Source organism: Actinomycetota bacterium, from assembly GCA_028698215.1.
Taxonomy (GTDB): domain Bacteria; phylum Actinomycetota; class Humimicrobiia; order Humimicrobiales; family Humimicrobiaceae; genus Halolacustris.
Genome location: JAQVDY010000007.1, coordinates 1 through 55,479, shown reverse-complemented (window position 1 = coordinate 55,479; position 55,479 = coordinate 1). Strand labels below are relative to the sequence as shown.

Sequence of the window (55,479 nt, the reverse complement as noted above, 5' to 3'; positions counted from 1 at the left end):
GGTGCTCTGCAGGATATTATAGCCTTCCTGGGAATTAATCAAGGCTATGCCCAGTACAGCGCAGTTGGTGGTTATCAAGGGCAGATATATGCCCAATGCATTATATAGGGCTATATTGGTTCTCCTGATAGTGAGCTCCACTATTTGCACTAATGAAGCTATAACCAGAATATAGAGCACTATCTTCATAAATTCTACCCCAAAAGGAACCAGCAGGTAGTTATATATGATGGTAGTGGAAACAGAAGCCAGCAGCATTACAAAGGTAACTGCTATACCCATACTTACTGCATTAGACAGCTTTTTGGATACTCCAAAAAAAGGGCACAGTCCCAGAAACTTGGCCAATACCATATTGTTTACTATGGCCATCGCTATAAATATGGAAAATAAATTATTCATTGTCCAACACTCCTATCCATCTAAACACTGCCAACAGTACCCCGATTACTAAAAAAGCCCCCGGAGCTGAAACAAAAAATCCTAAAGGATTGGTGTAAAGTACCGGTATCCTGGGCAACTGGAAACCAAATACGGAAAGTGAACCCGTCCCCAGTATCTCCCTGAACAAGGCTATAAGGACCAAGGCCAGGGTAAAACCCAAACCTATACCAATAGCATCAGCTATCGATAGCACTATACCGTTTTTGGAGGCAAAAACCTCAGCTCTTCCTAAAATTATGCAGTTTACCACAATAAGGGATAGGTAAATGCCCAGTGATTCATAAAGTGGAGGGATATAAGCCTCAAACAATAAGCTTAAAATTGTAACAAAGGTAGCAATAATAACAATAAATACCGGTATCCTGACCAAATCCGGGATAGCATTTCTAAGCAAAGATATTATGATATTGGCCCCCAGTAATACAAATATGACGCCAGCCCCCATACCCAGGGCATTATCAATGGAACCGGTTACCGCCAGCGTAGGGCACAAGCCCAAAGCCAGCACAAACACAGGGTTGGAGAGTATTATGCCTTTTACCAGCTCTTTCCAGAACTTGGACCCTCCCCTGCTTACAGGAATACATTTTCCGCAGCTGCTGCAGCCGTTTAATTCATCATTCATTACCGTTTATCCTTACTTAATAGACTTTATCTTTTCTTCCATTGCCTGCCTGACAGCAGAAGTAACTGCTTCTGAGCTTATAGTGGCTCCGGAAATGGAGTCAATCTTGCCGCCCGAAGAAGACAGCTCTATTTCCTGTGCAGACAGTCCGATAAACTGTTGTGTAAAAGAATCTTCAGTTATCATGCTGCCCAATCCAGGCGTTTCTGTCTGGCTCACTATGCTTATATCCTTAACTGCCAAATCCTTATCCAGGCCTACAATTATGCTGATTACTCCTCCGTAACCATTGCCCTCAGCTAAAAAAGCATGTCCTATTTCCTCCTGGCCTTCCAGTACCGTATATATATCATTTTCCAGGCTGAAATCAGACATTTCAGGGTAAATCTGCTTCAACATTTCTACAATTTCCGCTTTTTTTCTTTCTTCCACCACTGCCGATGTAATATTGCCTAAAAACATCAATAAGGTAACTGAAACCAAAACCACTACTGTCAGTAAAATTATGGGATATATTTTTGTTTTTTTAAATTTATCAAACATCTCTCTACGCAGCTTCCTTCTTCTGGAAACCAAATGGTTTCCTTTTTGTATATTTATCAATCAGAGGGGTGAAGGCATTCATAATCAAGATAGAAAAAGCCACACCTTCCGGCAAAGAGCCAAATCTCCTTATAAGTACGGTCAATAAGCCTAAGCCCACTCCAAATATTATTTTTCCGTTGGAGGTAGTAGGAGAAGTCACATAATCGGTAGCCATAAAAAAGGCCCCAATCATAAGACCTCCCGCCAATATGGCAAATAAGGGATCTATTCCCAGGGCATAGCTAAACAGGGCCACGGTACCGATATAGAAGACCGGAATCCTCCAGTCAATTATCCTTAAGGCCAGTAATAGTATACCTCCCAGAATTATAAGCAGGGCAGAAGTTTCTCCCATAGAGCCGGCAGTATTGCCGAAGAACATATCCCCATAAAGGCTGGCCCTGCTTCCTTCATGGGCAAAATTCTGGGCCAGGGGGGTTGCAGTGGTAACTGCATCCGGGCTAAATCCGCTGGGCGCCACCCAGGTAGTCATCTGTTGGGGAAAGCAAACCGCTAAAAAAGCCCTTCCTCCCAGAGCAGGATTAAATATATTATATCCCAATCCCCCAAAAGCCTCTTTTACTACTGCAATGGAGAAAAAGGCTCCCACCACTACCATCCAGATAGGCATTCTGGGGGGGAGAACCAGGGCAAACAGCAGGCCGGTAATCACTGCGCTGCCATCATTTATAAATGGTTTTTTGCGCAACTTTTTAATTACCAATTCAGTAATAAAACAGGTAATTACACTGGCTAAAATCAAGTACACTGCCGACCAGCCGAAAAAGTAAATTCCAGCCCCGGTAGGCAAAAGCAGCGCAACCACCACCAGATACATGAGTTTGGTGGTGGAGAAGCCTTTCCACAGGTGGGGTGAATGTGATATCAGTATTTTGTTTTTGTCCATATTCATCTTCTTGTCCCTAGATTTTATAAGTATAAATTAAACTTTTTTTTAGTTCAAACCTTATTTTTTATCTGAAATCTTCTTTTTACCGGTTTTAATATAGCCCACAATAGGTATGTTTGCAGGGCATACAAAAGCACAGGAACCGCATTCAATACAATTGGAAATATAATATTCCTGGCAGTCTTCAAACCTTCCCTTTTTTACCAATTTTGGGTACATCAGTGGCATCAGCCCCATAGGGCATGCTGCTACGCACCTGGCGCATTTAATACAATTCTGTTCCTGCCCCGCCACCCCCTGCTTGATTAAAACACAGTTAAGGCCCTTGGTAACCGGGTATTCTATATCATTGATAGCCACCCCCATCATGGGTCCCCCCATGATAATATGGTACTGATCCCTATCCTGCAGGTGGCAGTAATCTACCAGCATAGAAATAGGGGTACCTATCCTGGCCAGCAAATTCTTTGGTTTTTGGAAGGCTCCGGTAACGGTTATTACCTTATCTGTTAGAGGCTTACCTTCCAGCACCGCTTCTGCTACCGCTTTACAGGTAGCTACATTATTTACTACCACTCCCACGTCCATAGGCAAGCCCCCCATGGGCACTTCCCTTCCCAATAGGGATTTTATCAATGTTTTTTCAGCCCCCATAGGGTAACGGGAAGGAAGGGAAACTACATCCGCTTTATCCTCAAGCCCCATTTCCACCAGCAGATTATGCATATGGCGGATGGCATCAGGCTTATTATCTTCAATCGCTATATATATTTTTTCAGGTTTTAATATATTGCTAATAAGGTACATGCCTGCCAATACATGTTTGCCATATTCCAGCATTACACGGTGGTCACTGGTAATAAAGGGTTCACATTCACAGCCGTTTAATATAAAAGTGTCAATTTTTTTATCAGGCGGGGGAGCCAGTTTGACATGGGTAGGAAAAGCAGCACCGCCCAAACCTACTATTCCTGCTTCCCTTATTTTATCCAAAGCATCCTTTGCCGGTATGTTGTCCATAGAGGATAAGGCCTGCTTCCAGTCTTTAATATCATCAATCTTATGTAAAACTTGCATCTCTACCCACTGGTCCTGGCCATCAGATTCAATAATTAAAGCATCTACCACTGCCCCGCTGGCCGGGTTTAATACCTGAGTAGACTTAGATACCTTTCCCGATATGGGGGCATGGATAGGGGCTGATACAAACTTATCTGTATCAGCAATTTTCTGTCCTGCCAGTACAGTATCCCCCCTCTTGACCAAAAACTCCCCGGGAGCTCCAATATTCTGCTGTATGGGTATCACTACCTGCTGCGGCAGCGGTAATACTTCTATCGACTCTTCTTCAGTCATCTTGTTCTCAGGCAGCTTGACCCCTCCAAAGGCGCTTCTTTTTTTTATTATGCTCATAGTTTTATCCAATCTTTAATTATTAACATATTTAGATAAGCCCTGAGACCTGAATATATTTCTATCATTATCAATAATCAGGGCTTCAACTCCATTTAGGCTATTAACCAAATCAATGCCCTGCTGGGGACCCAATACAAAAATGGAAGTAGAAAGTGCATCAGCATCCATGCAGCTGGTAGAAATAATAGTGGCACTTATGCACTGGTTGGCGGAAAAGCCACTCCTGGGGTCTATCAAGTGGTGGGCTTCCTTATCTGGGTCAAAATACCTTTCATAATTTCCGGAAGTGGTAACTGCCTTCCCTGCCACATTTAATACCTCTATGCTCTCTTCCTTATTGTCAGGATTTTCCAGGGCTATGGTCCAGAAGCTGCCGTCTGGTTTTTTGCCGCTGGTCATTATATCACCGCCAGCATTTACCAAAGCATAGCTGATGCCTTTTGATTTAAGCACTTCCATTGCCTTATCTACTGCATAACCCTTGGCAATTCCTCCCAGAGTAATTTCCATTCCCTCTTTTTCAAAATATATCCGGTCCGGCTCCACTATAATATAATTAGCACCTACCATTTCCATGGCCTGGTTTATTTTCTGTTGCTGTACCTGTTCTGTTTCCTGCCACAAACCAGATGCCCATAAATTCAGCAAAGGCTGCACCGTAATATCAAAAGCCCCCTGGCTAATCTGATAGTAATTCTTAGATTCAGTAACCAGTTCAGATAGAACAGGAGAAGGGTTTTTGATATGACCGTCTTGGTTAAGTATTGAAATTTGGCTGTTGGGATCATAGGTGTTGGCAATGCTTTCTATTTCTACCATCCGTTCAAAAGCAGCCTCCATAGCTCCTTCAGCTGCCTGCTGGTCGTAAGAGTAAACAGTTATGCTTACCAGTGTACCCATTAATTCGCGGGTCTGTTCAAATTTCTGATAGGTTTTAAGATTACAGCTAAAAGTGGGTAAAACCAACAGAGCTGCTATAACCAATATTAGAACTTTCAGCTTTTTAAACCCCAAAAACAATCAGCTCCCAGCTATTTTCTATTTCCCTGCCAGGCTCCCCTAAACCAGGGGCCATGCCTGCTTAAATTACAATCCTAACAATTATAATACAAATAATTTATTACTCAATGGGAAATTTTAAGGAATCCATCATGCCTTTAAATATAGCCTCCATATCCTGGACATAATTCTCCCGGGCTAAGCCGGTTACCATAAAGATGTGTTGGCCGCTTGGTTTAAAGTCCAACCTAAGCTCCCACTTTTGACCTTCATTATCCTTATAGACATAGGCATAACCCAGGTTTGAATCCTGTTCTGATGCCAGCTCTATTTTATATTCTTCTTCAATATTGCCGGTGGCCAAGTTATCCGCAAATTGGCCCAGATTTTCTTCTGGGGGAGCAATACGGCCTGGAATAATCCATACACCCATTACCATATCCTGGATTTGATCCCTGGGATATAAGTTTATAAGGTAAAAATTTTCACCTTCTTTTTCTTTAGGCATCATCCACTGGGGGTAGCTGAATGAAAAATCATAGTGGTCATTGAAGTAATCCTGCAGGCTTTCCAGATTATTTACCACTTCAAACTCCAGGCTTTGTACCCGGAGGCCATCCAGGGCAATATCCACCCTGTACCCACCAGGAACCAGACCTGAATCTGCCTTTAATTCAAACAGGCTGCCGGCAGGGGCTAAATTATTCTCCCTGGATATTTGCCCTGTTTCCGCTATAACTTCCTGCTGCCTTAACCAGGTAACTTCCATAACGGTTCCGTCCGCCAAATAGTTAAGCTTTAAGTACAAATACATATCTTCATTATTATAAAACTTGCCCCTGTTTTCCATGGGAAGCCCGTCAACGCCTATCTGACTGCCCAAAATTAACCGCTCCACCTTAATTTCCGGCTGCATGACGGTGAAGATTTTACTGTCGATTAGTTTTTGGTCATGATAATACTCCACCCGGTAGGTTCCAGGTAAAGCTATAGCCTGGCTTTCTTCAGCCGCGCTAAACACGCTGGCAAAATAACCGCTTACCCTTAAATTGGAATCTTCCATATACTGGCCTGAGCTGGTAGATAGTATTTGGCCATCCTGTTGATTTATCCATTTAAAGGTCCAAATACTGTCAGAAGGTACATTTGCCACTTCTATTGCTGCATACACCTGCCTGGTCTCTATTTCAAACTCATCTTTTTTATCCAAAGGCTGGTAAGTCTGGCTGTCTATGCTGCTGCATACGGTAAGTGGCCCAAACTCTTTAGCAGGAGCACAAGCTGTAAGCACTATAGCCAGCAGCATTACCGCTATAGTTAAATATTTTCTATTCATATTTATTGTTTTTAGGAAGGCTGGCCTTCGTGGGGAACTACACATATAAAAGTTATGCCCTCTTCCCCCGCTTTTATTTGGTGAAGCTCTGAAGGCTCTACCAAAATGCAGTCATCTTTACCAATAGGTATAACCCCATTTTCTTTGACGGCATAGCCGCTGCCTTCTATTACATAGATTTCATGTTCCCATTTATGGGAGTGACGGGGACTATAGCCGCCGGGCTCTACTTCAAATACCCTCATGGCAAAATTAGGGGCCCCGTCCTGGGCAGTAATCAAAGGATAAAATTTTACCCCTCTTATCTGGTTATCATTCATAATTTCCGGCTTGAACTCTGATCTTCTCTTAATTATCATTAGCACCCCTTTTAAGTTTTAACTCTTTCATAATTTATCTTGCGGCCAAATGACCCCATTTCTTTATAAATCCATACTACGGTCACTATTACCGATAAAAAGTCTGCTACCGGTATGGAGAACCACACTCCCTTTAGCCCTAGCACCATCGGCAATAAAATTATGGCCGGTACTAAAAATATTATTTGCTTCAGCATGGTAATAATTAGGGCAGGGGCAGGTTTGCCAATGGCTTGAAACAGCCCTCCCCCTAAAATCTGTACCCCCAAAAAGGGCAGAAACATCATAATTATCCTTAACGGTTCAATGCCCATATTAATCAAAAGGGGACTGCTGCTAAAAAATCCTAGAATCTGCCGGGTAAACAGCATAATGACTAAAGATCCCGCTACCCCTATAGCGGTTACCCATATAGCAGAAACAGCCAACACCCTTCTCACCCGGTTATGAAGCTGGGCCCCGTAATTGAAACTGGCTATAGTGGAAAAACCCTGGTTTATACCTATGATAGGCATCTGGATTAGGCTCAGCATCCTGAATCCTATGCCCATTATGGCAATATACAGGTCATTGCCATAATAGCCCAAGGCCCGGTTGAAAACCAATATTATAACACTGGACATAGAGGACCTTATAAAAGAAGGGAAACCTACACCCATGATCTCTTTCATTAAAGGCAGCCGGAATTTAAAACAGCTGAGCTTAATCTTGATTAAGTTCTTGCCCCTAATATAGTAGAAAAGTATATATAGGCAGCTTAGTCCCTGGCTGATAACGGTAGCAATGGCTGCCCCTCTTACCCCCATGCCAAAACCAAAAATAAACAGGGGGTCCAATACTATATTGGCCGCTGCCCCCATAATCATTACATACATGGAAGCCCGGGGATTACCTTCCGCCCTTAGGAAATTATTTCCAGTAATAGAAAAAGAAAAGAAAAAGAGGCCGATAAGTATAATGCCCATATACTGGCGGGCATATTCCATTACCTGTGCCGAAGCCCCAAAAAAAACCAGCAACTTATCCATAAAAATAAAGGAAAAAAATACAAAAATAGCAGAGAACAATAGGTTTAAAATCAAACCGCTGCCGAAAGCATTAGCAGCCCGCTTTGGATTATTTTTTCCTAATGCCCTGGATATTACGCTGGCACCGCCTACCCCAATCATGGTTCCCACTGACATCATTATTAGCTGAATAGGGAATACTATAGACAGGGCGGCTATAGCTAGGGCACCGGAGCTTTTTCCTACAAATATGGTATCCGCTATATTATACAGGGCACCTACTATCATACCTATGACAGCAGGTGCCGAAAAGCTTAGCAGCAAGCTGGTTATTTTACCTTTTAATATATTATCCCTCTTAGGATCCATAACCAGTAACTATACAAAATTTTTATTGATTTGCAACCCACTGGAAGAATTGATTTTTTTCTGCCTCGTTATAGCCTACCGCACTGGCATTGCCAAAATATTGGGGCCAGGACTTAAAAGTAGTGATGTTAATATCACCCCGGTTAATGGTCATAAGTGTTGGCAGTATTTTAGAGGCCTGTGCCACCGAAATATTGGTCCAAACATATTGTCTCATTGTGTTTAGAAAACTGGCCAAATTACCAGCATTAACCATGGAACGCTTCTGTACCAAAAGGTCTGCCATCAGCATAGCCGACTGTTTTTCCCTGGCATAGGCTCCTCCCCCATAAAGAGATCTTCCTTTCCTGGCCCGGGACAGAGCCAGCGCCTGGGTTCCATTAATGGTGTGGGTTCCGGTGTTAAGATAACATCCGGAAAAACTGTCTGCTATATTCTCTTCCACAGTAGTAGTGACTCCCCCAAAATAATCTATCAATGGCTTAAACCCGTCAAAATCGGTTATGATATAGAAGTCAATAGGCATACCGGTAAACTGCTCGAATGTCCTGACTGCCAGATCAGTTCCTCCTATGGCATGGGCAGCATTTATTTTCTGAGTGCTATGGCCGGGAATGGGTGCCCAGGTGTCCCTGGGAATAGTTACTACTACCGCCTTACCCGTATCCAGGTTAAGATGTACAAAAATATTTATATCAGTCCTTCCGCTTACTCTCCCACCAGGCCTGTCGGAAGCGCTGTCATCACCCCATATAATGAAGTTGACCTTATTCCCCTGGACAAATCCGGTATTGGTACCCAGGGTGCTGTTGGTTGCCGGTGCCGAAACAGCTCCTGCGTAGGGGCTTATGCCGTAAGAAGAGCAAAGTTGGGCAAATTCATTTGAATGGAGAAAACCATCCAGTACCTGGGCCCTGGTCTGTCCAGATTTCATCCTGCCCAGCCATGCATTCATCCCAAATGAATCAGGCTGGCGGTTGAAAAAAGATCTGTATAAGATAGTCACAAATTCGGAATCGCTATGGTTCTTGGCTATAAATTCCTGGCTTAATATGAAACCCTTAGCCACATCTTCACCGGTTTTTACCCCGGTCATCAACCTGTTTACCCATTCATTTAAACCACCTTGGTCGGGCTGCCTGCCCAGGCAGTTGGTATAGAACCTGGACACAAATGCCTGCACCTGTTCAGAAGTACCGGCATTAAGGGTAATAGGGGTAAGCATACCCACTATAAGTATTATAGACAAGAATATTCCCGCATATCCCCAAATCTTTTTCCACCTACTTTTCATTTAAGCCCCCGTCTTGTTAAAAATAATATAAATTATTATACATGCAAATCCAAAAGGATAAAATTAAAAAATATAACCTATTTTGTTTATCCCCAAACGGGTTAAGGCAAAATCATATTTGACTGGATCCCGGGGACTAAACTGCCTGAAGGCATCAGTTATCTCTATAGCGGTTTTCATGTCGGCCTGCTTGCGGCAGGTAAATCCCAGCTTTTGAGATATGCGGTGCATATGAATATCTAAGGGCACTATAAGCTGGGATTTATCAATACCCTTCCAGCCTCCAGGATCAACCTTGTCCTCCCTAACCATCCACCTTAAATAAAGGTTAAAGCGTTTTAAAGCGCTGTTTCCTTTGGCCAGGGGGAACAGGCTGCTGCAAAATCCATCCGGACGGCAGGTAAGGCGTCCGATAAACGAAGCCAAAGATTCAGATATAGAACGCTGACTGCGATTATAGCCTGCCAAAAAACATTGGTTTAAAGAGCCGTACTCTTCTATAGCTGCCCTTATGCAATCCAGCATGAACACTATATCCTGCCCAGTAGTAAACCGGTGCTTGAACCCCTTCATTAATTCATTTAAATCAGGGCAGCTAGAGTTAAGCAGGAAACTGCGGGGGTGGGGGCCAAGCTTATCCAGCACAAATCCTACACTTTTTATAATCTGAGCCACCCGGCCATAGGCCAAAGCAGAAGCTATGATACCTGCTACTTCCCTGTCCCCCACTTCCTGGTAATGGTACAAAAACTGAAGCGGGTCTGGGCTGACATGGCTCCGGTCATTATATTTTTCATATAGTTTTTCCAGCTTCTGCTTTTCCACCATATCCTGTTTAATCTAGCTGAGAGTGTTTTTCCGCTATGCCGGCAGCCAGTTTATCCAACCCAGCCAAGGCCTGTTGGTCCGGCAGGCCTTTCACTATTACCGGCTCCAGTATCTCTGCTTTTAGGGTGGAAACCAGGTCAGAAATTACTTCTACCGTCTTTCCTCCCCAGCCATAGGAACCAATAAGGCCTAAATACCTGGTCTTGGGCCTTAAGGCTTTGACCAGGTAAGCAGCATACACCGCTGCCGGGTGGGGCCCTGAGAGCACGGTAGGAGTAGCTAAAACCACAGTAGCCGCATCCACCAAAGCCATGGCCAGTTCACCAGTATCTGTATGAGTAAGGTTAAAAGTTTTTACCTTTACCTTTTTAGCTTCCAGTGCTGATTTAAAATAATCAACCATTTCCTTGGTACTCCCATGCATGGAAACATAGGCTAAAACTACCTCATTTTTGACCCCATCCGAAGTCCAGTCTTTATAGGCATCCAATATAAAGCCATAATCCTTATACACCTGGCCATGGCTGGGAGCTATAATTTCAATATCCAGCCCCTGGACTTTATCCAGATGTTTTTTAGCCAGATTGGCAAAAGGCATCATAATTTCAGCATAATATCTTTTGGCATTCCTATAGGTAGCTTCCTGGTCCTCTACATAAAGATTTTCAAAGGAAAAATGTGAGCCCAGATAATCACAGGTAAACAGTATCTTGTCCTCTTTAAGGTAAGTGAACATGGTTTCAGGCCAGTGGACCCAGGGAGCTATTATAAATTCCAGGTTCTTATCGCCCAGGTATAGAGATGAGCCATCCTCTACTACCAGAAACTTATCATCTGCTATATGCAGCAAATCTATCAGCATGCCCTTGCACTTTTCATTAGTTACCACTACGGCCCGGGGGAACTTTTCTAACACCTGGGGTATGGATCCCGAATGGTCCTGCTCGGCATGATTGGCAATAATATAATCTATATTATTAACATTCAATTGCTCCAAATGCGCCCATAGCTCATCCACCTTAGAAGGGTCTACGGTATCAATTAAGGCCACTTTTTCGCTGCCCTTTACCAAGTAGGAATTATAGGTAGTACCATCCGGTAAAGGAATGAGCTCATCAAACAACTCCCGGTCAGGGTCCTTGGCTCCCACATAGAATACATTATTCTTTATTTGTTCTGCCATTATTGCCTCCTGTTAGCTTGCAAAATATAATCGCACCTTTAAAGGTGCGATTATAATATATAACTTTTTATATTTTTTTTAAAACCATTATTATTCAGCAGCAGCCGGGGGAGTATAAACCCTCTTGGCCAACTCCTGGTCTATCATAAACAATCCATTACCGGTACCGCTTACCAGCTTAAGCTTTTTTATGATAGCTTCAGCTGAAGCCTCTTCTTCCACCTGCTCTGCCACAAACCACTGTAAAAAATTATTAGAAGCATGGTCTTTTTCCTTTATGGCCAAATCAACCAGGTCATTTATAAGCCCGGTAACCTTTTGCTCGTGGGCATATACTGCTTCCATTACCTCTACCGGTGACTTCCAGGCAGTAGCAGAAGCCTTTATGTCCTTCAGTACCACCTGGCCTCCCCTTTCGTTTACAAAATCAAAAAACTTCATAGCATGATCCAGTTCTTCCTGGGCCTGTATCCTCATCCAGTTAGCAAAACCGGTAAGGTCTGTATTTTCAAAATAGGCACTCATGGCCAGATAAAGGTAAGAGGAATACATCTCCGCATTTATCTGTTCATTTATAGCTGTTTGCATTTTTTTGCTTATCATTTTTTATCCTTTCCACAATCCATGAATATTACAATACTCCCTTGCGTAAATATCTTTACTGCTTACGGAAAATTCTGCCTCCGGCGCATCACCCGGCTTAAGAAACTTACGGTACGCCACATCTCCATCCACTATCTGAATCCATTCAATATAATGTTTTTCTTCCATGGGATGGTCCACGCTCCCTACCTTGACTTTTACCATATCACCATCTCTTTTTATAACGGGAACATGTTTTTCCTTAGCTGCATCTACCGTATTTTCCTTAAACAGTTTCATGGGCTCATTACAGCATACCAGCTCTCCCTTTCCCCCATGAAGCACTTCTACTATGTTGCCGCATACTTCACATTTATAAATTTGCATTTTTTCAGCCATATTTACCTCCTATAATTTTTTATGACAGAACCACCAGTCAAAGCAATCATATTTTTTCATCCTATCTGCTATTGCCCTTTCATCGGTAGGGGGCGGTATTATAACTTCATCTTTTATTATTTCATTATTAGGCCAGTTGGCAGGCATGGCCACTCCGTTTTTCTCTGCTACCTGGAATGCTTCTATCATCCTTAAAATTTCATCCATATTTCTGCCTAACTCCTGGGGGTAATAGAGCATTGCCCTTATCCTGGCATTAGGGTCTACTATCATTACCGCCCTAACTGTATTGGTCCCTTTACCCGGATGGATAAAACCCAGTTTTTGAGACACCGCACCGGCATCATCAGCAATTATTGGAAACTTGATTTCAACATCAAGATTTTCTTTTATCCACTGCACCCATTTAATATGGGAAAAAACCTGGTCTATGCTTAATCCGATTAATTCGCAATTAAATTTCCTGAACTGGTCATACCTTTTCTGGAAAGCAACGAATTCAGTAGTGCATACCGGTGTAAAATCAGCGGGATGGCTAAACAAAATAAACCATTTTCCAGCATAATCAATAGGCAGCTTAAGCTTTCCATGGGTGGTTACTACTTCCATTTCGGGAAATATTTCTCCTAATAAGGGCATCCTGTCTTCCATTACTCCTCCTTTGTTAATAATTTATCTTAATTAGTAATTAATACTAATAATATAGGAGGACCTTCATTGTGTCAATTATAATCATTATATTTCTGATAATCAGTTAATTTCAACTAAATTAAAATTATGCTAATTTAGAACTAAACAATAATAGGAGGATAGGTGAAAAAAAATATTGCTTTAACTATACTGGTAATAACCTCTGTGCTGGTATTATCTGCTTGCAGCCAGCCTGAGATCCAGGTCCAATCCTCAGGCACTGATGGATATACGGTACAAAACATAAATACCAACGGGGTTGTGGAGGAAAATGAATACCAGTTTTTGGTAGAGGACAGCGCCACCGGGCTTGCTGTCTACTGGTCTCAGGACAATACCCTGCTATACATGGGGATAACCGGCTTAGGACCTGGATGGGCGGCAGTTGGTTTTAATCCCAGTTTTGCCATGAAAGACGCTAACATAATCATGATGGCATTTTCAGAGGACCAGGCCTTAATCAGGGATGATTTTGGTGTTTCCAACTTTGACCATCAGCCGGATACAGAACTGGGCGGCACCAGCGACATAGAGGAACATGCAGGCAGCCCCGATGCTTTTGAATTCGTTATTTTACTTGATTCAGGCGATGAATATGACCAGGAGCTTATCCCGGGACAAACCTACAAGATGATCTTAGCCGTTAGCGACAGCCCGGATTTTGACAGTAAGCATTCCAAAAGATCTTCGGTTTCTGTCAGCTTAAATTAACCCAGGTAAAAGATTAAGGCTAAAATTCCATGTATGGTAGCTGCTGCAATGGCTACTATGCCTGCTATACGGTGTATCTTGTAATAGATTTTCCTTTTTTTTAACCGAAAACCAATCAAGCCGGCTAAAGCCACCAGCACAGACAGGTAGGCGGTTATGCCCAAAGGCAGTATGTAGGTATAAATCACGCTTTCTCCTTACTCAAATCTTTGCTCAGGGGTATCCCTGCCTGCATAGTCAGACCACCCCCTGCTTTCCCAATACCCTTTATAATCATAATCTACAAATTCTATCCTCTCAATCCATTTTGCCCATTTCATTCCGTATTTGGATGGAACTACAGCCCTTACCGGAAAACCATGTTCAGCACTTAAATCCCGGCCATTCATGGCATAAGCCAGCATTACTCCAGGCTGCAGGGCTTCCTCTAGGGTTATGCTGGTAGAATAACCATCGGTGCAGTAAAATACTACTTCCTGTGTCTGGGGGCTGTATTGAACCATATCCATTATATAGGCCAGGGGGACTCCCGACCAAACTGCATTTCCAATTAAGGGCCCTCCCTGGGGGTTGGAGATGGTCTCCAGGGTAGCATATACCGACTCTTGGGGCATATTTTTAAGTTGACCGTAATCTAGGCTCATCTCTTTTTCCACCAAACCTTCAATAGCTAGGGACCAATCATTACTGTCTATCTGGGGCACCATTCCTATGGTAAGCACAAACATGGTCTGCTCAGACGCAAACTCTAAAATCCCTGGATCCAGCTGCCCGCTTTCATCCGCCATTTCCTGCAGCTCTGGGATAATATTAAATAGTACCGGGTTCTTGACCCATTTAAAAGTAGGCCCGTTATGCTGAACTATTTTTAATACACCATCCTGGCTGGGAACCATATACTGGCCTTCCTTTTTCCAAACCAGCATCATATCCTGCTTAAGCTCTTCTAAGGTAAAATTGGCAGCATAAAGGTCGGTACCATAAACAATAATATTTTGGGCCTGATCCAGGATTTCTATATCTTCAAGCAAATACCGCAGGTCCAAGCCGGTGTATTCTATATCCACTTGCTCCCCATCGGAACGCACTCCATGAACTATCCTGGTTTCTGCCAGATGCAAATATTTTTCAATGATCTGTACCAAATTCAGTTCCACTTCTTCTTTTACCAAACCGTTAAAAAGAATTCGGTACTCCGGTAATGCTGAGGCAAACTCGCTGTCATTTCCTATCTGGCTTATATCTATATCCTCAAAATTAAAGCCTTGATCCAGGCTGGCCTGTTCCTGCCTGTCCTGTGCTATGGAATATATGAGCAGGGCTAACAATCCTGCCGCTGCCACTACCGCTAAAATGTAGAAAATTTTTTTATTCATGATAAGGCAAAATAAGAAAAAGCCAATATAAACAGCAGGCCGCAGACTAATAGCAACAGGTCTACTGCTTTCCCCTTAACCTTATTCCGGGCCAAAGAAGCCCTTAGGCTGAGGCCTGCATGCATGGTAAACAATATTAAAAACACTATATTGATATAAACCTGGTGTAAAAGGTTAGCCGTGCCCCGGGTAAAAAAAGTAAAATAACCCAGCTGACGGTAGCCGGTAACCATAAGCACCACAAATGCCGGTATTAGCAAATATCCCAGTATACGGTTCAGTTTTTTTAAAAATCTTTCCTTTTTAATCATAACCGGGGAAGAAATCTTTTTTGATGTTTTGGGGTTCTACCCCCAGCCCTTCCAGCTGCTGCCCTAGCGCTTTTACCATTCCTGCAGGGCCTGACACCATATAGAGGGTATCTTTTAAGTCTCCTATCTCCCGGGCTATTACCCCGGAATCTATGGTAACTTCCGGTATTATGAGTTTAAAACCCTTATTTTTTTTATCAAGTTTTTCTAATTCTTCATAAAATATGGGGGGATTATCCCTGGAGGCATAAAGCAAGATTATATCTTTTAATTTATGCCTGTAGTCCAAATCCAGTAAAATTGACCTGAAGGGAGTAATACCTATTCCTCCTGCAATCATTACCTGCCTTTTATCAGCATCAGCTACCTTAAAATCACCCCGGGGTTTCGAAGCTTCCATAAAAGCGCCTGGTTTTAGTTCCATCAGCCTGGCCTTAAAAGTACTGCCCCCTTCCTCCATTATCCTGGTGGTTATCATAATGATTTTCTCCTGCGGAGCAGACGCAATGGAAAAAAACCTTTTTATTCCCCTGTTATCAGGATTTTTATGGGGGAGCACTACCTGCACATATTGCCCCGGCACCCAGTCGAAATGCTGCTGGGGGTTAAATTTAAAGGAAAATACATCTTTTGCGTTTTGGGTCTTCTCTTTAAGAATCAATTTCATTATTTCTCCTGTTCCAGAACAGCCCAGCCTGCCAGTTCTATTATCTGTTCGGAAAATACTGCTTCTTCGGTTTGGCCTGTTCCTACATTATAGGATTTGATTGTCCTGCCTTTAATGTATTCATAATTTTGATCATATTCATATTCAACATAAGCTATGAAATTTCCATCTGGTGAAAATAGGGGCTGGCTTGATTTGCTGTTTTCACTTACCTTGCTCAAATCACTGCCCTGCCTGATATAAATATCGCCGGCTGGGTTTTGATAGGAAATGGTTCCATACCTGGGAACCCCTACATAGCACAGCAAATCTTTGCTGCTGTCCGGCTGCTGCTCCCTTAAATCAGGATCCGAAGTAACCGCTTCTATCTTGCGGTCAGCAGGAAGATAGGCATATACATCGCCATCTTCTTCAAAGTCTCCCAGAAGTTCAAATACTATTTTGCCATCCCACCATTTAAAATTGGAAAAACTTTGCACTGCTTCTACCTGCTCAAAATCTTTTGCATTTATAATCATGCTTATATCCGCCGTTTCCAAATCCATCAGATACACTTCCTCATTTATAGAATAGATGTCATAAGGGTCTTTCTCATTACTGTAGTAAGCATGGTAGACCACTGCCAGTTGCCCATCCGGCAGAAAAAGTACCGGCTGCATAAAAGTCAGTTTAGTGGCGCACATTCCCCCTATCCTTGGAATAACCTGCTCTGCCTGGCCCGAGCCCAAAACATACAGCTGTACCCAGTCGGTATAATATCTTCCTGGTTCAGGTTCTGTAGGCACATTTATTACCTCATACGCCAGCGTAGTACTGTCTAAAGACCATACCGGCTCTCCATACAGCTGCTTAATAAGATCAACATTTTCAGACTGGGTATAATCAAATTCTGCCGCTGTCTCCACCTGGCCCGTGTTCATATCAATAATGGATAAACTGCTATAAGCTCCCCTCCCACCCTCAAAGAAGGATACTGCTATCTTATTGCCGTCGGGGGAAACACTATATACCCTACCCAAGTCCCAGGGATAATCCATATCCGAAAATATCAATTCCTGGCCCGAGCCATCTACCCTTATGCTGTAAATGTTGGCCACCCTGTGTTCAAAATGATTGGATTGGACATCGGTACCAATCTCCATATATATTACCCTGTTTTCCACTTCAGTTTCCGGCAAAGATGGAGAATCCTCTTCTATTGGCGTGGTTACTGGTTCCGCTGCCTGGGGGCTGCAGCTAACTACAGCTAAAAAAAGTATAGTGCATATTCCCACCATTAATTTTTTTATCAATTACTGCCCCTTATAAGACTTGTTACATTAATTATATTATAACCATAAAAGTAAAAGTCTAAAGCAATCAAATTTTAAATAAATAAACTTGCCCTAACAAAATTAGCTTCTCCTGCGTTTATATATAATAAACAGGAACGAAAGGAATACAGGATGATTAAGAAAGCAGTAATAGCAGTGGCTATAGCGGCAGTGGTGCTTCTCAGTTCCGCAGGCTTTATATATGCCTACAATAATGAGAAACAAGGACAAAACCAGGCCGCTTATTCCGATTGTATTTGTGGCCAGGATAAGGCTTTATGCCAGCAGGAACGCCATGAGTACAGGTATCAATACAATCAGGATAACCAGGATTGCGATGGAGAGTGCCAGCAGCTTAGAAACCAGGAAAGATTGTCAGAAGATGGGCAATGCCCGCAGCTGCAGCAGCAGTGCCAGCAATTAAGGACTAACCAGTTAGGCCAGGGCAGACGAGGCAGAAATAATTGAGACTAAAAATTAAGTTAAAAATAATCATAGATATTTTTTTGCTGTTCTTTATGCTGATCAGCGCCCTAACCGGAATAGTATTGATGGTTACCCCATCCGGTCCCGGTACCCGGGCCGGACAGGGGGCTGGAGCCAGTATACTGGATCTGGCCTCTAGAAGTTCCTTGAAATTGTTCCATGACTGGAGCTCCATATTGCTTATAGCTATGGTCGTTTTTCACCTGATGTTAAATGGAAGTACCATAGTTTGTTACTTTAAACGGTCCTTTAAGACGTTAAAGAATAATGGCTGTGAAAAGATATGAGCAAATAAGGTATAATATCTGGTAAAAACCAACTGGAAACAATAATTGGAAAATTTAGACTTATACCTTAGACAGTATAAAAAAAGCGGGGACCGGATCTGGTTTGAAAAGATTTACCGCCAGTTTATGCCACCGCTGTTCCGGTATTGTTATTATCGTACCGGAAACAGGCAGGAGGCAGAAGATATATGCAGCCAGCTGGCCTTAAGGGCTTACAGCAACCTGAACAGCAAAAAATTTAACAGCCGGCAATTTTTTGCCTGGCTTTACAAGGTAGCCAGGAATCTTCTTATCGATTACTACCGTAAACAGGATAGAGAAACCAGAAATCCCTCTCCGGATAAAGGACAGGAACCTGGTAAACACAATGGTTTAATTGATAACAGCACTTACCTTTTCCTGGAACTGGGCATAAAAAATGAAAAATTATTTAAAGCTTTGTCCAGGCTCACCGACCTGCAGAGGGAAGTAGTGGTACTAAAGCTGGTAGAAGACTTTGACTATAAGCTGATATCCAGGATAACCGGTAAAAGGCAGAATACATTAAGGGGCATAGTATTCAGGGCCCTGGATGCTTTAAGGAAATATATACAGGAAAATGAATAAAAAACAAATACAAAATATAACGGAAAAATGCCTGGTCCTTTTAAAGAAAGGATACAGTATTTCTTATTGCCTGGAAAAATACAGCTGCTGCCGGGAAGAGCTGGAACCATACCTTAAAAGCGCCATGCAGGTTCAAGGCTTAAAATCATTGCAGCCTGATGAAAATTTTCTAAAATCCGCCCTGCAGCAAGCACTAAGCCAGGTTCCGCCAAAAAGGATAAGGGCAGGATGGCTAAAACCGGCCATTGCTTTTCTTACTGCCTTCATAGTTGTCTCTTTCTCTTTTGCCGGTACCGCCTATGCATCCCAGGGCAGCATACCGGGCCAGGCGCTTTATCCGGTTAAAAGAACGGTGGAAGAGGTACAGCTATTTATTTATCCTTCTTCCCAGAAGCCAAAACTTCATCTTAATATGCTGAACAAGAGAATAGAAGAAGCCAGGCAGGTTATGGCCTCCGAAGATACTCCCCAGCAGCTGGCTGACCAGGTTATGGAAAATATTGAACAACAATACGGCCAGTGCAAGCAATACGGATGCCTGTCGGCTGAAAATCAGGACCAGATCCTGCAAGATATTGAAAACATTAACAGCGGGTACCAAAACCGATACGGCCAGAAACACCATAACCGGCATAATCAATAATAGTTTCTGGCCACTCTTATCCTCTCCATGATGGGAGGATGGCTATACCACAAGCTCCTGGTTAAGGGGTGGGGCTCTACATTAGAGTAATTGGTTTGGGCTAAATTTACATACAGGTCCACTAGGGCCTGGGGGTTGCCGGTAAGCTCCAGCGCTACCTGGTCAGCCTGCCTTTCAAAGTTCCTGGAAATTAGGTTCTGAACCGGCAGGGCTACTGTAGACAGTAAAACATATAGTACAATCACTATCATTACCTGGGTCAATACCTTTCCGCCCAGGCTCCTGGTAATCCCAAAGGCCGCCGCCATAAACAAAAAGAAGGCGGGCACAGAAATAAGTAACCATTTAAGCAGGTGTCCCGACTTCCAGTGCCCTATCTCATGGGCTACCACCGCCAATGCCTGGTCAGAGCTAAACCGGTTAAGCAAATTGTCATAAATAACAATTCTCCTGGTCCTGCCCAGTCCTGTAAAGTAAGCATTGGCTTTTACCGTCCGCCTGCTGGCATCAGCTACCAGCACCTGGTCTATATTTATTCCCGCCTTATGTCCCATCTCTTTTATGCTGGCTACCATTTCCTGGTCTTGGAGAGGCTCAAAATTATAAAAGAGGGGATCTATTACCAGTGGATATAGTATGGTTGATATTAGTGAAAACAACAGTAAAGCTGCCCAGGCCAGCAGCCACCAGTTGCGGGGAAAATGGCCTATTAAAAAATACAGGCCGCAGTAACCGGCAAAGGAGAGTAGAAAGGATACCATAACTGACTTGCCGTAATCCAGAAGCCAGCCCCCCAGGGATTGGCTGGATAAGCCGAAACTTTTTTCAATCAGAAATCCCCGCCACCAGCTCAGGGGGAAAGTAACTGCATACATTATTATCAGAAATAATGCCAGAAAAATAATAGCTTTTATGGATGTGTAGCTGCCTGACCTGGCTATCCGTAAAAAAATAAAAACGAATCCGGCCCAAATTATTTTATCCAGGACATACGGTAGCCACTTTATAGCGCTATAGCCGGCAGCTTTCTGTAAAAATGGTATTCCAAACAGGCTAACCGCTTCATTGCTGTAAGCCGGTTTTACCCCTATTCCGAATATAACTATACTAAGCATCAATACGCCATACAGGCATAATAATATCCATAAAAAAGAACCTGCCATGTTTTTTAGGCCCATCTATTTGATTTCTTCCAAATTGTAATTATCATTTCCCAGCCCCCTGTTTTTCAGCTTTTGTATCTGTAGATAAGGATCCTTGCCATGAATTTTTTCAAATAAATGATCTCCCGGGGCCAGCTCCCTTCCTTTAGGCAGGGACCCGGCAAGGAGTTTAGCATCATCAATTAAATCCAGCGAAGCCTGTTCAATGGCTACCATGTCATCAGAAGCCAGTATACCGATGTCCGGTACCAGGGAAGGAGTAGAAAAACCCCAGCAGTCACAAAGTATAGTTATGTTAAGCAAAAAGTTTATATAGTAAACACTGCCCTTATCAAATGTTTCCAGCACCTTCTGGGTAGCTATGGCCATGCCTTCCTGAAAATCCTCATATTTTTTCCCCACCAGGGTAAGGGCTTCATTGGGGCAAACATCTATGCAATGCTGGCAGTAAGTACAGTCATGGTAAAAAATTTCATAGTTGCCATCATCATCAAATTTATTCGCATTGTATCGGCATGAATCCACACAGGTATAGCAATGGCTGCAAAGGTCCCGGTTCCAGTTTATTCCGCCTTCCAATGCATGGAGATCCCTCCTGGTTTTCCTGGTAACGCATCCCATAGCAATATTTTTGCAGGCCCCGCCATAGGCACAGACTCCGTGGCCTTTTACATGGGAAAAATCAATTAAAACATCTGCATCCTGGATGTGTCCGGCTACCTGTACCTTGTCCAGGGTTTTAAAATCAACCGGATGGTCGTAATAATACTTGTCAAAAAGCCCGGTGGTAGATATAAGCGGGATACCCAGGACCGCTTCCCCATATCCCCTGTCCTTGGCGCTGGCCACTGAGGAATCCAGGTCAGTTATAAAAACCCTGCCTCCTGCTTTTTTTAACTGGTCTACTATAATTTTTACAAATAAGGGATGGATGGTGGTATAGCCCAGGTTGGTGCCCAGATGCATCTTCAGGGCAACTGATTTATCTTCTACCATATCTTTTAAATTTATTGAAAGAAGCAGCCTTTCCAGTTTTGCAGGCAGAGTAGCCTGGGCGTCCAGCCGGTCATACTCCATGGAGGCAAATTTAACTACTGATTTTTTCATAATTATACTCCTGACTTTTTAGACTATTTTATAACAAACCTTACTAATGGCAAAATTATAAGTATTTACGGGGGTCCTGGGGGACTCCGTTTACCCTGACCTCAAAATGAAGATGGGGGCCGGTGGTCCAACCGGTGGTGCCTACATAGCCAATCACCTGGCCTCTTTTTACTGTCTGGCCTCCGGACACTGCAAACCCTGACAAGTGGGCATAAAAGGTAGCCACTCCTCCCCCATGGTATATGAGCACCGATAAACCATAACCACCTATATGGGCGGTCTGTACCACTTGTCCCCCCTCAGCAGCAATCACCGGGGTTCCCGTATCGCAGCCAATATCAATGCCTGAATGGAACCGGGTGGCCCCAAATACCGGGCTGCTTCTATATCCGAACCCGGAAGTAAGTATGCCGTTGGTGGGCCAGGCGAACCTTCCGCTGGGAGCGTTTCCGTAACGATAGCTTTCCAGGGTCTTCTTGATTTCAGCCTCTTTAGCTGCCAGCTGTTTTTCCATGGCCAGCAGGGTACTCTTATGGGCAATAGTTTCAGACAGCAAGCTCTTCTTTTGCTCATAGATTTCCTCTAAATCTACCTTTTTACCCTCTTTTACTTGTATCAGGTTTTCCAGGTCCTGCTTTTGTACTTCTAAAACCTGGCTTAACTGTAAAATAGCGTTTTTAATATTTATAATAGCCTGCCTCTTTATTTTTATTTCCTGCACCACCTGGGCATCCTGTTCGGCAATCAATGTCATCATTTTTAATTTGGACAGAAAATCAAGGAAGCTTTCTGAATTTATGATGGCTTGTATAAAGGTTAAATTCTTATTTTTATAAATATTGGATACCCTTCCATTTAAAAGGGCTACCTTTTCCTGAAGCTCCTGCTCGGTCTGAACCAGTTCCTTTTCTTTAATTTCCAGCTCCAAATTGCTTTTGTTTATCTCTATTTCCAATTCATCCAACTGGTGGTTTAAATGCTCAATCTCATCCAGAACCGCCAGCATCTCATCTTCTATAGAATCAATCTGTTCCAGGTACTGCTGCTCCTTTATCTTTTCCTGTTCCAGCTGCTTGCTGGTGCTTTCTTTTTCTTTTTGTACCTGCTCCAGCTTATCCTCCAGGTTTTCCCCCCATAGGTTAGAGGGAGCCATAACCAGCAAGGATGCCATAATGGATATTACTAAAATAATGGAGATTTTTCTCATCTTATTTTTATAATTATTATAAGTAAATAATATAATATTATATCAATAATATTATACAACTTAATAATATAATGGGTAGTATAATTGTCAAGCAATGCTTTTTGCTCACTTTAAAGCATATTTTAGCTGTTGGAAATTATAATCCATGAGCTCCAGGTAGGAATCCCTGCCCCCGGTTCCCCCTAAGGGGTCCAATACTTTTACTTCCAGCCCCAGGTCTTCAGACAAATAGTTCACCACATCAGTTGACAGTTGGGGCTCAATGAATATAGTGTCCAGCTGGTACTGCTGTATGGTTTCATACAGTTCTATAATATACTGGGGGGCAGGCTCTTTGCCGGGGAAAGGCTCTACCGACATTACCTGCTCCAAGTCCAGGTCCCTGGCCATATAGCTCCATGCATCATGAAAAGCTATAAACTGACTTTGGCTAAAATTTGCGGCTTCATCTTTAAATCCAGCATCCATTTCTTGCAGGTTTTCCATATAAATCTGTTGGTTTTGCTCAAATTCATCTTTAAACTGCGGAAAACTACCAGTCAGCCTTTCACTTATATTTTCCACTATGGTTTGGGCATTTACCAATGACAGCCATATATGGGGATTGGCAGCACCCTTGTCTTCTATCAGGTCTATGCCCTGATGTAAATTATGCACCTGGATGCCCAGGCCCAGGCTGCTAATAGTATCATCCAGCCAGTCATCCAGGCCCAGGCCTACCTTAAATGCTAATTTTGCCCCCTGTAGCTGCTTAACCCTTTCCGGGGTTATCTCAAAGGTGTGGGGGCTTTCACCAGGCAGTATTATACAAACCACTTCCAGGTTATCCCCTGCCAAATTTTTAGTTATATCATAGATAGGATAAATAGTGGTTACTACTTTTAACTTTGGGGCAAGCTTAGCCTGGCTGCAGGCATTTCCCCCTATGAGAATGCTGGCCAGCAGCATTAACAGGCCTAAAGCTATACTAGCCCTTAACCTTTTTCTTATGCTCATACATCATTCCATCAGCTTTTTTGATAAACTCATCTATTTTATCCAAGTTTTTGCTATTAATCTCTATTATCCCCCAGGCTAGGGACACGGTACTATTCTTTTTTCTTAATTTTTCATCAATCCTGGCCATAACCTGCCAGGCTTGGCTTTTGCTTGTATTAGACATGGTAAGCAAAAATTCGTCCCCTCCCCAGCGATAGGCAGTATCCAGCCCTTTTCTTAAATTTTGCTGCAAAATATGGGCCAGCCCTATCAACAGGTTATCCCCTGCCTTATGTCCCAGAACATCATTTATTTGTTTGAAATTATTCAAATCTGCCAATACCAGAACCAGCCTGTATCCTATCCGGTCAGCCCTGTTTATTTCCTGCTTTATGGATTGGTAAAAATAACGGCGGTTATAGAGTTGGGTCAGGGAATCCTGCATGGAAATCAATTCAAGTTTTTGGTTTAGCTGATCCAGCTGTATGTTTTTCTTGCTTAGCTGTCTCTGCATGTTTATAAGTTCATTGTTGAGGGCAAACAACTTGCTGTGGGGGCTGGGGTAATCTTCAATTTTAGTCTGGTTTGAACTAAATTCCATTTTAGGAGCGGTAAAAGATGCCAGGCGGGGCCCTTTGACCAGTCGGCTGCATATCTCTACCACTTTATCTAGATCCGCAGCACAGCCATCAGCCCCAATGGATTTCCACAAATCCTTGTCCTGCCGGAAGGGATAACCACCCACTATTATCTTTACATTACGGTTACTATCCCTTATCTGGACAATCAGTTCATATACGCTTCCCACATTAAACAGCATGGTAGCTGATATCCCTACCAAATCAGGTTTAAGGGTTTTAATTTTCCCTAAAATACTGCCGGCAGGGGTATTTGCACCCAGATAGTAAGTGTCCCAGCCTTCATATTCCAGTAAATCAGTAACCATCCTCATGCCTATTTCATGCTGCTCACCGTTAATACAGGTGCCTATAAACACCCTTCCTGTTTTAGCAGTAGAAAGTATGCGGGGATAGAGCTGTGACATTATAAATTGGGTAAGGGCAGTACCATAATGCTCCCCCGCTACATCTATTTCCCCCCTCTGCCACAGCCTTCCCAGCTCATATTGGGCTGGCTGGAATACTTTCAAGTAAAGATCCTTTATGCTAACTTGCTTTTTTAAGGCTTCCATAACCACAAATAGCGCTTCCTCTTTTTTCCAGGCTAAAAGGGCTTGGAAATACTGGTTTAAAATCCGGCTGTGCTGCTGCTTGGTGCTTAAAAAAGAATCTACCTTACCGGTATTGGTTTTTATCCTTTTTTGGCCCTGCTGCAGAAAATAGGCAACCTTGTCCCTGATATCAGCAGGCAGCTCTTCAGAAAGCACCTTTTTCATGCTTTCCAGGTTATTTGCCAGGTCCCTGGGGGGAAGACCGTATCCCCCCAGCAACACCCTTGCCCAATCTATATAATCCTCAAATAAGGTTATGCTGTCAAAAGCAACAGAGCTGCATAGGTAATTAAGGTGGTATTTGATATCCCTGAGACAGAGCTGCCGGTCCCTTGCAGAATAGCGCCCACCCAGATCCTTCTGTATTTGGTACTGGTAATCCAAAATTTTTTCCGCCAGTTTGTCTGCATCAATATTTATATTTTTACACTGGATATATTCATTCATACCATCCCCCCCAATACTATTAACAGCTAAAAATGATTAGCTGGACAGGTATATATTCCTGGCCATTTTTTTACCGGTTTCGGTAATAAGCAGCTTATCTATGAGTTCGGCCTTCTTTTGTTGGCTTTCCTTACCATGCAGGGTAGCAAAATTTACTAGCCAGTCAGCATCCCAGATAACATGGAAGTTTGTAGTATTGATTACCCCCCTGGTATGGTGGCTGCCCACTATAGCACAAACTTCATCAATTAATTCTGGCGAGGCATCCGCCTCTTCTAAAAATTTACGGGCAATAGGAGGTCCTTCTATCTGTTGATATTTGCCGGCATAAGAACCATATTTTCGTTTACTTTCCAGCAGCCCTATATCATGCAGTAGGGCAGCAGCCGTTATTACGGTGCTGTCTCCGCCTTCAGCATTCATTATTTGTTTAGCATAACCCAGCACTCTCTTTGTATGTTCAATATGCTGGGGATATTGGCTGAAATAATCTTCCATTTGCCTGGTTACTTTTCGCTCAAATTTTTCGGCATCCATTTTTTCTCCTTATTACATTCCTTACTTTTTTAAAGTGTCTTAAGCATTAGCAGGTGAACCGTAACTGCTACAGCTACAGCCAGCAGTATTGCCCTTACCCACCAGTTGCCAACAGCTAAAAATGCTGAGCTGAGTATGGTGGCCCACAACAGCAACAGGATAATTACTTTGGCCTTAGCTTCCATGCCCTTTTTTTCCCGGTAATTTTTTATATACCCGCCTAATAGGCGGTTTCCCATCAGCCAGACATAGAACTTACGCGACCCCTTGGCATAACAGGCAGCTGCTACCAGCAAAAAAGGGGTGGTAGGCAGTATGGGTAAAAAAATTCCTGCTATTCCCAAGCCTAAGCAAAAAGTACCTGAAGACAGTACCACATATTTAACCCACTTCTTTTCTTTAGCCATCTACTTATTGTCTATTGATTCCCTTATGGATACAGCAAAATTATCCAGTTTCTCGGGGGAAAGGCTGGAGACATTTTGATCAGTTTTTAGCATCTTTTTTATTATGCCCCTGAATACAAAATTGAGTTTGTTTAAATCTATCTCTCCCCCCAAAAATCCCTTGGCCTCCGCATGCTGGGTAAGAGGGGCGCCAAAACCTTCTTCCATCTGCTTTTCTGCCTTCTCGCCCTGCTCCAGGCAGCATAAGAATAATCCAATTTTTTTTGCAAGCAGCTGGTCCAGGTTTTTATTTACAAAACCAGTTATTTCTTTATTAATCTTACCGGCAGTAATAGAGCCGCCCAAAATTACCAGTGGGTAGGGGCTTAAATCTATCACTTTCTTTGCAGCCAAATTTATTACTTCTGCCCCCTCCCCCAGTTTTTGGGCCAGTTGATTGGCACATTTCTGTGTACACCCATACCTGGTCGCATAAAGTATCAAAGCTTCCATGATATCCCCCTTTATATTTTAATAATTATTTTATCCAATATATGGCAATAATAAAAACCAAATTTAATCAATCCCCCACAAATATAAAATAACCCAAAAATTATGCTGACATATTTCTCTATTGGGTTTAAACTGATTAAAAATCTACTTAAAGGTGCCTGATTATGCCTGAAACATTAAGAAATCTAAAAAAGATATCGGTTATCGGCGGAAATAAAATTGAAAAGGACGGCCCAGTCTACCAAACAGCCTACCAAGTGGGACAACTGATTGCCCGCAGCGGCGCCCTGCTGGTATGCGGAGGGCTGGGCGGAGTAATGGAAGCGGCCTGCCGGGGTGCCAAAGATGCAGGAGGCATAACTATGGGCATTCTCCCTTCCACTGATAAGGAAACGGCCAATCCCTGGGTAGACCTGGCCATACCCACCGGATTGGGTTATGCCAGGAATTCCCTGGTAGTATTATCCGGAGATGCAGTAATAGCCATTGATGGGACTGAGGGGACTTTATCTGAAATAGGTTACGCCATTACCTTTAAAAAGCCCCTGGTAGGGTTAAACACCTGGAAAATTGAGCCTTTTAATCATCAAAAGCCTAACCTGTATACTACTGCTTCTCCCCAAGAAGCAGTAAAGCTGGCCTTGGAACTCATCACATAAATGCAGCTGGCCTTATTTGAATATTTTAACAAAATTGAGCTGCAGGTTGGAAAGAGATGAGTTTAGGTTCTCCCTTTCCTCAGCCGATAGCTCATCATCCAGGACTTTTAACAGGGAACTGAAAGCATCCACAGCCAGTTTGGCATCACCCTGGTCTTTAAAACGGTCATTGGTGCCTTGAGGCAAACCCATTTTCTTATAAGCCAAGCTGGAAACAGACATCATCATCTGCACCAGTATGTCTTTGGTACCCAGCTTGTCTATCTCTTCCTGCAGCTGCCTTAAAACTTCTTCCTGTTCCTGCTGCTCATCCTTCTGTGCGGTATCTTTAAACTCTTTCTTTGCTTCAGTGTCTTCGCCATTACCACTATTCTTTTTTTGGTCTTGCTTAGCCAAAAAACTCACCCCCCTGACTATTCAGATTCATATTCGATTATTGAAAATATATCATAACCCCCAAGCATTTTTCTTGGGTTTAAAAATTTAAGCTCAATTAAAAAGCAAAAACCTATCACTACACCCTTCATCCTCTCCACCAGCTCTGCCTTGGCCTTGGCTGTTCCCCCAGTGGCTACCAGGTCATCTACAATCAGTACATGGTCTCCCGGCTTAATGGCATCAGTATGCATCTCCAGGATGTTTTCACCGTATTCTAAAGAATAGGACACCTGGCAGGTGTTATAAGGAAGCTTACCCGGTTTTCTAATAGGAATAAAGCCTACCCCCAGTTTATAGGCCATAGCTGCTCCAAAAACAAAACCCCGGGCTTCCGCCCCCAGAATAGCATCTATCTTAACTCCACTGTAGTGGTCTGCCATCAAATCCACTGAATGCCTGAAGGCCTGGCCGTCCCTTAGCAAGGGAGTTATATCTCTGAATACTACCCCCTTTTTAGGAAAATCAGGAATACTTCTTATTATTTTTTTTAAATCCATACTGCTACCTTCCTCAGATAATTATAATTCTTCATATTGATTGATACTGTCTACCAGGGAACCTATAAGGTAGTCCAAATCAAGCCGGCCCAACCCCAGCTGGCCAAGCACCTGGTCTGCATCATACTTCTGCCCTGAACCCCATACCTCCTTTAAAAAGTTACCCGCTTTATTGCTTTTAAACCATTTATTTCCAAATTTGGTAACCAAGTAATGGCCCAGCTGTGCCTGAAACGCCCAGGCCCTAATATAGTTGGTACAGTAGAAACCCGTATCCACATCGGTCAAATAGCTTGATGGGTGATAATCCATCCCGCAGGCCTCCCCCAGTATATGGCTATATTGTTGCTGCCGTCCCTGGATAGGGCTGCCATCATGAAGCAGAAGCTCATACTCCAGCTTTCCGGCATATCTCCGGCAGTACCATAATTTTAACAGATTGCTGTAATAGGAGAACTGCTTAGCGGTTTGGTCACCCATGCCGGCAAAGTCTGCCAGCCAATACCTGTTCTGCAGCAAAGACTCAAGTAAAAAGGCATAACCTTCAGTAACTGCATTATCCCCTAAAAATTTGTACTCAAAATCCAGGTTTTCTGATGTATGGGCAAAATGCTGGGCATGGCCTCCCTCATGAAACATGGCTTCATAATCATCCTGGCCTCCACTGGGCATAACTACCAGGTAGATTTCATCAGGGATTCTTACTGTACAGCAAAAAGCACGGGGGGACTTATTTTTTCTTTTTTCTATATCAAATATAATATTTTTTTGGCTATATATATCTATACCCAGCTGTTTAAGGGTTTCTGAAAACAAACCTATCATTTTATGGGTGCTAAAATAGGGGTCATATTTCTGGCCCCGTTTCAGGTATATAAAATCACTCCTGGCAGATTGGCCCAGGTTTATACCCAATTCCTGATACAGCAACTGGCCGAAATGGTTCTGGTATAACTGGTGGGTTTCTGACAGCAGTTTTTTCATACCCGCCTGAAGCAGGTCAAAATCTTGCTCCAGCAGATAAGAAAAAAGATGGCTATAGCTGTCAAAACCAAACTGCCTGGCTTGCTGATGAACCTCCTCCCAGTACTGGTACAGATTAGGGTTTAAAGCTTCTTCTATTTTGTCATTCCTTAGTTTTTCTATGTGATCCCGCCTGGCTTTATCAGGCTCATTGGCCAGCATTACCTCCAGGAACCTGAAAGGCATATCTTTGCCATCAATGTTTACCCTGGCCGCAGCCTCATCCAGGGCAATCTGCTGTCTAAGCTGCTGCAGTGATTTCTCCAAAAGGTATTCAGTACAAAATTTTAAAAGATAGGAATACTTCTTTCGGCTCTGCCCTGCTTCCTGCTGTTTTTTTTGCTGCAGATACTGCATATTGGAAACCGTAAACAGCCAGCTGTACTTATCGAATATAGAAGCGGTCTCCAGGCTATCTTTCCTGCCGGAAAAATGCAGATAATATTCTTTATCACTTCTGGAAAGAAAAGCCTGGGCATCTGCCCTGAATTTTTGGATATCCAAATTAGCCAATATTGTCCTTTACTGTCTTTATAATGCTTTCCTTGTCAAACCCATAAGCCTGGATCAGTTCCTGGGGAGTGCCCGAAGCTCCGAATTTGTCCTGTACCCCCAGCCTTATTACCTTGGTAGGCTGACTCTGTGCTAAAACTTCACATACTGCACTGCCCAGGCCGCCAATCACATTATGGTCTTCTACTGTTATTACCAAACCGGTTTTTTTAGCGCTTTCTATTATCAGTTCTTGGTCAATGGGTTTAATGGAGCCCATATTTATAACTTCCACCTCTATTGCCTGCCCTTCCAGCTCTTTAGCTGCTTCCAGCGCTATATGGGTAGTGTACCCGGAAGCAATAATGGTAGCAGCATCGCCTTCATAAATTTTTACTCCCTTTCCCAGCTCAAACTGGTAGGAATCATTGAATATTACAGGAGCAGAACCCCGGCACAGCCTCACATAACAAGGCCCGTCTATTTTCAGTACAGCTTCCAGGGCTTTTTCGGTTTCCGTAGCATCGGCCGGAGAGATAACTGCTATATTAGGTATGGACCTCATAATAGCCACATCTTCTATGGCCTGGTGGGTAGCCCCATCCTCACCTACAGTTATACCGGTATGGGTAGCACAAATCTTTACATTAAGCCGGGGATAAGCTACAGATATGCTTACTTGGTCTGCTGCCCTTTTGGATGCAAAAACCCCAAAGGTGGAAGCAAAAGGTATTTTACCCATGGTGGCCAGGCCGGCAGCTGCACTCATCATATTAGACTCTGCTATACCGAAATTAAAGAATCTTTTCGGAAACTTGGAAGCAAAAATATTGGTTTTGGTAGATTTAGATAAATCACAATCCAGAACTACTATATCCTCATTTACCTGTCCTAATTCAGCCAGCTTCTTACCATATGCCGCCCTGGTAGCCACCTTTTTATCTTCAGTGGCCAGTATCTTTTTTATTTTATCTGGAATCATGCCCACTCCTTAAAATTTAAGTTTAATATATTTATTATTGGTTCAAACATTCTATTGCTTTCTCTTTTTGCTCTGGTGTGGGAGCTTGGCCGTGCCAGTCACAGATACCTTCCATAAAATCCACTCCCTTGCCCTTTACAGTGGTAGCCACTAAAACAGTTGGCCTGCCCTTTGTATTTTGCGCCTTTTTGACCGCCATATCGATTTGGTCAAAATCATGTCCATCTATTTCTAATGTCTCCCAGCCAAAAGCCCTCCACTTTTCTGCCAAAGGCTCGCTGCTCATTATGTCCTTGGTAAAACCATCAATCTGCAGGCCATTTTTATCCACTACCACTGTAAGGTTATCCAGCCGGTAATGGGCTGCCGCCATGGCTGCTTCCCAAATCTGGCCTTCTTCGCATTCACCGTCGCCCACTATGGCAAATACCCTTAAATTCTGCTGGTCCAGCTTAGCCCCTAAAGCCATGCCCACCGCACAGGACAGGCCCTGACCCAGCGAGCCGGTACTCATATCAACCCCGGGAGTTTTATTCATGTCAGGATGGCCTTGGAGTATGCTGCCAAATTTTCGCAGTGTCCCCAGGTGAGACTTATCAAAATAGCCCTTTTCAGCCAGGGTGGAATAAAGTACTGGGCAGGCATGCCCCTTGGATAGCACTACCCGGTCCCTGTCTTTTTTGCGGGGCTGGGCCGGATCGATGTTTAATACTCCGCTAAAATAAAGATAAGCAAATACATCAGACATGGACAATGCTCCCCCGGGATGGCCGGAGCCAGCCTGGCAGAGCATATCTATGATATTGATTCGTATGGCTTTGGCCGCCTGCTGCAATTTTTTCTTAATATCTTCTTCCATCCGGATTCCTTTCTTTATTTACCTAAAAACAATTGTATAATTATAGTAAAAATAACCGGTTTTAAAAAGTTTGTAATAATATATTAGCATTAGTAGAATATATAAAAAATGGGCAAAGGAAAATTATGTATAAAAAAGAACTATATAAAAATATTGTGGTAATTGGGGGTAATGTGGCTGGACTGGCTGCTGCCAGCCAGGCTAAGAGGGTTTACCCCGAAGCTAAAGTTACTGTATTGGAGGCAGGCCCCTATATTTCCTACGGTTCCTGCGGGCTCCCTTATTATGTCACCGGAGAAATCAAGGATTTTGACCAGATATTTGTTTATACACCCCAGTTTTTTGAACAAAAAAGAGACATAAGGATACTGCTGGAGCATAAGGTGACCACATTGGATACTGCCCAAAAACAGGTAATGGTAAACCAAAAACAGGCTATTGGTTACGACCGCCTTATCATATGCACTGGAGCTTCCCCGGCAAGCATTGATTTGCCTGGGTCCAATTCAGGCAATGTTTTCTCTTTTTGGAACGTTACCGATACGGTTAACGTAAAGACCTTTATCCAACAGAACCACCCCCGTAAAGCATTGATAGTGGGGGCAGGGTCCATAGGCCTGCTTATGGCAGAAACTTTCCATTCCCTGGGAATAGGGGTAACCATTATAGAGATGGCTGACAGGATACTGGGAGAATATGAGCCGGAAATTACAGACATAATGTCCCAGCTGCTAGACCAGAACCACATACAGGTTTTTCTTTCCTCCCGGTTAACCAGTTTTAAAGGCAAGGGAGGTGCCGGCGCTGTGGAAGCTGCAGTCCTTCAGGATCAGCAAATGGTAAACCTGCCTATGGATATGGCTCTTGTGTCAGTAGGGGTTAAGCCCAATACCAGCTTCTTGGAAAATACTTCAGTTGAACTGGGGCCCGCAAAGGCTATAAAAGTAAACTCCAAGCTGCAGTCGTCACATTTAAATATATTTGCCGCCGGCGACTGCGCTACGGTAAAAAACATAGTTACCGGGAAGGATGACTATATCCCCACTGCCAATAATGCTGCTAAAACCGGCAGGATAGCAGGAGCCAATGCAGCCGGGGCAGATTCATCTTTTAATGGTTCAGTAAACACCAAGATAGATAAAATTTTTGGAATAGAAATTGCTAAAACCGGCATAGGGCTGCAGGAAGCCTTATCTTTAGGTTATGATGCAGTTAAGGTTACTGGAATTTATCCATCCCATGTTAAAGCCCTGCCTGGAGCCGAACCCATAACCATTGCCCTTATAGTGGACCGCGGGGGCAGGAGAGTATTGGGGGCCCAGATGGCAGGCAAAAAGGAAGTCAGCAAAAGAATAGATGTGTTTGCAACCGCCATCACTGCAGAGATGACCGCTGATGAGGTGTATATGCTTGATCTTTCCTATGCTCCTAAAGTGTCTACGGTATGGGATCCGGTAAACAAGATCTGTGCCAAAGCAGTACTTACTTTAGACCGGTCTTAAAACAGGCCTTCCTGTGATGTGCCGTTATTGCTGTCAGGGTCCAGGCTGGGGTTGCAGCTGGATTCGTCAAGTTTTCTTAACAGCACCGACCGGTCCAAATTTTTTAAAAAGGGAGACCAGTCACCGTCTTGGTTTTGGTCACTAAGCAGTTCATTAAAAGCTGCAATCTCTGCATCCATATAATCAACGTGGTGAACCACCAGCGCCTCCAGTATTTTGGGTCTTTTGGGGGAACCGTATTCCTTGTAGCCATGGTGGGAAAGGATAATATGGAGAATCCTGTCTTTAAGATCAGGGGGAAAGCCTTGGATTAAATTAATTTTTTCCAGCACCCAGCTGTAACCGATAGCAATGTGTCCCAGCAGCTTACCCTGGTCGGTAAACTTGATAATAAGCCCTACTTCATATTCCTTGATTTTACCAACATCGTGCAGCAGGGCCCCCGCTATAAGCAGGTCACGGTTTATATTGGGATAAGTCTCAGCTATCAGGGCGCATCCCCGGCAAACATACAGGGTATGCTCCAGAAGGCCTCCCAGGTAGGCGTGATGGTATTGTACCGCAGCTGTTCCATGGCAGAAATCCTGCTCAAACTGTTTATCTTGAAAAAATAAATCCAATAGCTTCCTGAGATAAGGATTTTTAACTTCCTCCACCTTTGATTTTAACTCTGCCCACATCTGGCCAATATCTTTCTGGGTGGATTTAATATAGTCAGCATAGTCTATGTCCTTACTTTTTTTAATTTTGTCCAGTTTATCTATGGTCAGTTGATTGCTGCCCCGGTAATCTGTTACCATTCCCCTAACTGCTACCAGGTCCCCCTCTCCAAAGGAAGGTGCAGCCATAAAAGCTTCGGTCCACATGACCGACTGTATTTCACCCTGTTTATCCTGAAGGGTCAGCAGGCAGTATTCTTCATTATTTTTTTTCTGTTTTACTGCTTTTTTGCTTACCGCAAAAACAGACTCTATATGATGGCCTGCCTTGAGGTCGCCTATAAATTCATTTTTTCTATTATCCATTTTATTTATCTATGTTCCATTTTTTAAAATAATCTATCCGCCCGTAATCGGTCATGTCATAGTGTACCGGAGTAATAGAGATATATCCATTTTTTACCGCATTATAGTCATCGCTTTCATTTTTGCATACTTCTACAAACTCTCCATCCATCCAGTAGTAATCCCTTCCCCGGGGGTCAACCCTCTTTATAAAGTAGTCATTGAACTTGGCCGTGCTCTGGCAGGTAACTTTTACCCCCTTGATCTGATGTTCTGGCAGGTCGGGTAAATTTATGTTTAAAAGAACCTTGGGGGGAAGGCCACCTTTGTCCATTATCAAATTAGCCATCTTCCTGGCAAACCTGGCAGCAAAATCATAGCTGGGGTTTTTAAGGTTATCCACTGATATAGCCAGGGAAGGTATGTCATAAACCGTTCCTTCCGTCGCCGCAGATACCGTGCCTGAATATATTACGTTTTCCCCCATGTTGGATCCCTTGTTTATGCCCGATATCACCAGGTCCGGCTTGCGGTCCAATATTGCTTTTACTGCTAATTTTACACAATCGGCCGGAGTCCCATCCACGGCATAGCCAAAAAATTTACCGTCCCTTGTTTCTTCCCATACTGGTATGGGATTAAATACGGTAATGGCGTGGCCCACTGCACTCCTTTCCTTATCAGGAGCAATAACCACCACTTCAAACCGCTTATCCCGGCAAAATTCCTGGTATAGACGGTATAGGCCTTCAGCTTCTATCCCGTCATCATTGGTTAACAATAGAGTTTTTTTATCCATATTTTTAGGCCTCAATTTAATTTCCTAATTGTAACAAAATAAGCAGTTTAGGCAAAATTGATTTTCAATAATGCAGCAAAATGCAATACTGATATTACCAGTTGGCAGGCACTGTTTTGCAGTACCCCAAATTTTAACCTTTGGGTCAGCAGCATAACCAAAACATATCAGCCAAATATGTGTAAATATTTTTGATATGCTTGATCCCAGATATCGGTGTCCTGGGGATAATAATTTACAATCTGGGAAGAATTTCTGGATATTTCCCTCCCCTGCTTAAGGCTGGATATTTCTCCTGCTGCTTTAAGCTGCATTAAAAAATTGCCCACGGAAGTGGTTTCCGTAGGCCCTGCTATTACCGGAATCCCGGTGGCATCAGCAGTCCACTGGCAAAGCAGGCGGTCCTTGGTGCCCCCTCCTATCAAATGAAGCAATTGCAGTTTTTTACCGCCCAGTTTTTCCAAAGCAGACACCTCATACTTAAACTTTAAGACCAGCCCTTCATAAAACAGCCTGGCAACCTGGCCAATGCTTTCCGGCTGGCAGCCCTGGCAATGATCCCTTACCACCTGGGGCATATCTGAAGTAATCTGGTCAAAGACAGGATTTTCCACATCTATAAACCCGGCAAAAGCTTCACTTTGCTGGGCCATTTCCATAATGCTGTCCCAGGCAATCTTCTGCCCTGCATCCTGGTTCCACTTTTCCCTGCACTGCTGTATAATCCACAAACCGGTAATATTCTTGATAAACAGGTTACTGTCTTCAGCCCCTCCTTCATTGGAATATCCTGACTCAAAGACTTCCCTGCTTATAATGGGCTGAGAGGTTTCCTTACCTAGAATAGCCCAGGTTCCCAGGCTTAAGAAAGCCCATTCCTGGTTACTGTCCACCGGAATTCCTGCTACGGCAGACGGGGTATCGTGGGTAACCGGGGCCACTACTTCAATAGGCTTTATCCCTAACAGGCTGCTGACTGAGCCAGAAATTTTACCAATCTTTTGTCCCGGCTTAATGATGGGGGCAAACCGGTCCGCAGGCAGCCCTACTGCCTCCAATATTTTGTTTTCCCATTTTTTTTCTACCTGATTGTACATGATAGTAGTGGTAATCCTGGTCCATTCATTGCAAGTTTTGCCGGTTAGAAAATAATTAAAAATATCAGGAATGGTTAAATACACCCGGCCGCACTCAATTTCGGGTGACTGGTTTAAGCTAAAGGAAAAGAGCTGGAACAGGTCAAAGATGGGGCTGACTTCTGACCCTGCTAATTCAAAGAGATGAAAGGCGTCAATTAGCTTAAGCAATTTGCTGCTGTCTTGATTCCTCTGCTGGTCCCGGTAATGCACTGGATTAGATACCAGTTTTCCGTTTTTATCCAAAAATCCAAAATCGGCTCCCCAGGCATCCAGGCCCATGGATTTTATATTATTATATCTGGATGCTGATTTCTGTATTCCTGCCTTTAGCTCTTCATAAAGGCTCAGTATGTCCCAGTACATGGTACCGGCAGCAAATACGGGGCGGTTATCAAAACGGTGAGTGACTTCCATTTCAAATTTCCTGCCGTCATAATCAAATACTGCAGCCCTTCCATTACTGGCCCCGAAATCAAAAACCAAATAATTATTACCGCTCATAAATACCCCTAAGATAGTATTATAATAAAAATTAATAGCATAAGTATTATTAAAGATTAATACAGTTTCCAATAATTTAAAAGGGGCTAGAGGCAGCTAAGGCTAGGGCAGGAAAAAAATAAGGCCATGCTTATCTAATTAGCATGGCCTTATTGCTTTTTTAAGACTTTACTTTAAAGCGTCTTTTCTTTTTTGCACATATTCCTCTATTTCCTGCATAGAGCCTGCAAATTCCTTCGCGGTATACTGGAAAGCAGCTTGATCGATGAAGTCTTCCATTGCTATTCCGTCTTCCTCATAGCCTGCTACAAAATATGGTACTTGGAGTAATTTACTCATTATTTCTTCTGGTACCGGATCATCCATCTGGCAAGTCAGCTCTTTCTGGTCGCATATCCTCATAAAGTCACTAACCATTTCCGGGTTGATGGTATAAACCATATTGCCGCCGGCTACCTTTTCGATATGTATAACTTCATCAGGCTTGGGCCCCACCCTGGAAGAGCAAAGCAGAAGCTTGCTGTAGTATCCCCTGGCCGGATCATTTAATATCTGGTGAGCTTTCTTGGCAATAGCTACGCCGCTCCATCTCTGCAGTTCTTCAGTAAGCTCAATACCTGCTTTCCTGGCGCTTTCAGTATAGGCTTCCCTGGCTTCAAACCTGCCTATCATGATAGTTATAACTGACCTCCACTGGCTATAGTCAACACCCCATTCTTGTCCTCTCTGGTAACCTCTTTTTACTGCTTCAGCTACCTGTACCACCTGGGGAACATCAAATACAAGGGTAGCATTGGTAGGTATTCCCAGCGAGCTTAAAATCTCTATCACGTAAATGCCCTCTTTGGATCCGGGGCATTTAACCATGATATTGGGGGATATCTTTTTAAGAACCAAAGCCTGCCTTAGCATCTCCCGTACATCGGTAACCAGCCTGGGGTCAACCTGGGCGCTTACATAACCTTTTTTAAATCCTGATTTTTCAAATAAGGGCATGAACAGTTTGGTGCCCTCTGCAGTAATAGCTTTATATACTTCCCAGGCCAGCTCATAATTTGATTTAGCCGGGTTTTCCTCAATTATTTTATCCACTATGGGGTCAACCTGTTCGGGAATAAGGTCCAGGACAGTTCTGGTAAGCCTGGGGTTGGTGGTAACTCCGTCAAACAGGGTATCCTGGGGATTATCTTTATCATAAAGTTTCTTTAACCTGGCTGCAGCCAGATCTTTTTTATCTGCAGGCGCATTTTCCAGCTCGCCCGCAGCCCATTTTGCAAATACCAGCGGAGAAGAATCCCACCAAAGTTCCATATCCTCCGAGGTCTCGGACAGTCGCTGCATAGCAGATTTTTCATATGTTGTCATGTTTAAAACCTCCAATTGTTAAAAAATTACAATTTGTAATCATACCTAAATAAAAAATTTAAATCAATTGCCTTACTGCCCTGGCTATGTCTTCCTTATGGGGGATAGAAGCTTGCTCCAAGGCAGAATTATAGGGGATGGGGGTATTAAGCCCGGCTACCACCCTTACTGGAGCATCCAACCAGTCAAAAGCCTGGTCTACTACACGGGCACAGACATCGGAAGCAATGCTTCCCCTCTGGCAGGCTTCACTTACCACTACCAGCCTATGGGTTTTTTTAACTGAGTCCACTAAAGCCTGTAAATCCAAAGGCACCAGGGTCCGGGGGTCAAAAACCTCACAGCTTATACCCTCTTCTTCTAATTCTTTTGCAGCCGCCAAAGCTTCAAACACCATGGCCGAATAGGCAAAGATAGTAACATCTTTTCCCTCTCTTTTAATATCTGCCTTACCCAGGTCTATCAAGTACTCTTCCTCCGGAACCTCTCCCTGGTTTAAATAGATCATTTTCTGCTCTATAAACATAACCGGATTATTGTCCCGGATAGATGCTTTAAGCAAGCCCTTGGCATCATAAGGAGTGGCAGGCATTACCACCTTTAGTCCAGGTACATGGTAAAACCATGCCTCCAGGCTCTGGGAATGCTGGGCGGCAACCCCCCTGCCCGCACCTCCCTGGGTCCTTATTACCAAAGGGACATTAAGGCAGTCGCCGGTCATATACCTGATTTTTGCTGCCTGGTTTACGATCTGGTCCATGGCCAGGGTAGTAAAATCTATAAACATTATTTCTGAAACAGGGCGGTAGCCGGTAAGGGCGGCCCCCACGCCTGCACCCAGGATTGCAGCTTCTGATATAGGGGTATTTATTACCCTGTCCGGGCCATATTTTTCCAGAAGGCCCTTGTATACCCGGAAAGCACCGCCATACACCCCTATGTCTTCCCCTATTAGAAATACCCTGCTGTCCCGGTCCATCTCTTCTATTATTGCTTGCCTTAAGGCTTCCCTGTATTCAATTTTTGCCATAACTTTCCTTTCCCGTCTCTTACTGCAAATACCCTTAGATATTCTTTACTTCCTCCAAAAAAGTATCCAGGTCAGGCTCCGGGCTGCTTTCTGCAAACTTTACTGATTCTTCCACCGCTGAAAGGACTTGCCTGTTCATGTTTTCATAAGCGGTTTTGCTTATAACTTTTTCCTTAATTAATTGATTCGAATAATTCTTTAATGGATCCTTGTTTAGCTTGTAATAGTCTGCTTCCTCTTTTTCCCTGTATTCTGCCGGGTCATTGGGATGATGCCCGGTAAACCGGTAAGTCTTAGCCTCGATCAGGCTGGGTCCCTTGCCTTTCCTGGCTGCCTGTACCGCCTCCTTTACTGAATCAAATACCTGCTCCGGGTCATCCCCTTCTACTACCTTTCCCGGTATGGAATAAGAGGCAGCACGGTTAGCTACATCCCCGCAGGCTACTGAAAACTGGGAACACATGGAAATGGCATAAAGATTGTTTTCACAAATGTATATAACCGGTAATTTGAATATAGAGGCCATATTCAAGGATTCATGGAATACCCCGTTATTGGCAGCCCCGTCCCCAAAAAAGCAAACCGCTACCCTGGCCCGGCCCTCCAGTTTGCAGCTGAAACCTGCCCCTACCGAAATAGGTATACCTCCCCCCACGATACCATTGGCTCCCAGTATTCCCAAATCGGTATCCGCTATATGCATGGAACCACCGCGTCCCTTGCAATAACCCGTACTCTTTCCCAGCAGCTCCGCCATCATCTTGTTTAGGTCTCCTCCCTTGGCTATGCAGTGGCCGTGACCCCGGTGGGTAGACACTATATAATCATCCTGGTCCAAGGCCTGGCAGGCTCCCACTGCTACCGCTTCCTGGCCCAGATAAGGGTGCAAGTAGCCCCATATCTTGGCAGTTTGGTAAAGCTGGATGGTCTTTTCTTCAAACCTCCTGATAGTGAGCAGGGTTTTAAGCATATTGAGTTTATCTTGTTTGGACAACTTGGCCATACTTTCTCCCTAACTATATAAATTTAAATTGTTTGGCATATATTACTTTTTCTTCAGCACCAGCTCTGCAGCTTTACTGTCTGTAATCAATATATTGATAAGCTTGCCCTTAACCGCTCCATATATGGCATCGGCCTTTAGTTTATCCCCTGCCACTCCTATGGAATAGGGAACCTGGTGAAGCATATGGGCAGGCATGGCTATCAGCCTTCCGGAAAGGCTGCTGTCACAAATATGGCCCTCTATATCAAAAAAGTGTGAAAAAACATCCCCTATGGCCCCTTCTTCCCTAAGCATCTCCAAATCCCCGGCCGGTATATGCCCGGTTTTTATCAGTGTGGATATCATTTTAGGGAACAAGGCTCCTATACCCACCAGGGCTATGGTTATTTTATCAAAGAAATCTGTGGTCTTCTTGATTGATGATTCGTTTATGAAAAGATCATGGCTTTCCTGGGAATCCACTATGGCCGGGGCGTACAGCAGGTGGGGATTTACCCCGAACCTGGCCGCAAACCTCCTGGCAATATCATGGCAGTTTAAATCAACCGACAGCTGGTGGATACCGCCGGTTATCTGCACCACTTCCACCTCCTTATTTATCTTGGAAGGTAAATGGTTAATTACTTCATTGATGGTGGTGCCCCATGATACCCCTATTACATCCCCGTCCTTTATGATTTCTAACAGGTAGTTTGCTGCTGCCTGGCCCATCTTGTTTTTAAGCTCAATGTCGGACAAGCCATTATTTTCCACCACTATGGCCCGTTTGAGGCCGAATTTTTTCTCCAGCTTTTCTTCCAGGCTGGAAAGCCCCCGGGTAGGGTCTATAATATTAATCTGTACTACCCCTATGTTTACCGCTCTTTTTAGGATACGGTTAACCTGGTATTTGGAAATCTTCAGTTTATTGGATATATCTTCCTGGGTTAAACCTTCCCGGTAGTAAAGGCTGGCTACCTTTACCATAAGTTTGATATCGTAAGTCATATCCTTATTGCTCTAACTGTTCAATTTTTTTAACTTTATCCACGGTTCCCCCGGTTCTTTCAATGGCCAGCCAAACTTTAAGTATCTCCTGGGCCAGCTTGGTGCCCACTATAAAAGAACCCATAGTAAGTATTTGGCAGTCATTGGATAATATGGATCTCTGGGCAGAATAAATATCGTGGCAGACCGCAGCCCTGATTCCCTTAAATTTATTGGCGCAAATGGCCATGCCTATACCGGTTCCGCAAACCAATATGCCCCGGTCATAGCTACCGTTCTGGACCGCTTTGGTTACTTCCGCCGCTACATCAGGGTAATCCCCGTCTACTTCAAACACCTTGTAATCTACCTGCTGCTGGTCCAATATTTGGACAAGGTCCTGCATCCTGTCATTGGCATTAATATCGCAACCGATTGCAATTTTCATTGGGTCCTCCTATCTTGGATTTAAAAATTCTTCTATCTTCTGGGCAATGCTGGGCCCGGTAAGGCCATAATACTCTATCAGCTCCTGATATTGGCCTACTACCGCAAAAACATCTTCTATACCTATTTTTTTAATGGGTGCAGGCCCGGATTCAGCCAGCACGTTGGCTACTATGCTGCCCAACCCGTTTATGGTACTGTGCTCTTCTACCGTAACCACCTTTTTGGTTTTAGCGCTGGACCCCAATATTATTTCCCTGTCTATAGGCTTTAAGGTGGATATGTTTATCACTTCAGCATCAATGCCTGAAGACTTCAGGGCTTCCGCTGCATCCAGGCAATTGGCCACCATGGTGGAGGTAGCTACTACCGTAATATCACTGCCCTGCTTCAAAATTTCTCCCTTGCCTATCTGCATCTGGTAATTCTCTCCATAGATACGCCTGGCCTTTTCACGGTGAACACGCAAATAAACCGGTCCCTCCAGTTGTGCGGCCTTAAAGATAGCTTCCCTGTACTGGGGCCCGTCAGCAGGAGAGATAATGGTAATATTAGGCAAAGAGCCAATTACCGCTATATCTTCCAGCACCACATGGGTGGGACCCAAAGGCCCTACGGAAAAACCGCAGTTATTGCCCATGATGTTTACGTTTAATCTGGTCTTGCATACATCATCCCTGATTTGTTCAAAACAGCGGAAAGCCACAAAAGGCACATAAGCAGCTATAAAGGGGATCTTTCCGCTTATGGCCAACCCTGCCGCTTCCCCCATGCCGTTTTGTTCCTGTATTCCAAACTCAAAATGCCTTTCCGGAAAATTCTGGTTAAATGGACCCCCCGAGGCCCCTAAAGAAGAGTCGCAGGACACATAAACAACCCTACTGTTTTGCTGGCCCAGCTCCACCAGGGCATCTGCAATTATCTTTCTGGGATTTTCATATATAGTTTCCTTGTTATCCAATTTTAGCCTGCTCCTCTCTTTTTCTCTTGGCCACCACATCTATGGCTTCATCAATTTTATCCAGCTCGCAATGCCAGTGGTGAAACTCAAATTTATCCTCTCCAAAGTCCAGCCCCCTGCATTTTACCGTATCGGCAATAATGGCCGATGGCTTGCCTTTGCAGAAAGGCACCTGGGACAAGACCTGGTATATGGACTGAAAATCATGCCCGTTTATTGTCTTTACCTCCCAGCCAAAAGCCTTAAACTTATCCTCAAAGGGAGAGGTATCCATAATATCTTCGGTTCTCCCGTTTACCTGCAGCCGGTTACGGTCTACTATGGCCACTACATTGTCCAGATGATGGTGGCCTGCGGCCATAACTGCCTCCCATACGCTCCCCTCGGCACATTCTCCATCGCCTAAAATTACAAACACCCGGTAATCCTTTTTATCCAGCCTGCCGGCTAAAGCCATTCCATTGGCCACTGGAAGCCCGTGCCCCAAAGAGCCGGTGGGAAACTCCACTCCCGGTAAAACCTTTTCATCCGGATGCATGGGTACCCTGGTATCCAAAGTATTATAGGTCCATAAAACATCAGTATCAAAATAACCCTGGTCAGCCAAACAGGCATACAAGGCCAGGCATTTATGGCCGGCAGATAATATGAACCGGTCCCGGTCTTCCCATTTGGGATTAGACGGTTTGTGCCTTAATATCTGGTTATAAAGTACGGTCATGATGTCCAGGCTGGAAAAGGCCCCTCCTATATGGCCTTCCCCAAATCTCATCATTTTCAGTATATTGATTCTGGCCTGATAAGATTTTTCATGCAGCTCCATTAGTTGGAGTTTAGTTAAATTTACCATCTTTTTTCCTTGCTCCGTTAATTTTGTCCATTCTATTTAAACTTCTGCGGCCCCTAGCCTCTGGACCCTAAAAGCCCTTCACATAAAAATACCATTATTTAACTTAATAGCCAACTATGTTTTGTCCTATTTGTACCCGGGCTTTAACTATTTAATAATGTTTATATCAAATTAAAATACAGTTCCGGCACCTGCCATATTTTTATTAAACCTTCCTTGCTTAATCCTGGCCGGCTAAAGTTAAGGCCAATACATGCCCTGCCGCTACACCTTAATAAGGGTTAGGCAAAAATAGATTTAAACTGCCGGTAGCTGATGCCTGCTTCTCCTATCAGCCTGGGGTTAGCCGCCCCTTTTTTAGCATCATTGTGGTAATCTGAACCTCCGGTAAAAAACCTTACCTTACCCTTATACCTGCTTTCTACCTCCTGCTGAACCTGCTGGCGGCTGAGCGTGCCCTTATAGGTAGTTTTGTCATAAGTATAGCAGGATTCCATGCCGTCCAGGCCGGCTTCTATCAGTTTATCAATGTATTCTAGCCGGGTTACTCTGCCCAGTATTTCAGAATCTACCTGCTCGTCTATAAGGTAGGGGTGGGCCAATACCGCCAGGCCGCCGCCGCCTTTAATAATATTTATAGCCTCCAGGGGGCTGACCTTTTTCCGGGGCACATTCAGCCGGGGGTTATCCCTGACCATAAGTTTGGCTTCACTCCAGGAAGCGGCATAGCCTTTTCTGGCCATAGCTTCAAATATATGTTTTCTTTGCACTTCCTCTGGCGTTCTATGCCTTTGAATCCCTTGCAGGTCTGTATATATTAATATGTCCTGGCCGTAGTCTAAGGGCATGCCTTCTTCGGTCAGCACCTCACATAGCTGCCGGTAGGCATCAGCCTTGCTCTGCTTGGCACGCTCTACCTCCTTAAGGAAAGCTGGGCTATCCCAGTCCAGCTCATAGCCGATAATGTGAACGTCATCCACCTGGCTGTCACAGGAAAATTCATCACCCAGCACCAGCTCCAGGCCCCGGCTGGCAGCAAACTCCTTAATACCCAATTTGCTGCCCCCTTCTTCTACGGTAAGGACAGGCCCGGTATCATGATCCACCATGCCTATGGCTCTCATGCCCAGGCCGGCTGCCAGGACAATTAGCTGCCTGGGGGTATCATTGCCATCTGACCGGTTGGTATGGCAGTGAAGGTCACATTCATAAGTTGGTTTATAGCTGTTAATTTTTATCCCTCCCTGTTAGGCCTTACCGGCGCTTCCAAAAATACCAATATATTTCTTAACCAGTTTTTTTACTTCTTCCTTTACAAAGTTTATTTTTTTCACCGGCTCATACTCATGGGGATGCTCTTTTATGTATAAATCGCAGGAGTCGATGTATTTATGCTTGATTTCGGTGGAGATGTTCATTTTAGATACTCCGAAAGTCCTGATTTTAGCCAGCACTTCTTGGCTTAAACCGGAGCAGCCGTGAATTACTATGGGAAAATCAGTAACCTCCATTATTTTGGCCAGGCGCTGATAATCCAGCCTGGGCTCTCCTGAGTACAGGCCGTGGGCAGTGCCAATGGCTACGGCCAAGCTGTCAATGCCGGTCTTCTGCTGAAAATCTACCGCCATTTGGGGATCAGTTAACATTACATGCTCCTGGTCTACTGAAACCTGTTCCTCGGTTCCCCCTATATGGCCCAGCTCACCTTCCACGGTAATACCTTTCTGGTGGGCCATTTCCACTACCTTTTTAGTCATTTCTATATTCTCCTGGTAGGGCAGGCTGGATCCGTCTACCATAATTGAGCTCCAGCCATGCTCAATACAGTTTTCAATAATATCCATATCGGTCCCATGATCCAGGTTCATGGAAATGGGAACGTCTGTTCCCTGGGCCAGGTCTTTGGCCATATCCACCAGCATCTTATAGCCCAAGGCTTCCACTGTTTTTTGGGAAGTCTGAATAATTACCGGTGACCTTTCTTCAATGGCTGCTTCTGCTACTGACACCATAGAGGTGTGGTTGACAATATTGAAAGCCCCCACCACAAATTTTTCTTTCCTGGCTTTAATCAGCATATCCTTAGTATTTATGTAAACCATTACTGCTCACCTCTTATTAATTGGTATTTATAATTTATTTTATGCAATAACTTGCAATTATGCAATAATAAAAATAAGAGTTTTGCCCCCTGCAGGTAGTGCCATGTCTAATATAATTGAAGGTTGATTTTATGGGGGGCTAATAATAGAATGGCTAAATAAAACTATGTCTAAATTAAGGAAAAAACATAAGAAAAACAGGGCTGGCGTTAAAGTACTAATAGTACTGGTTGCCTTGTTTTTGCTTTCCACCATCCTATTTTTAACCGCTTTCAGCGGCCTTTCAGTAGCAGTGACCGGTATCATAGGAAGCTTCATGGCTGATTTGCCTGACCTGGGAGAATACAACCCTGCAGAGGCTGCCTTGACCTCCCAGATATATGCGGCGGACGGAACCCTTATTGCCACTTTCCATGGGATAGAAAATAGGGAAGAAGTTAATTTGGAACGCATGCCCCAAAACCTAATCAATGCGGTAGTAGCCATAGAGGATGAAAGATATTATCAGCATAAGGGAGTAGATCCTGAGGGCATAATCAGGGCTTTTATCATTAACCTTCAAACCGGTGATATAGCCCAGGGAGCCAGCACTATCACCCAACAGGTTATCAGGAACCTTTATATACCGGAAGAAAAATACGAAATAACCTATGACCGTAAGATAAAAGAGGCGTTACTGGCCTATCAGCTGGAAAAAATTTATTCCAAGGAAGAAGTACTGGAAATGTATCTTAACACCGTTTATTTCGGTGAAGGTGCTTACGGGGTACAGGCTGCTTCCAAGGTTTATTTTAATAAAAATGTAAATTATCTCAGCTTGCCTGAAGCAGCACTATTAGCAGGCATGCTCCGCTATCCCAACAAGAGCCCCTATATTGAAGAGGCCTGGGTATTGGATAGGAGAAATGTGGTTTTATCCAAAATGATGGAGTTGGGCTATATTGACTCTCAGCAATACCAGGAGGCTATCAATACCCCCATAGTGCTGAATAGGCCTACCGAGGAATCAAAAAAGGGTTTTGCCATGTATTTTGTTGAATATGTAAAACAGCAGCTAATAGAAAAGTATGGGGTAAACCGGGTATTTAAGGGGGGTTTTGATATCTACACCACCCTGGAGCCGGATATGCAGATAGCTGCTGAAGATGCCATAGAGGAAATATTGTATGATCCCGAAGACCCTGCAGCAGCATTGGTAGCCATAGATCCCTCTACCGGTTATATCAAAGCCATGGTGGGAGGCAAGGACTTTTCAGTAATGAAATTTAACCTGGCCACCCAGGCTAAAAGGCAGCCGGGATCCACTTTCAAGGTTTTTGCCCTGATGGCTGCGCTGGAACAGGGCATAAGCCCGCTGATGACTTTCAACCCCAATGGTCCGGTAATATTTGGTATAGAAGGAAGTGAGCCCTGGGAGGTTTCCAACTATATGGGAACCAAATACGAAACCGATGAAATGAATATTATAGATGCCACCATAAGCTCAGTAAACGTGGTTTATGCCCAGCTAATAATGAAGGTTGGTGCCTACAGCATGGTTGATGTTGCTAAAAGGATGGGTATCGTTACCGACCTGGAGCCCTATCCTGCTATTGGCCTGGGAGGCCTTACCATCGGGGTATCCCCACTAGAGGTATGCAGCTCCTTTGCCACCATCGCCAATTATGGGGCTAGAAATGATCCGGTAGCCATAACCAAGGTTACCGATAATGAGGGCAATGTGCTAGAGGAGCACCAGCCTCAACCGGTTCAAGCCATATCTGCTATCAATGCCTACAGGGCTATCGAAATCATGCAGCAGGCAGTGCAGAGAGGTACCGGTACCCGGGCCCGCCTGGAAGACAGGCCGGTGGCAGGAAAAACAGGTACCACCCAGGAAGCGGAAAATGCCTGGTTTACCGGATTCACTACTAACCTGGCAGCCTGTGTATGGATAGGCTACCCTGAAGAAAATATAAAAATGGGAATAATACACGACACCAGGGTTCAGGGTGGAACCCTGCCGGCCATGATCTGGAACTTGTTTATGGAAGAAGCTACCAAGAAACTACCTGCAGAGGAATTTGTAAGACCGGAAGACGATTTAATAGAGGTACAGGTAGTCCACAATCCTGAAACCGGTGCAATTGTGCTGCCAAACAGGTTTACCCCTTTCGAGAAAATCGAATTAAGGCAGTTTCATTACGGGCAGGAACCCAGGTCATTGGATACTACAGAGGGTTTAAAACTTCCTAATATAACACTAATGCCTAAGGACCAGGCGAATAATATTTTGAGAGATGCCGGATACACTCATATAGAATTTATTGAAGAAGTTTTTGGAGGTGTACCTCCAGGTTATGTTCACAGGCAAGAACCTTTATGGGATGAGGAAATTGAACCCATAAGACTAATCAAGGTTTGGGTAAACCCAGGAGAAGTGCCAGCTGGAGACCCTGGGGAAACAATAAAGCAGTTACAAGAAAACCTTCCTACTGTACCAAATATCATAAATCTACCTTGGGATCAGGCAAACCATATATTAGTACATTCTGGGTATAATAATATTGAGTATATTTATGAAAAAAATGATCAGGTGCCCCAAAATTATACCTACGACCAGCAACCTTCTGGAGGGCAAAAAGCTAATCTTAGCCAGAAGATAAAAGTTTGGGTAAATCCCTAAGATTTTATGGATAAATCATATCCAAATCCTGGTTAGGCCGGGGTATCACATGAGAAGACAGAAGCTCTCCTACCCTTTTAGCAGCTTCAGCTCCGGCTTCTATAGCGGCTTTAACCGCACCCACATCGCCTTTTATAAATACTGTAACATAACCGCCGCCAATCCTTACCTGGCCCATAAGTTCTACACTGGCTGCCTTTATCATGGCATCGGCTGCTTCTATAGACCCCACCAGCCCTTTTGTTTCAATTAAACCAATGGCAAAGCCGTCCATACTAAATCACCCCTTGTTATAAATTCAATTCCCTATCTTCAAAAATTAATTTTTCTATTTTAGCCACTATAATGGAATCCAGGCCTACGCTTTTGGTTTCCTCAGTAGCTCTGGCCGGAGTACCGTTAGCCACCATAACCGTTTCGTCTATACCCACACCGATAAGGTCAGCCGCTACTACGAAATTAGGCTTATAGCCGCCATCCATATCCATTTCCTGGATTACCATAAGTTTTAACCCCTTATAGTTTTCATCCTTGATGACAGAAACCACATTCCCTATTACTTTACCCAGCATCATTTCAGTCCCCGCCTCCCAAATCTACCGAGTCAATAATAGCGGTGATAGTGGTGTCCGCCGGAACCAGCCTGTCTTCAAAAGCCCAGGTGGCTTCAGTGCTGACCTCATACCCTACATATTCTCCCATGGATACCCCCAAAGGATCCATGGCCAGGGATTTTTTCCCGGTCAGTTGGCCGGTTTTGATATTAACGTCTTCAATTATCTTAATGGCAATACCTTCCAGTGAAGGATGCTTAAAATTAGAATAGGTTTTACCGATCACTTTGGCATAAAACATTTTACTTCTCCATTAAAAACTTATATTTGGGATCAATATGCAATGACTCTACTTTGGCAGAGATGCCGGCATTAATGGGCATATTATCATATCCCACGATTTTCCGGGCAGAGCTTCCCCCTACTATAAGCACTATATCCCCGCTTCCTATGCCCAGCTTCTTATCCACAGCTACCACATATTTGCCGGTCTCTTTGCCGGAAAGGTCTAAAATATGGACCAAAAATATTTTAGCTGCATCCATGGATTTATCTTTCACGCTACAGACCAGCTCTTTTTTTACCACACCTATATTCATTCTTCCTTCTCCCGGGTATCTATCCTGGCCACTATGGAGGTATCAGTGGGGACATGGGCGGTAAGGTCAGTCATCTTGGCTGCGCTGCCGGTAGTAATAAGTACCAGGTCCCCATAGCCTGCGCCCACCGTATCTACAGCCACAGTATAGTTGTTGGTACCCTTAAACCCGCTGTCTAAAATATGTACCACATACAGCTTTACCGGTTTTAGCTGTTCCATTTTAGAAACAGAGGTTACGCTTCCCACTACCTTAGCAATATCCATAATTATTCATACATGTTAATTTTATCAATTTTAGCTACAATGGCCGCCCTTATGGGAACATTTTCCCTTCCTACCAGCATGCTTACCGTGTCTCCGTCATCAGTCAGCAGTACCGTTTCTCCGATGCCTACCCCCACCGCATCCTCTACCAGGTAAAAATTAGGGGAAGGCTGGCCAAAAGGGTTTACAGCCTGGGCAATTTTCAGTTTGGTGTTTTCAATTTTCTTTACTTTGATGGTACTTACTACTGTACCAATTATTTTGGCAATTTCCATTTATGCTTATCCACAGTGTTGATTTATCCCTTTTAAAATTAGTTAATTATAACATAAATACATATATAGCTTACAGGTTTTTTTGCCAAACATCTACCTTTCCACCTATTAGGTTTATATTAGGCCCGGCACTATAAAAATGCAGGTACTGTAAACCGCAGCCACCAAATTAGCAGTTTTAAAGTTTCCCTTATTATTGTATATTTAGTACCTACAGGAAATTAATGGGAAGGACAGGATATGGGCAGCAGCAATCAACAGGTTAGGGTCAGGTTTGCACCCAGCCCCACTGGATATCTGCATATAGGCAGCGCCAGGACTGCTTTTTTTAACTGGCTTTTTGCCCGCAAAACTGGGGGAAATCTTATTCTAAGAATTGAGGATACTGACATGGCCAGGCATATGGAAGAAAGCCTGAATAGCCTTACTTCTTCCCTTAAGTGGCTGGGTATTTCATGGGATGAAGGCTATGATGCTGAAGGCGGTTTTGGGCCTTACCGGCAATCACAGAGAAAAGATATTTACCAGCAATATGCCCATACGCTAATAGCCCAGGGTAAAGCCTATCCCTGTTTCTGCAGCCCCGAATCCCTAAAAGTCCAAAGGCAGGATTTAGAAAAACAGGGCAAGACTTTCAAATATGACCGAAAATGCCTTAGCCTGGATCCCGGGCAGGCCGCTGCCAACATAAGCCAGGGCATGCCCTATGCAGTTAGGCTCAGGCTACCGGACAGCCAGACCATATCTTTTAAGGATACGGTTTACGGAGACATCTCTGTAAATACAGACAATTTGGATGATTTTGTAATTTTAAGGTCCAATGGGCTTCCTACCTATAACTTCAGCGCTGCAGTGGATGATGCCCTGATGAAAATAACTCATGTAATAAGGGGGGAAGACCACCTTTCCAATACTCCCAAACAGATATTGGTATATATGATGCTGGGATTTGACCTGCCGCAATTTACCCATCTGCCCATGATTCTGGGAAGTGACGGCCATAAGTTAAGTAAAAGGCATGGCTCTGTATCTATTGAAGCTTACCAGGAACAGGGTATTCTGCCGGAGGCTATTTTAAATTATCTAGCCTTGCTGGGATGGACCCCTCCCCGGGAACAGGATATTTTTTCAATACAGCGGCTGATAGATCTTTTTGAAATTGAAGATATCAACAAAAAACCAGCCCGGTTTGATTTTGAAAAACTGCTGTGGGTTAACAGCAACTGGATAAGGTCCATGGAAACCGGCCAGCTGGCCGAATTTATAGTTAAAGAAGTAAAGCAGAAAATAGACAAGCCTGCAGCATTAAATAATTGGGAAAAGGATTTAAACTTAAAATCTGAAGCCATTGCCCCCCTGATAAGGGAAAGGATTAAAACCTTAAGTGAAACCATGGATTGGATAAGGCCTTTTTTTGAGAAGGTAAGCTACAGCCAGGAAGCCATGGCTTTCTTTGACTTAAAGAAGGTGGATGCCGCCCAGGTGCTTAAGGCCACTCTTGCTATGCTGGACAGCTTAACTGATTTTAATTCAGGACAAATAGAAACATCTTTAAGGCAAAAAGCACAGGAATTAGAAGTGGGATTCCGCAATTTTATGGCAGTAATAAGGGTAGCTTTGTGGGGGACCAATATAAGCCCCCCACTGTTTAAAACTATGGAAATACTGGGTAAGGATTTAACCACTTACAGGTTAAGCCAGTATTTAGAAACCCTGGCTTCTAGATCCTGAATATCATCTCTTCCGGTTTAAGGTCCCGGCCCATCTCCACTACCTTTTTGGTGAAGCTGGCTACTACCACTTCCTCATTGGTAGGTATGATATATATCTTGACCTTGGAATCCATGGAATAGTCGGAAGATATCAAGCCCAGCTGGCCATTTACTTCCTTGTTCTTAGACAAGTCCAGCTTGATACCCATAAACTCCAAGCCTTCCAGTATCCTTTCCCTCATATAGGTGCTGCCTTCACCAATGCCGCCCCCAAATACAAGGCAGTCCAGGCCTCCCAATACCGCTGCAAATGAACCTATATATTTTCTAATGCCGTAAATATAATAATCTATAGCCAGTTTTGCCCTATTATTTCCCTGCTCGGCTGCTTGCAGGATTTCCCGTAAATCATCAGTTCCAATGCCTGCTATGCCCTTAAGGCCGGCATTATTGGAGATTTGGTCCTGGGCTTCTTCCACCGAAAGCCCCAGCTCTTTCATAGCATAAAGCATAGCGGTACCGTCAGTATCCCCTACCCTGGTTCCCTGGAGCAATCCGGAATTTGGAGAAAAATTCATGGTAGTATCTACAGATTTGCCTCCGGCCAGGGCAGTCATTGAACTGCTGCCCCCCAAGTGTATGGTAACCAAGTTTATATCTTCTGTTCCCTCCAGCTGGTAAGCCTTAGCTGAAAGATAACGGTGGGATGAACCATGGTAACCGTTCTTTTTTATTCCCAGCTTTTCGGACCATTCCCAGGGAAGGCCGGTAAGCCTCCTGGATTCAGGAATAGAATAATGGAAAGACGGCTCAAAAACACCCACCATAGGAACATCTAGAATCCGGTCAAATATACCTATGGTTTCGATATAAGGGATATTGTGCACAGGAGCTACAAATGCATATTTTTTCATCTCGGCCAATGTTTCAGCAGTTAGCCTGTTGGCCCCATTTTTTACTCCCAGTATGGTTTTAAAACCCATGGCCTCTATGTCCTGGGGCTTCCTGATTACCCCATTAGCTACATACCAGTCCAGTATAAGCTTAATGCCGGCCTCAAAACCGCATACCTCTACTGTTTCTTTCTTAATTATTCCGTCCCCCACACTGTGGGTAAAATTGGACTGGCCTTCAGATTTTATTTTATCCAGGTTAGCCTGACCCAAAGTTTTTATATTGTTCTGGTCATCAATATCTATTATCTTGCTCTTCAGCGAGGTACTGCCTACGTTACCTATTCCAATAATCATTACCTGGCCCCTTTCCATTATGTTATAGATTTGTATTGCAAAGCAGGTAAATTATAGTATTTTTTATCTTTTTACTCAAATAGCAAAGGGCTTGGGAATCAGCTAAAATGTTATTATTCTGGCCTTTGCTCCAGATGCTTTCTAAGCAGTTTTAACTCCCGGGCCACAGAGTTATCAGGTCCAAGGCCGGCAATCTTATCGGATAGGGCCAAAGATACAAAAGCAGAAAGGGATATACCCAGCTGGTTGGCCCTGGCTTTTGCTTTTTTTATTAAGTTCTGGTCCAGACGGAAACTATGCATCTTTTTTGGCATATAACCATATTAAAAATTGTTGACCCATATGTCAACATAACCAGCTCCCCTAATATATTGCTGGTGGAATTTTTTCAAAAAACTAATTAGAATTTAGAATTGTATAAAAAGAAAGGGATAAATTATGGCAGAAAAAATATTCTTTGATAATGCTTCCGCTACTCCGGTAGACCCCCCAGTATTTAGGGCTATGGAGCCTTTCTTTTCTAATTACTATGGAAACCCCTCCAGCCTGCATGACTTTGGCCAGGAAGCCAAAGATGCCATGGAGGAAGCCCGCAACCAGGTAGCCCGGCTTATTGGAGCTGAGCCTGAAGAGATTTATTTTACTTCCAGTGGAACAGAATCCAATAACTTTGCCTTGTTTGGGCTAACTTCAGCCCTCAAATCCAAGGGAACCCATATTATATCTTCCAGCATTGAACATATTTCCATACTGAATCCCTTAAAGGAATTAAAAAAACAAGGCTGGGAATACACCCTTCTTCCAGTAGATGAATACGGGTTAGTAAATCCCCGGGATCTCAAAAAGGCAATACGCCCGGAAACAGTTTTGATATCCATCATGCATGCCAATAATGAAGTAGGAACCATACAAAACCTAAAGGAGCTGGCAGGCATTGCCAGCCAGAACAAGGTTGTTTTCCACAGTGACGGGGTAGCCACTGCGGGGATTATAGAAGTGGATGTAAATGATTTAGGCCTGGATTGCTATACTTTTTCTTCCCAGCAGATGTACGGGCCCAAAGGGGCGGCAGCCCTTTATATCCGCAAAGGCATCAGGATAAAACCATTTATTATAGGGGGTACCCAGGAAAGGGGCCGCAGGGCGGGCACAGAAAATGTACCGGCTATCATCGGTTTTGGCAAAGCTGCCGAACTGGCAGGAAATGACATGGGTAAAAACAATAAACAGTTAATACGCCTTAGGGATATGCTGATAGAAGGCATTATGGAAAATATTAAGGATGTTAAACTTAACGGGCACCCCCAGCAAAGGCTGCCCGGAAATGTGCATATAAGCTTTGAATATATTGAGGGTGAATCCATATTGCTGCTGCTTAATATGCAGGGCATAGCCGCTGCCAGCGGATCATCCTGCGCTTCCCAAGCCCTCAAGAACAGCCAGGTATTGTTATCCATGGGGCTAAGTCCAACCATGGCCCAGGGTTCAGTGCTGTTTTCATTAGGTAAATATAATACGGAGCAGGAAGTCAAAAGAACTATTAAAGTCCTGCCTCCCATAATTACAAAATTAAGGCAGATGTCTCCTTTGTATAAGGAAGATTAGAAAAGGGGTTATTTATGGTTACATATAGTGAAAAGGTAATGGATCATTTTTCCTCTCCCCGCAATGTTGGAGAAATAAAGGATGCGGATGGAATCGGAGAAGTAGGTAATCCAACCTGTGGGGATATGATGACTTTTTACATCAAGGTTAAAGACGATAAATTGGAAGATGTAAAATTTAAAACCTTTGGCTGCGGAGCAGCCATAGCAGTGTCCAGCATGGTTAGTGAAATAGCCAAGGGCAAAACTTTAGACCAGGCTCTTAAAATAACTAACCAAGATGTAGCAGAAGAGCTGGGGGGCCTTCCCAAGAACAAGATGCATTGCTCTAACCTGGGAGCCGATGCCCTTCATAAGGCTATTGAAGATTACCGTAATAAGAGTAAAAAGAAAAAATAGGAGTAATTATGGATAAGGATAAACAATCCAGCTGCAAGTGTCCCTATTGTGATGCTGAACTTAAATTAAAGGAATCACCTATATGCCAGGTTTGCCATATAAAGATACTGCATTGTCCTGAATGTGGTTACCCAGTCAGCAACAATATAGATAAATGCCCAAACTGCGGAGTAAGGCTATGAATGATTTAAAAGTTGATCAGGAGCTAGACTGCATAGGCCTTTACTGCCCTGCTCCCATATTTGAAACCCGAAAGATGATCAATTCCATGCAGAAAGGGCAAGTGCTTAAAATGCTGGCAGATGATCCCGGCTCAGAAGCTGATATGAAAAGCTGGTCTAGAACCACCGGCAATAAGCTGCTGAAAATAGAAAAAGAGGGAGATACCTTTATTTTCTACATTAAAAAAAGCTCAGAATAGATTTGCCTGCTTGATAATATCGTATTATAATAGTTATTCGTTTTGGGGAGTAGTCTAGTGGCAGGACATGCGGCTCTGGACCGTAGGGCGGAGGTTCGAATCCTCCCTCCCCAGCCA

The 55,479-nt window shown here is 43.7% G+C and carries 66 protein-coding genes and 1 tRNA gene (1 of these 67 only partly in view); 14 read left to right on the top strand and 53 right to left on the bottom strand.

Going from position 1 to position 55,479, the window contains the following annotated elements:
* From PHN32_03765 to PHN32_03695, 15 genes are all read right to left on the bottom strand, one after another.
* Positions 1-402, bottom strand: the 5' portion of a protein-coding gene (locus PHN32_03765; GenBank protein ID MDD3776706.1) for an RnfABCDGE type electron transport complex subunit A. It extends 174 nt beyond the left edge of the window; only the first 402 of its 576 coding nucleotides appear in the window; it begins with the start codon at positions 400-402; its stop codon lies beyond the left edge, outside the window.
* Positions 395-1,069, bottom strand: coding sequence for an electron transport complex subunit E (locus tag PHN32_03760; GenBank protein ID MDD3776705.1), 675 nt, complete (start codon positions 1,067-1,069; stop codon positions 395-397). Before PHN32_03760 ends, PHN32_03765 begins: the two co-directional genes overlap by 8 nt.
* Positions 1,070-1,081: 12 nt before the next feature.
* Complete coding sequence (locus PHN32_03755; protein ID MDD3776704.1) at positions 1,082-1,645, bottom strand: FMN-binding protein; 564 nt, start codon at positions 1,643-1,645, stop codon at positions 1,082-1,084.
* A complete protein-coding gene (locus PHN32_03750; protein MDD3776703.1) occupies positions 1,617-2,561 on the bottom strand; it encodes an RnfABCDGE type electron transport complex subunit D in 945 nt (314 codons plus the stop codon). The genes PHN32_03755 and PHN32_03750 overlap by 29 nt, the downstream gene beginning before the upstream one ends.
* Before the next feature lie 60 nt (positions 2,562-2,621).
* Entirely contained in the window at positions 2,622-3,977 is a 1,356-nt protein-coding gene (gene rsxC, locus PHN32_03745; GenBank protein ID MDD3776702.1) for an electron transport complex subunit RsxC, read from the bottom strand.
* Between the two features lie 15 nt (positions 3,978-3,992).
* Positions 3,993-4,994, bottom strand: a complete 1,002-nt coding sequence (locus tag PHN32_03740) for an FAD:protein FMN transferase (GenBank protein ID MDD3776701.1) — start codon at positions 4,992-4,994, stop codon at positions 3,993-3,995.
* 106 nt (positions 4,995-5,100) lie between these two features.
* Complete coding sequence (locus PHN32_03735) at positions 5,101-6,315, bottom strand: hypothetical protein (protein MDD3776700.1); 1,215 nt, start codon at positions 6,313-6,315, stop codon at positions 5,101-5,103.
* A gap of 11 nt (positions 6,316-6,326) precedes the next feature.
* Positions 6,327-6,674: a cupin domain-containing protein gene (locus PHN32_03730; GenBank protein MDD3776699.1), complete on the bottom strand. Its 348-nt coding sequence runs from the start codon at positions 6,672-6,674 to the stop codon at positions 6,327-6,329.
* Between the two features lie 11 nt (positions 6,675-6,685).
* Positions 6,686-8,050, bottom strand: a complete 1,365-nt coding sequence (locus tag PHN32_03725; GenBank protein MDD3776698.1) for an MATE family efflux transporter — start codon at positions 8,048-8,050, stop codon at positions 6,686-6,688.
* A gap of 22 nt (positions 8,051-8,072) precedes the next feature.
* Positions 8,073-9,344: a DUF4214 domain-containing protein gene (locus PHN32_03720; protein ID MDD3776697.1), complete on the bottom strand. Its 1,272-nt coding sequence runs from the start codon at positions 9,342-9,344 to the stop codon at positions 8,073-8,075.
* Between the two features lie 63 nt (positions 9,345-9,407).
* Positions 9,408-10,172, bottom strand: a complete 765-nt coding sequence (locus PHN32_03715) for a TIGR02757 family protein (protein ID MDD3776696.1) — start codon at positions 10,170-10,172, stop codon at positions 9,408-9,410.
* A 7-nt stretch (positions 10,173-10,179) separates the two neighbouring features.
* Entirely contained in the window at positions 10,180-11,358 is a 1,179-nt protein-coding gene (locus PHN32_03710; protein MDD3776695.1) for an FprA family A-type flavoprotein, read from the bottom strand.
* An 87-nt stretch (positions 11,359-11,445) separates the two neighbouring features.
* Positions 11,446-11,958: a ferritin gene (locus tag PHN32_03705; GenBank protein ID MDD3776694.1), complete on the bottom strand. Its 513-nt coding sequence runs from the start codon at positions 11,956-11,958 to the stop codon at positions 11,446-11,448.
* Between the two features lie 3 nt (positions 11,959-11,961).
* A complete protein-coding gene (locus tag PHN32_03700; protein ID MDD3776693.1) occupies positions 11,962-12,336 on the bottom strand; it encodes a desulfoferrodoxin in 375 nt (124 codons plus the stop codon).
* Between the two features lie 9 nt (positions 12,337-12,345).
* The gene (locus PHN32_03695) at positions 12,346-12,987 is read right to left on the bottom strand and encodes a peroxiredoxin (GenBank protein ID MDD3776692.1); all 642 of its coding nucleotides are present in this window, start codon (positions 12,985-12,987) and stop codon (positions 12,346-12,348) included.
* 162 nt (positions 12,988-13,149) lie between these two features.
* Here PHN32_03695 and PHN32_03690 point away from each other — a divergent pair, with 162 nt between their 5' ends.
* Positions 13,150-13,737: a DOMON domain-containing protein gene (locus PHN32_03690; GenBank protein ID MDD3776691.1), complete on the top strand. Its 588-nt coding sequence runs from the start codon at positions 13,150-13,152 to the stop codon at positions 13,735-13,737.
* Here the strand turns inward: PHN32_03690 and PHN32_03685 are convergent.
* Genes PHN32_03685 through PHN32_03665 form a run of 5 tightly spaced genes read right to left on the bottom strand, consistent with a single transcriptional unit; the run spans position 13,734 to position 17,383 of the window.
* Complete coding sequence (locus tag PHN32_03685) at positions 13,734-13,925, bottom strand: hypothetical protein (GenBank protein MDD3776690.1); 192 nt, start codon at positions 13,923-13,925, stop codon at positions 13,734-13,736. The two genes, PHN32_03690 and PHN32_03685, sit on opposite strands and share 4 nt — an antisense overlap.
* A 9-nt stretch (positions 13,926-13,934) precedes the next feature.
* Positions 13,935-15,113, bottom strand: a complete 1,179-nt coding sequence (locus PHN32_03680) for a molybdopterin-dependent oxidoreductase (GenBank protein ID MDD3776689.1) — start codon at positions 15,111-15,113, stop codon at positions 13,935-13,937.
* Entirely contained in the window at positions 15,110-15,424 is a 315-nt protein-coding gene (locus PHN32_03675; protein ID MDD3776688.1) for a hypothetical protein, read from the bottom strand. The genes PHN32_03680 and PHN32_03675 overlap by 4 nt, the downstream gene beginning before the upstream one ends.
* Positions 15,417-16,091, bottom strand: coding sequence for an FAD-dependent oxidoreductase (locus tag PHN32_03670; protein ID MDD3776687.1), 675 nt, complete (start codon positions 16,089-16,091; stop codon positions 15,417-15,419). Before PHN32_03670 ends, PHN32_03675 begins: the two co-directional genes overlap by 8 nt.
* A complete protein-coding gene (locus tag PHN32_03665) occupies positions 16,091-17,383 on the bottom strand; it encodes a hypothetical protein (protein ID MDD3776686.1) in 1,293 nt (430 codons plus the stop codon). The genes PHN32_03670 and PHN32_03665 overlap by 1 nt, the downstream gene beginning before the upstream one ends.
* A 153-nt stretch (positions 17,384-17,536) precedes the next feature.
* Here PHN32_03665 and PHN32_03660 point away from each other — a divergent pair, with 153 nt between their 5' ends.
* Genes PHN32_03660 through PHN32_03645 form a run of 4 tightly spaced genes read left to right on the top strand, consistent with a single transcriptional unit; the run spans position 17,537 to position 19,426 of the window.
* Positions 17,537-17,872: a hypothetical protein gene (locus PHN32_03660; GenBank protein MDD3776685.1), complete on the top strand. Its 336-nt coding sequence runs from the start codon at positions 17,537-17,539 to the stop codon at positions 17,870-17,872.
* Positions 17,869-18,177: a DUF4405 domain-containing protein gene (locus PHN32_03655; protein ID MDD3776684.1), complete on the top strand. Its 309-nt coding sequence runs from the start codon at positions 17,869-17,871 to the stop codon at positions 18,175-18,177. The genes PHN32_03660 and PHN32_03655 overlap by 4 nt, the downstream gene beginning before the upstream one ends.
* A gap of 45 nt (positions 18,178-18,222) precedes the next feature.
* On the top strand, positions 18,223-18,783 hold the full coding sequence (locus PHN32_03650) for an RNA polymerase sigma factor (GenBank protein MDD3776683.1): 561 nt from the start codon (positions 18,223-18,225) through the stop codon (positions 18,781-18,783).
* Entirely contained in the window at positions 18,776-19,426 is a 651-nt protein-coding gene (locus PHN32_03645; GenBank protein ID MDD3776682.1) for a DUF5667 domain-containing protein, read from the top strand. Before PHN32_03650 ends, PHN32_03645 begins: the two co-directional genes overlap by 8 nt.
* On the opposite strand, the gene PHN32_03640 is transcribed toward PHN32_03645, so the two are convergent.
* The 8 genes from PHN32_03640 to PHN32_03605 form a co-directional block, all read right to left on the bottom strand.
* Positions 19,420-20,604: a M48 family metallopeptidase gene (locus PHN32_03640; GenBank protein ID MDD3776681.1), complete on the bottom strand. Its 1,185-nt coding sequence runs from the start codon at positions 20,602-20,604 to the stop codon at positions 19,420-19,422. The two genes, PHN32_03645 and PHN32_03640, sit on opposite strands and share 7 nt — an antisense overlap.
* Positions 20,605-21,696, bottom strand: a complete 1,092-nt coding sequence (locus tag PHN32_03635) for a DUF362 domain-containing protein (GenBank protein MDD3776680.1) — start codon at positions 21,694-21,696, stop codon at positions 20,605-20,607.
* Between the two features lie 55 nt (positions 21,697-21,751).
* The gene (locus PHN32_03630; GenBank protein MDD3776679.1) at positions 21,752-22,903 is read right to left on the bottom strand and encodes a peptidoglycan DD-metalloendopeptidase family protein; all 1,152 of its coding nucleotides are present in this window, start codon (positions 22,901-22,903) and stop codon (positions 21,752-21,754) included.
* Positions 22,904-23,008: 105 nt separating this feature from the next.
* The gene (locus PHN32_03625; GenBank protein MDD3776678.1) at positions 23,009-23,899 is read right to left on the bottom strand and encodes a metal ABC transporter substrate-binding protein; all 891 of its coding nucleotides are present in this window, start codon (positions 23,897-23,899) and stop codon (positions 23,009-23,011) included.
* Complete coding sequence (locus PHN32_03620; GenBank protein MDD3776677.1) at positions 23,871-25,559, bottom strand: diguanylate cyclase; 1,689 nt, start codon at positions 25,557-25,559, stop codon at positions 23,871-23,873. Before PHN32_03620 ends, PHN32_03625 begins: the two co-directional genes overlap by 29 nt.
* Before the next feature lie 36 nt (positions 25,560-25,595).
* A complete protein-coding gene (locus PHN32_03615) occupies positions 25,596-26,096 on the bottom strand; it encodes an HD domain-containing protein (protein ID MDD3776676.1) in 501 nt (166 codons plus the stop codon).
* A gap of 29 nt (positions 26,097-26,125) precedes the next feature.
* Entirely contained in the window at positions 26,126-26,503 is a 378-nt protein-coding gene (locus PHN32_03610; protein ID MDD3776675.1) for a YbaN family protein, read from the bottom strand.
* Positions 26,504-26,995 (bottom strand): flavodoxin domain-containing protein, encoded by a 492-nt coding sequence (locus PHN32_03605; protein MDD3776674.1) that lies wholly within the window; start codon positions 26,993-26,995, stop codon positions 26,504-26,506.
* A gap of 164 nt (positions 26,996-27,159) precedes the next feature.
* Here PHN32_03605 and PHN32_03600 point away from each other — a divergent pair, with 164 nt between their 5' ends.
* Positions 27,160-27,654 carry a TIGR00725 family protein gene (locus PHN32_03600; GenBank protein ID MDD3776673.1) on the top strand — a complete coding sequence of 165 codons (495 nt, stop codon included), beginning with the start codon at positions 27,160-27,162 and terminating at the stop codon, positions 27,652-27,654.
* 12 nt (positions 27,655-27,666) lie between these two features.
* Here PHN32_03600 and PHN32_03595 read toward each other — a convergent pair whose 3' ends face one another.
* From PHN32_03595 to PHN32_03575, 5 genes are read right to left on the bottom strand one after another with little or no spacing between them, the layout of a single operon-like run.
* Positions 27,667-28,050 carry a DUF1844 domain-containing protein gene (locus PHN32_03595; protein ID MDD3776672.1) on the bottom strand — a complete coding sequence of 128 codons (384 nt, stop codon included), beginning with the start codon at positions 28,048-28,050 and terminating at the stop codon, positions 27,667-27,669.
* Positions 28,051-28,067: 17 nt separating this feature from the next.
* The gene (locus PHN32_03590; protein MDD3776671.1) at positions 28,068-28,589 is read right to left on the bottom strand and encodes an adenine phosphoribosyltransferase; all 522 of its coding nucleotides are present in this window, start codon (positions 28,587-28,589) and stop codon (positions 28,068-28,070) included.
* A 21-nt stretch (positions 28,590-28,610) separates the two neighbouring features.
* Positions 28,611-30,125: a hypothetical protein gene (locus PHN32_03585; GenBank protein ID MDD3776670.1), complete on the bottom strand. Its 1,515-nt coding sequence runs from the start codon at positions 30,123-30,125 to the stop codon at positions 28,611-28,613.
* Positions 30,118-31,086: a transketolase family protein gene (locus PHN32_03580; GenBank protein ID MDD3776669.1), complete on the bottom strand. Its 969-nt coding sequence runs from the start codon at positions 31,084-31,086 to the stop codon at positions 30,118-30,120. Before PHN32_03580 ends, PHN32_03585 begins: the two co-directional genes overlap by 8 nt.
* A gap of 34 nt (positions 31,087-31,120) precedes the next feature.
* A complete protein-coding gene (locus PHN32_03575; GenBank protein ID MDD3776668.1) occupies positions 31,121-31,945 on the bottom strand; it encodes a transketolase in 825 nt (274 codons plus the stop codon).
* A gap of 125 nt (positions 31,946-32,070) precedes the next feature.
* Here PHN32_03575 and PHN32_03570 point away from each other — a divergent pair, with 125 nt between their 5' ends.
* Positions 32,071-33,447: an FAD-dependent oxidoreductase gene (locus PHN32_03570; protein MDD3776667.1), complete on the top strand. Its 1,377-nt coding sequence runs from the start codon at positions 32,071-32,073 to the stop codon at positions 33,445-33,447.
* On the opposite strand, the gene PHN32_03565 is transcribed toward PHN32_03570, so the two are convergent.
* The 12 genes from PHN32_03565 to PHN32_03510 all read right to left on the bottom strand — a co-directional run bounded on the left by PHN32_03565 (position 33,444) and on the right by PHN32_03510 (position 45,617).
* On the bottom strand, positions 33,444-34,472 hold the full coding sequence (locus tag PHN32_03565; GenBank protein MDD3776666.1) for an HD domain-containing protein: 1,029 nt from the start codon (positions 34,470-34,472) through the stop codon (positions 33,444-33,446). The genes PHN32_03570 and PHN32_03565 overlap by 4 nt on opposite strands.
* Before the next feature lies 1 nt (position 34,473).
* Complete coding sequence (surE, locus tag PHN32_03560) at positions 34,474-35,250, bottom strand: 5'/3'-nucleotidase SurE (protein MDD3776665.1); 777 nt, start codon at positions 35,248-35,250, stop codon at positions 34,474-34,476.
* Between the two features lie 167 nt (positions 35,251-35,417).
* Positions 35,418-36,890, bottom strand: coding sequence for an FGGY family carbohydrate kinase (locus tag PHN32_03555; protein ID MDD3776664.1), 1,473 nt, complete (start codon positions 36,888-36,890; stop codon positions 35,418-35,420).
* Between the two features lie 168 nt (positions 36,891-37,058).
* The gene (locus tag PHN32_03550) at positions 37,059-38,255 is read right to left on the bottom strand and encodes a transaldolase family protein (protein MDD3776663.1); all 1,197 of its coding nucleotides are present in this window, start codon (positions 38,253-38,255) and stop codon (positions 37,059-37,061) included.
* Between the two features lie 58 nt (positions 38,256-38,313).
* Positions 38,314-39,285, bottom strand: a complete 972-nt coding sequence (locus PHN32_03545; protein ID MDD3776662.1) for an alpha-ketoacid dehydrogenase subunit beta — start codon at positions 39,283-39,285, stop codon at positions 38,314-38,316.
* A 34-nt stretch (positions 39,286-39,319) separates the two neighbouring features.
* The gene (locus PHN32_03540) at positions 39,320-40,288 is read right to left on the bottom strand and encodes a thiamine pyrophosphate-dependent dehydrogenase E1 component subunit alpha (protein MDD3776661.1); all 969 of its coding nucleotides are present in this window, start codon (positions 40,286-40,288) and stop codon (positions 39,320-39,322) included.
* Between the two features lie 42 nt (positions 40,289-40,330).
* A complete protein-coding gene (locus PHN32_03535; GenBank protein MDD3776660.1) occupies positions 40,331-41,278 on the bottom strand; it encodes a sugar-binding transcriptional regulator in 948 nt (315 codons plus the stop codon).
* Positions 41,279-41,282: 4 nt separating this feature from the next.
* The gene (locus tag PHN32_03530; protein MDD3776659.1) at positions 41,283-41,705 is read right to left on the bottom strand and encodes an RpiB/LacA/LacB family sugar-phosphate isomerase; all 423 of its coding nucleotides are present in this window, start codon (positions 41,703-41,705) and stop codon (positions 41,283-41,285) included.
* A gap of 9 nt (positions 41,706-41,714) precedes the next feature.
* Positions 41,715-42,665 (bottom strand): transketolase C-terminal domain-containing protein, encoded by a 951-nt coding sequence (locus PHN32_03525; GenBank protein ID MDD3776658.1) that lies wholly within the window; start codon positions 42,663-42,665, stop codon positions 41,715-41,717.
* Positions 42,658-43,515, bottom strand: a complete 858-nt coding sequence (locus PHN32_03520) for a transketolase (protein ID MDD3776657.1) — start codon at positions 43,513-43,515, stop codon at positions 42,658-42,660. Before PHN32_03520 ends, PHN32_03525 begins: the two co-directional genes overlap by 8 nt.
* Positions 43,516-43,796: 281 nt before the next feature.
* The gene (locus tag PHN32_03515) at positions 43,797-44,639 is read right to left on the bottom strand and encodes a PHP domain-containing protein (GenBank protein ID MDD3776656.1); all 843 of its coding nucleotides are present in this window, start codon (positions 44,637-44,639) and stop codon (positions 43,797-43,799) included.
* A gap of 123 nt (positions 44,640-44,762) precedes the next feature.
* Positions 44,763-45,617 carry a class II fructose-bisphosphate aldolase gene (locus PHN32_03510; protein MDD3776655.1) on the bottom strand — a complete coding sequence of 285 codons (855 nt, stop codon included), beginning with the start codon at positions 45,615-45,617 and terminating at the stop codon, positions 44,763-44,765.
* Between the two features lie 166 nt (positions 45,618-45,783).
* On the opposite strand from PHN32_03510, the gene PHN32_03505 reads away from it, so the two are divergent.
* Positions 45,784-48,282, top strand: a complete 2,499-nt coding sequence (locus PHN32_03505; protein ID MDD3776654.1) for a PBP1A family penicillin-binding protein — start codon at positions 45,784-45,786, stop codon at positions 48,280-48,282.
* Positions 48,283-48,286: 4 nt separating this feature from the next.
* On the opposite strand, the gene PHN32_03500 is transcribed toward PHN32_03505, so the two are convergent.
* Genes PHN32_03500 through PHN32_03475 form a run of 6 tightly spaced genes read right to left on the bottom strand, consistent with a single transcriptional unit; the run spans position 48,287 to position 49,976 of the window.
* Positions 48,287-48,556, bottom strand: coding sequence for a BMC domain-containing protein (locus PHN32_03500; GenBank protein MDD3776653.1), 270 nt, complete (start codon positions 48,554-48,556; stop codon positions 48,287-48,289).
* Positions 48,557-48,572: 16 nt separating this feature from the next.
* Positions 48,573-48,857, bottom strand: a complete 285-nt coding sequence (locus PHN32_03495; GenBank protein ID MDD3776652.1) for a EutN/CcmL family microcompartment protein — start codon at positions 48,855-48,857, stop codon at positions 48,573-48,575.
* Position 48,858: 1 nt separating this feature from the next.
* Positions 48,859-49,137 carry a EutN/CcmL family microcompartment protein gene (locus tag PHN32_03490; protein MDD3776651.1) on the bottom strand — a complete coding sequence of 93 codons (279 nt, stop codon included), beginning with the start codon at positions 49,135-49,137 and terminating at the stop codon, positions 48,859-48,861.
* Position 49,138: 1 nt separating this feature from the next.
* Positions 49,139-49,435 carry a EutN/CcmL family microcompartment protein gene (locus PHN32_03485; GenBank protein ID MDD3776650.1) on the bottom strand — a complete coding sequence of 99 codons (297 nt, stop codon included), beginning with the start codon at positions 49,433-49,435 and terminating at the stop codon, positions 49,139-49,141.
* Positions 49,432-49,701, bottom strand: coding sequence for a EutN/CcmL family microcompartment protein (locus PHN32_03480; protein ID MDD3776649.1), 270 nt, complete (start codon positions 49,699-49,701; stop codon positions 49,432-49,434). Before PHN32_03480 ends, PHN32_03485 begins: the two co-directional genes overlap by 4 nt.
* 2 nt (positions 49,702-49,703) lie before the next feature.
* Positions 49,704-49,976, bottom strand: a complete 273-nt coding sequence (locus tag PHN32_03475; protein ID MDD3776648.1) for a EutN/CcmL family microcompartment protein — start codon at positions 49,974-49,976, stop codon at positions 49,704-49,706.
* 240 nt (positions 49,977-50,216) lie between these two features.
* Here PHN32_03475 and gltX point away from each other — a divergent pair, with 240 nt between their 5' ends.
* On the top strand, positions 50,217-51,707 hold the full coding sequence (gene gltX, locus PHN32_03470; GenBank protein MDD3776647.1) for a glutamate--tRNA ligase: 1,491 nt from the start codon (positions 50,217-50,219) through the stop codon (positions 51,705-51,707).
* Here gltX and PHN32_03465 read toward each other — a convergent pair.
* Both PHN32_03465 and PHN32_03460 read right to left on the bottom strand, forming a co-directional pair.
* On the bottom strand, positions 51,697-52,938 hold the full coding sequence (locus tag PHN32_03465) for a hypothetical protein (GenBank protein ID MDD3776646.1): 1,242 nt from the start codon (positions 52,936-52,938) through the stop codon (positions 51,697-51,699). The two genes, gltX and PHN32_03465, sit on opposite strands and share 11 nt — an antisense overlap.
* A gap of 113 nt (positions 52,939-53,051) precedes the next feature.
* Positions 53,052-53,252 (bottom strand): hypothetical protein, encoded by a 201-nt coding sequence (locus tag PHN32_03460; protein ID MDD3776645.1) that lies wholly within the window; start codon positions 53,250-53,252, stop codon positions 53,052-53,054.
* A gap of 124 nt (positions 53,253-53,376) precedes the next feature.
* On the opposite strand from PHN32_03460, the gene PHN32_03455 reads away from it, so the two are divergent.
* From PHN32_03455 to PHN32_03435, 5 genes are all read left to right on the top strand, one after another.
* Positions 53,377-54,543, top strand: a complete 1,167-nt coding sequence (locus PHN32_03455) for a cysteine desulfurase family protein (protein MDD3776644.1) — start codon at positions 53,377-53,379, stop codon at positions 54,541-54,543.
* Between the two features lie 14 nt (positions 54,544-54,557).
* Positions 54,558-54,941: a Fe-S cluster assembly scaffold protein NifU gene (gene nifU, locus PHN32_03450; protein MDD3776643.1), complete on the top strand. Its 384-nt coding sequence runs from the start codon at positions 54,558-54,560 to the stop codon at positions 54,939-54,941.
* An 8-nt stretch (positions 54,942-54,949) separates the two neighbouring features.
* Entirely contained in the window at positions 54,950-55,123 is a 174-nt protein-coding gene (locus PHN32_03445) for a hypothetical protein (GenBank protein MDD3776642.1), read from the top strand.
* Positions 55,120-55,362 carry a sulfurtransferase TusA family protein gene (locus PHN32_03440; protein ID MDD3776641.1) on the top strand — a complete coding sequence of 81 codons (243 nt, stop codon included), beginning with the start codon at positions 55,120-55,122 and terminating at the stop codon, positions 55,360-55,362. Before PHN32_03445 ends, PHN32_03440 begins: the two co-directional genes overlap by 4 nt.
* Before the next feature lie 43 nt (positions 55,363-55,405).
* A tRNA-Gln gene (locus tag PHN32_03435) sits at positions 55,406-55,479 on the top strand.

What these genes read in the sequence shown, in the direction of transcription:
- PHN32_03460 (MDD3776645.1), bottom strand. Translation starts at nt 53,252, where the DNA reads ATGCCAAAAAAGATGCATAGTTTCCGTCTGGACCAGAACTTAATAAAA.
- PHN32_03480 (MDD3776649.1), bottom strand. Translation starts at nt 49,701, where the DNA reads ATGGATATTGCTAAGGTAGTGGGAAGCGTAACCTCTGTTTCTAAAATG.
- PHN32_03615 (MDD3776676.1), bottom strand. Translation starts at nt 26,096, where the DNA reads ATGGATGCCGAAAAATTTGAGCGAAAAGTAACCAGGCAAATGGAAGAT.
- PHN32_03640 (MDD3776681.1), bottom strand. Translation starts at nt 20,604, where the DNA reads ATGGGCCTAAAAAACATGGCAGGTTCTTTTTTATGGATATTATTATGC.
- PHN32_03700 (MDD3776693.1), bottom strand. Translation starts at nt 12,336, where the DNA reads ATGGCTGAAAAAATGCAAATTTATAAATGTGAAGTATGCGGCAACATA.
- PHN32_03720 (MDD3776697.1), bottom strand. Translation starts at nt 9,344, where the DNA reads ATGAAAAGTAGGTGGAAAAAGATTTGGGGATATGCGGGAATATTCTTG.
- PHN32_03570 (MDD3776667.1), top strand. Translation starts at nt 32,071, where the DNA reads ATGTATAAAAAAGAACTATATAAAAATATTGTGGTAATTGGGGGTAAT.
- PHN32_03540 (MDD3776661.1), bottom strand. Translation starts at nt 40,288, where the DNA reads ATGGCCAAGTTGTCCAAACAAGATAAACTCAATATGCTTAAAACCCTG.
- PHN32_03695 (MDD3776692.1), bottom strand. Translation starts at nt 12,987, where the DNA reads ATGGAAGACAGGATGCCCTTATTAGGAGAAATATTTCCCGAAATGGAA.
- PHN32_03630 (MDD3776679.1), bottom strand. Translation starts at nt 22,903, where the DNA reads ATGAGAAAAATCTCCATTATTTTAGTAATATCCATTATGGCATCCTTG.
- PHN32_03625 (MDD3776678.1), bottom strand. Translation starts at nt 23,899, where the DNA reads ATGAGCATAAGAAAAAGGTTAAGGGCTAGTATAGCTTTAGGCCTGTTA.
- nifU (MDD3776643.1), top strand. Translation starts at nt 54,558, where the DNA reads ATGGTTACATATAGTGAAAAGGTAATGGATCATTTTTCCTCTCCCCGC.
- PHN32_03670 (MDD3776687.1), bottom strand. Translation starts at nt 16,091, where the DNA reads ATGAAATTGATTCTTAAAGAGAAGACCCAAAACGCAAAAGATGTATTT.
- PHN32_03725 (MDD3776698.1), bottom strand. Translation starts at nt 8,050, where the DNA reads ATGGATCCTAAGAGGGATAATATATTAAAAGGTAAAATAACCAGCTTG.
- PHN32_03510 (MDD3776655.1), bottom strand. Translation starts at nt 45,617, where the DNA reads ATGGTTTACATAAATACTAAGGATATGCTGATTAAAGCCAGGAAAGAA.
- PHN32_03590 (MDD3776671.1), bottom strand. Translation starts at nt 28,589, where the DNA reads ATGGATTTAAAAAAAATAATAAGAAGTATTCCTGATTTTCCTAAAAAG.
- surE (MDD3776665.1), bottom strand. Translation starts at nt 35,250, where the DNA reads ATGGATAAAAAAACTCTATTGTTAACCAATGATGACGGGATAGAAGCT.
- PHN32_03715 (MDD3776696.1), bottom strand. Translation starts at nt 10,172, where the DNA reads ATGGTGGAAAAGCAGAAGCTGGAAAAACTATATGAAAAATATAATGAC.
- PHN32_03610 (MDD3776675.1), bottom strand. Translation starts at nt 26,503, where the DNA reads ATGGCTAAAGAAAAGAAGTGGGTTAAATATGTGGTACTGTCTTCAGGT.
- PHN32_03485 (MDD3776650.1), bottom strand. Translation starts at nt 49,435, where the DNA reads ATGAATATAGGTGTGGTAAAAAAAGAGCTGGTCTGTAGCGTGAAAGAT.
- gltX (MDD3776647.1), top strand. Translation starts at nt 50,217, where the DNA reads ATGGGCAGCAGCAATCAACAGGTTAGGGTCAGGTTTGCACCCAGCCCC.
- PHN32_03675 (MDD3776688.1), bottom strand. Translation starts at nt 15,424, where the DNA reads ATGATTAAAAAGGAAAGATTTTTAAAAAAACTGAACCGTATACTGGGA.
- PHN32_03760 (MDD3776705.1), bottom strand. Translation starts at nt 1,069, where the DNA reads ATGAATGATGAATTAAACGGCTGCAGCAGCTGCGGAAAATGTATTCCT.
- PHN32_03705 (MDD3776694.1), bottom strand. Translation starts at nt 11,958, where the DNA reads ATGATAAGCAAAAAAATGCAAACAGCTATAAATGAACAGATAAATGCG.
- PHN32_03600 (MDD3776673.1), top strand. Translation starts at nt 27,160, where the DNA reads ATGCCTGAAACATTAAGAAATCTAAAAAAGATATCGGTTATCGGCGGA.
- PHN32_03680 (MDD3776689.1), bottom strand. Translation starts at nt 15,113, where the DNA reads ATGAATAAAAAAATTTTCTACATTTTAGCGGTAGTGGCAGCGGCAGGA.
- PHN32_03660 (MDD3776685.1), top strand. Translation starts at nt 17,537, where the DNA reads ATGATTAAGAAAGCAGTAATAGCAGTGGCTATAGCGGCAGTGGTGCTT.
- PHN32_03635 (MDD3776680.1), bottom strand. Translation starts at nt 21,696, where the DNA reads ATGAAAAAATCAGTAGTTAAATTTGCCTCCATGGAGTATGACCGGCTG.
- PHN32_03490 (MDD3776651.1), bottom strand. Translation starts at nt 49,137, where the DNA reads ATGTTTTATGCCAAAGTGATCGGTAAAACCTATTCTAATTTTAAGCAT.
- PHN32_03555 (MDD3776664.1), bottom strand. Translation starts at nt 36,890, where the DNA reads ATGAGCGGTAATAATTATTTGGTTTTTGATTTCGGGGCCAGTAATGGA.
- PHN32_03445 (MDD3776642.1), top strand. Translation starts at nt 54,950, where the DNA reads ATGGATAAGGATAAACAATCCAGCTGCAAGTGTCCCTATTGTGATGCT.
- PHN32_03575 (MDD3776668.1), bottom strand. Translation starts at nt 31,945, where the DNA reads ATGGAAGAAGATATTAAGAAAAAATTGCAGCAGGCGGCCAAAGCCATA.
- PHN32_03520 (MDD3776657.1), bottom strand. Translation starts at nt 43,515, where the DNA reads ATGGTAAATTTAACTAAACTCCAACTAATGGAGCTGCATGAAAAATCT.
- PHN32_03605 (MDD3776674.1), bottom strand. Translation starts at nt 26,995, where the DNA reads ATGGAAGCTTTGATACTTTATGCGACCAGGTATGGGTGTACACAGAAA.
- PHN32_03750 (MDD3776703.1), bottom strand. Translation starts at nt 2,561, where the DNA reads ATGGACAAAAACAAAATACTGATATCACATTCACCCCACCTGTGGAAA.
- PHN32_03500 (MDD3776653.1), bottom strand. Translation starts at nt 48,556, where the DNA reads ATGGACGGCTTTGCCATTGGTTTAATTGAAACAAAAGGGCTGGTGGGG.
- PHN32_03565 (MDD3776666.1), bottom strand. Translation starts at nt 34,472, where the DNA reads ATGGATAATAGAAAAAATGAATTTATAGGCGACCTCAAGGCAGGCCAT.
- PHN32_03580 (MDD3776669.1), bottom strand. Translation starts at nt 31,086, where the DNA reads ATGATTCCAGATAAAATAAAAAAGATACTGGCCACTGAAGATAAAAAG.
- PHN32_03530 (MDD3776659.1), bottom strand. Translation starts at nt 41,705, where the DNA reads ATGAAAATTGCAATCGGTTGCGATATTAATGCCAATGACAGGATGCAG.
- PHN32_03735 (MDD3776700.1), bottom strand. Translation starts at nt 6,315, where the DNA reads ATGAATAGAAAATATTTAACTATAGCGGTAATGCTGCTGGCTATAGTG.
- PHN32_03545 (MDD3776662.1), bottom strand. Translation starts at nt 39,285, where the DNA reads ATGGCAAAAATTGAATACAGGGAAGCCTTAAGGCAAGCAATAATAGAA.
- PHN32_03730 (MDD3776699.1), bottom strand. Translation starts at nt 6,674, where the DNA reads ATGATAATTAAGAGAAGATCAGAGTTCAAGCCGGAAATTATGAATGAT.
- PHN32_03440 (MDD3776641.1), top strand. Translation starts at nt 55,120, where the DNA reads ATGAATGATTTAAAAGTTGATCAGGAGCTAGACTGCATAGGCCTTTAC.
- PHN32_03515 (MDD3776656.1), bottom strand. Translation starts at nt 44,639, where the DNA reads ATGAGAGCCATAGGCATGGTGGATCATGATACCGGGCCTGTCCTTACC.
- PHN32_03495 (MDD3776652.1), bottom strand. Translation starts at nt 48,857, where the DNA reads ATGATGCTGGGTAAAGTAATAGGGAATGTGGTTTCTGTCATCAAGGAT.
- PHN32_03455 (MDD3776644.1), top strand. Translation starts at nt 53,377, where the DNA reads ATGGCAGAAAAAATATTCTTTGATAATGCTTCCGCTACTCCGGTAGAC.
- PHN32_03465 (MDD3776646.1), bottom strand. Translation starts at nt 52,938, where the DNA reads ATGATTATTGGAATAGGTAACGTAGGCAGTACCTCGCTGAAGAGCAAG.
- PHN32_03645 (MDD3776682.1), top strand. Translation starts at nt 18,776, where the DNA reads ATGAATAAAAAACAAATACAAAATATAACGGAAAAATGCCTGGTCCTT.
- rsxC (MDD3776702.1), bottom strand. Translation starts at nt 3,977, where the DNA reads ATGAGCATAATAAAAAAAAGAAGCGCCTTTGGAGGGGTCAAGCTGCCT.
- PHN32_03535 (MDD3776660.1), bottom strand. Translation starts at nt 41,278, where the DNA reads ATGACTTACGATATCAAACTTATGGTAAAGGTAGCCAGCCTTTACTAC.
- PHN32_03620 (MDD3776677.1), bottom strand. Translation starts at nt 25,559, where the DNA reads ATGAATGAATATATCCAGTGTAAAAATATAAATATTGATGCAGACAAA.
- PHN32_03475 (MDD3776648.1), bottom strand. Translation starts at nt 49,976, where the DNA reads ATGGAAATTGCCAAAATAATTGGTACAGTAGTAAGTACCATCAAAGTA.
- PHN32_03505 (MDD3776654.1), top strand. Translation starts at nt 45,784, where the DNA reads ATGTCTAAATTAAGGAAAAAACATAAGAAAAACAGGGCTGGCGTTAAA.
- PHN32_03550 (MDD3776663.1), bottom strand. Translation starts at nt 38,255, where the DNA reads ATGACAACATATGAAAAATCTGCTATGCAGCGACTGTCCGAGACCTCG.